The sequence below is a fragment of the Microcystis sp. LE19-131.1A genome (genome assembly GCF_027532015.1).
Lineage (GTDB): Bacteria > Cyanobacteriota > Cyanobacteriia > Cyanobacteriales > Microcystaceae > Microcystis > Microcystis ichthyoblabe_A.
Map to the genome: position 1 here is coordinate 1 of NZ_JAPZSS010000135.1, position 53,877 is coordinate 53,877.

The following is a 53,877-nucleotide window of genomic DNA, read 5'->3' on the forward strand; positions in this document are numbered from 1 at the left end:
GATTTCTGTGACTTCCACCTTTAAATCATTCACATCTTGTTGGAGACTGTCAAATTTTTGATTAACATCTTTTTGGAGACTGTCAAATTTTTGATCCATAGCCCTTTGGAGATTGTCGATTTTCTCATCTACATCTCTTTGAAGACTGTCAATTTTCTGATCCATATCTCTTTGGAGACTGTCAAATTTTTGATTAACATCTCTTTGGAGAGAGTCAATTTTCTGATTAACCTCTTTAATGCTATCTTTAATTTCTTTCAGGACAGATTCGAGAGAATAGGTAACGGTTTCGCCAGTTTGTGTCATAATTAACAACCTCTTACAAATAACTACTTTCTTGACATAAAAAATTAAGGTTTATTACCAAGAAAAAAGCCGCGCAATCCTAAAGTTACCACGGCACTTAAAAAAGCTACGACCATGGGGATAATCAGGGATTTAAACCCTTTTAAGTCCGCAATATCTTTAACTAGGATTGCATAACTATCTTCAACTTTTTCCAGTCGTTTATCTATTCTTTCGACTTTCTGGTCAAGAGTTTTAATATCTCCCTTGGTTTCTGTGACTTCCACCTTTAAATCATTAACGTCTTTTTGGAGACTGTCAAATTTTTGATTCATATCTTTTTGAAGACTGTCAAATTTTTGATCCATATCTCTTTGGAGACTGTCAAATTTTTGATCCATATCTCTTTGGAGACTGTCAATTTTCTGATTAACATCTCTTTGGAGATTGTCAATTTTCTGATCCATATCTCTTTGGAGACTGTCAAATTTTTGATTAACATCTCTTTGGAGATTGTCGATTTTACTCTCGATCCTTGTTAGGACAGATTCGAGAGAATAGGTAACGGTTTCGCTAGTTTGTGTCATAATTAACAACCTCTGGTCGATAAGGCCAAATATAATTAGGTTATACTGAAAAAGTTTGGCGTTGGTGTGGGGTTTTACCCATTTTCAGGGAAAAAGTCCCTGAATTTTCCCTCTGATCACTCCAATGGCCGGCACTGTTTGATTTGAAAAAAGCCTAAAGATATTATCCAACAAAGTTTTTAGATTTATTCAGCCAGCCCTAAGTATTCCCCTATTGCCTATTGCTAGGGACTAAGGACGATTACGCTACCGAAAAAATTCCATTGTGGCCAGAGATCGATCATGGTAATTTAAGAAAGCGATCGGGGAACTCTAACAGGGAAGATCCCGACCCTAACCAGGGAGTGACTGTTTAACCGTCTGTCCTATGTACAAGTCTATTACTGTTTTAACGCTGCTGACGGGAATTATCGCCGTTGACGTGGTTTTTGCTCAATCCACTGTTAATCTTCCCATCACAGTTCAACAGGGAGAATCCTACGAAGCATTATTGACTAGAGCATCGCAATTAGCCGAGAAAACTATCATCAGTCGTTTTAATCAACAACAGGGTATTAATAAAATTGATTTATTGATAACGGCCGAAAAATCAGGTGCGATCGCACCTTTGCTCTCGGTGAAGGTGTCCCGTCAAGATTGGTTTGGTCATCCCAATATTCAACGCTGGGCTAATGTTTTTCCCTTTGGCAAAGATCTCCTCGGTTTTAGCTCTCCCGCACCCGTCGTCACTCCGAAAAGTCCCCCCGCTGCCGTTAATCCCAGTCCATCTCCAGCAGCATCTCCCGGCGCTACCACTCCTCCTCCTCCCCCTACTTTACTCTTCGAGGATGAGCCGAATAATGCTCCCCCAATCCCCATTCCTAACCAAAGATTAACCACTCCAGCTAATCGTTAATCGATAGGAAAAGGACGGGCTTTCGGAAGATATATTGACTTTTAAGTAGCAAAACGGGGCTGAAACCAGTCTAGGGGAAAAATATCATCTTCTTGGGCGGTTTCTGTCCAACCAGTGACACTCTCAAAACAAGTCCCCGTCAAGTTAGCACCCCTCAAGTCCGCTCCCTGTAGATTTACCTGTTGTAAACGCGCTCCCGCTAGATTAGCACCCGCTAAATTGGCCCCGCGTAAATCACTACCCGTCAGACGTGCCTCACTAAAATTAGCCCTTTCTAAATTGGCCCCTTGAAAGTCCACCTCTTTCAGAAAAGAGCCCCTAAAATTGGCTTCCCTTGCGGAAATCTGACGACATTTAGCCCCACTTAACCGCGCTTCCTGCAAATTGGCCCAATTGAGATTGACTTTATCTAGGGTTGCCTCCAAGAGATTAACTAAGTATAAATTCGCCCCGCATAAATTCGCCCCGCATAAATTCGCTCCCCGGAGATTAGCATGGGAAAGATCCGCCCCACTTAAGCGCGAGTTACGCAGGTTAGCCTGTACCATAAAGGCCCCGGTGAGATTGGCTTTGGTTAAGTCCGCTTCCACTAATTGCGCTTGACTTAATTTGGCATAGGTTAAATTCGCCCAATTCAAACTCGCTCCCCGCAGATTTGATTTAGTCAGAAAAGAGCGGCTCAAATTAGTTCCGCGCAAATTGGCCGCAGCAAAATTGACAGCGATTAGAGTCACTTGTTGTAGATCTAGACTCATCAAGTCAATGGCTAAAAAATCCCGTTCTCCTTGTTCGTAGAGTCTTAGTAACTGATTAACTTTCATCTCCCTTCTTCTACTTATAAGATGGTGGTTAAGAAGTAATCAACAAAAGCACCTAAAAACTTTGTCCGATAACTAACTCAGCTTTTAGATAAGAAATTTATCAGGCTCTCTTTTGAGTTTATGTAAAGTTTTTTGTCGATTTTTTAAGAGAAGATAACGCGAACAGCAAGTTAATTTTCATCATAGTTAAGTAGCTTGGCTAAAACAGTTGCACTGGTTTTTCCAATTCTACCCCAGTCCATCGGGTAATCAGTATCTGAAACTACTCTTGTTAAAAAACTTATCTATTGTTCAAACTCGATTATATTTAACCCAGCCAATTCTCCGTATTTTATCCGATAAGAGCGGTGGAGCCGAGAGGACTTTCAGGGTATTTTTACCCAAATCAATAGAGACGTTGCTAGGCAACGTCTCTACAAAAGTGGTATTTAATCAAGCTACTCAGAAACAGACAGAGGGGAAACCTTTTGGGCTTGAGCGAGATAGTACCATCCCGACGGGACAAATACCAGTGCGCTTAGGGTGGTTCCCATCACCCCGATGGAAATACAGAGAGCGAGGGGTTCCCAAAAAGCGCCGCCGTAGAGAAATAATGGCACAAATCCCGTCACCGTGGTTAAGGTAGTGGTGAGAATGTGACGGGTGGAAGCAATGACCACTTCCCGGATTGCCTTTCGTTGGCGTTGAAGATGGGGAGGTAAAGCTTGTAAAGCCGCCACCACGACAATAGAATCATTAACGGAAACCCCAACTAAGCCGATAGTGCCTAAAATGGACATGAATCCCAAGGGATATTCAAATAACCAGAGGGAAAATAAGGCTAGTCCAATTGAACTAATACCGACGACAGTAACTAGGGCAGCAAGACGGAAGGAGTTAAAAGAAAGAACAAGGGTTGATAGCATTAGAATCGCCAAGACTCCCACACTAGCAATTAGATTAGCCACAGCCGTATCTCTTTCTTCTTCCTCTCCGCCAAATTCGAGCCGATACCCTGCCGGAAGGGAAAATTTGCCCGATTCTAAGTTTTGGCGAAATTCGTCTAAAACCGTTGCAGCGATCGCATCAGCTTGAACATAGGCCTTCACCGTATTAATTCGCTTGCCATTTCGTCGAGGAATCGTGGCTAATTCGGGGAGAAAATCAAATTCTGCCACGGAGGAAAGGGAAATATTCGCCCGTTCAGCAGTGGCGGAATTACCGAGAATATTTAAAGAGGCAATTTGTGGCAGTTGCTCGCGATCGCGATTAGCGACTCGGACTCGTACGGGTAATTCTTCCGTTGCTTCTAAAATCGAGCCACCCACAGAACCTTCTAAAAGGTTATCCAATTGACTTGCGATCGCCGCATTATCCAAACCAATCAGTCGAGCTTTTTCTTCATTAATTTTTAAGGCTAATTTAGCTTGAATTTCACTTAAATCAGCAACAGAATAGGTTATTTCGGGTATTTTTGCCAGTTCTTCCCGTAAGGACTCGCCAATTTTCCTTAACATCTCCAATTCTGAGCCATAAACCCTAATTTCGATCGGAGCGCCCACCGGTGGACCCTGTTCTAGGGGGCTGACTAATACCCTAGCCATCGGTAGAGCTTGACTTAATTGTTTTTGTAAGGTTTCGATCAATTGGGGATTATCAGAAACTTGCCGAAGTTGAATCAATGCTTGGGCAAAATTAGGAGAGTCTTTGACGCCATCGGAGAGATTATAGTAGAAGGGGGGAGCATTACGCCCTAAAAACCAGTGAACTTCTGCAATTTCTCGATGATCTAGCAGTATTTTTTCAGCTTGAGCCACTTTTACCTGAGTTACTTCTAGGGTTGTGGTGGGGGCCAGTTCGATTTCTAGGGTTAACTGATCTCGTTCTGCCGGCGGAAAGAATTCTTCCGGGAGAGTGCCGGCGACAACAAAGCCAGCAATTGGAATAATCAAGCCAATAACCAGACCTAATACGGGAAAATAGAGAATTAACTTCAAAATTTGGCGATACAACTCCGTTAGGAGCGGTAAATTAATTCCCGTATCCCACCAATGGGTTTTTGTCTGGTGCGATCGATGAGTCAGTTGATATAAACGTAAACTGAGAATAGGAATAATCGTTAGGGACAAAATTAGAGAACTAACCAAGGCTAAGATCACTGTTTGGGCGATAGTACGCACGAATTCGCCGGTGCCTCCTTGCAAAAGAGCGATCGGCATAAAAGACAAAATCGTGGTTAGGGTAGAAGCTAAGAGGGGAATCCCTAACTGTTTAACGGTTTCAGCAACAATATGTTCGTGAGCTATTCCGGTCCGTAGTCCTTTTTGCAGTTCATCGACAATCACAATAGCGTTATCGATCAAAAGTCCCAAAGCAATAACAATTCCTGTCACCGACATTTGATGTAGGGGAATTTGCCAGAGATTCATACCGGCAAAGACCATCAGGATCGATAAGGGCAAGGATAGACTTACTACCAAGGCGGACTGCCATCCCATCATCACAAAAGCTGTCCCCATGACACAGAGTAGCCCTAGGATCATGTTGCTGAATAATCCATCGATTCGGTTAGCCACATAACGATTTTGGGCAAAAATTATCTTGAGGCTAACACCTTGGGGGAGAGAGGGTCGAAACAGGTCTAACTTGGCCTGGGCTGCCGTTGTCCATTCATCTATGCGTTGCCCCGATTCCATCATAGCGGCCACCACAATAGCCGGTTTACCGTTAATAATAGTTAGTTCTGGCGGCGGTTCTTGAATTCCCCTGGTAACTAGGGCGATATCTCCTAAACGGGTAAATTGTCCCTCATTACTGTAACGAATCGGAATTGCTCGAATCCGAGAGAGTGATTCTAAACTGGTATCGACTTCCAATAATAAATTATTGCGATTGCTGCGAAGTTGTCCGGCGGCGACCTTGGCATCACTGGTTTGAATTTGTTGGGCAACTTCGACGGCGGTTAGGCCCAGGGAGGATAATTTCACCGGATCGATTTCGACTAAAATTTCCTCGGCCGGAACCCCGACTAATTCGACCCTTTCGGTTCCCCAAAGGGCTTCTAATTCATCGAACAGTTCTTGGCCAAGTCGGCGTAAAATAGCGTAATTAGGAGCGGTATCTAGCTCCCAAAGGATGGCAGTCAATAAACTAAAGGCTTGACTATATCCTTCTTCGTATAAGGGTCTTTCGGCTTCTGGGGGTAGTTGCGGGATGACATCGGTAATCCGATCGCGAATGCGTGACCAGACGGGATCCACATCAGTCACTTCATCTTTAAGTTCAATATTGACCGTGGAACTCCCTAATTCTGAGGAGGACTCAATCAGGCTAATTTCTTTGATGCTAGAGAGAGATTGTTCAATTTTTTCGGTCACTAGGGATTCGACCCGATAAGGACTGGCACCGGGTAAATTGGTGGTAATGGTGGCACCTCGATTAATTGTTTCGGGATCTTCCATGCGCGGCAAAATTTGAAAGGAAGACAATCCCCAGACAATAATCAGAATTAAGGTCAGAATTAGTAATCTAGGTTTACGTTCAAATAAGTTATTCATTGGAGATTATTAGGGATAATAAAGCTGATTAATGACCGCTGACTACCAAATTTCCACCATTTGCCCTGGTACGATGCGGTGAACCCCTTCGACGATCACCCGATCACCGGAGGTGAGCGTCCCGCGCACCAACAAGCGATCGCCTTGAATCGCTAGAACTTCTAAATCTTGGCGTTTGACGGTAAATTGTCGAGGATTATCGGGATTAGCTGCTCCTAGAACATAGGAAGACCATAATCCTCTCGTGCCTTGTACTAAAGCTTCTGTGGGCAACCAATAGCCCGATTGTGGAACTGATTGAGATAGTTCTAGGCTGACCACTTGCCCCGGAATCAGGCCTTGAGTCTGATTTAAACTTAAAATAACCGTGGCGGTACGGGTAGTCGGATCAATTTGGGGTAGGGTTGAAGTGACTTGTCCTGTTACTATTTTGTCACCAATTTTTAAACGATGTTTACTCCCAATTGGTAATTTTTCGGACTGGTCAACGGGAACCCCTATACGCGCTTCCAGTTGATTACTTTCGACCAAACGAACGATCGGATTACTTGCAGAAACAACAGTGCCAATATTGACGTGAAGGAGGGCAATAGTGCCATCGTAGGGTGCTTTAAGTTGGCTTTTCTCAATCTCTAAGTTAATATTCTTCAGTTGGGCATCAAATTGGTCAATAACGGCTTTTTGCAGAGAAATCAATTCGGGACGAGTACCGGCCTTGAGTTCATCTAATTGACTTTGGGCTTCATCAATTCTCGCTTGTTGTGCATTAACATCTGTTTGCACTTCTTCGAGTTGTTCTCTAGTAATTGCCCCTTCTTGATACAATCCTAGCCGTCTTTGGTATTTAGATTGGGCTAAAGCTAATTGTTCCCTGAGATCTCGGACTTTTGCTTGGGCTGCAGCGATACTTTCTTTCCTGGAACCAGCTTGTAATTCTTGCAGTTTAGCCGTCGCTTGCGATCGCTGGGCGATGAGTTCTTGTTTTTGTGCTTCTAAATTGCGTGTATCTAGAGTAGCAATTAAAGTACCTCGGCGTACCTCTTGACCCTCTTGAACCAATAAACTAATTAATTGTCCCGAACGCTCAAATCCTAGTTCACTTGTCCGTTTAGCCACAATATTACCCGTATAACGGCGCGGTTCTTGGTGATGGGTGACAGGACTTAAAGTTAAGGTTCGCACCGGTAAGGCTGCCGTCTTGCTCTTATCGATTGCTAACGAAGCGGTTTCTTTTGAGGTGGTGGATTCAGAGGTGTCTTCTAAGAGGACATTACGCAGGGTAGGATAGGCAAAAACCGAGGTGGCCGCTAGGATACCAGTAATAATTAATCGCCAAGGCAATCGCAGTTTTTTGATGGCAGTTTCTTGCTGTTTAGTGACAGGATTGGGGGAAGTCATAATCTAGTTCCAAATGAGTAGGGTTTTGTCAAGAGTAATAACAGATTAGCGAGGAAAGAACTATTTTTTGATCGCATAAGGCCGTAGGACAAAAGCCGCTGCTAGGGATAATATACCGGCGCACAAAAAGGCAATTTGTACCCCCCAGGGGTTATCAGGAGTTTTCCCGAAAGAAAGGATTAATCCTGTTAGAAAAGACCCCGCACCTTGGCTAAATTGAATTAGTAGCCCCCTAGTTCCAAAAAATATTGCTTCTCGTCCCATTCCCTGTTGCTCCGCATCTTGATCGATAATGTCCGATAACATGGCATTCGGCAGACTAAAAAAGCTGGCTAGAGCTAAATTAGCGATGATCGAAAGGATTAACCAGGGAATCAAAGAATCTTGCCACCAAAAACGACCACAGGCCATGGCAATCATACCCAGACCAACCCAGATTAAAGAACCTTGAAAAACCAGTTTTTTGCCATATTTTCGCGCTAAGGGTAAAACCAGGGTAAATCCAGCCAAGGCACTACCGACGATAATAGTATTAATCACGGCGGCAAAACTTACCTCTCGTTTGAGGAGAGCAATTACTAAAAAAGTCGGAATCACCGAGATAATACTAATCACCATCCACGCCAAAATCATGGTGATCATATAGATACAAAAAGTCCGATTGGTAAAAGCCGCCGTTAAGGTGGTTTTAAAGTTAGGATATTTCCCCTTAGAAGGACTATATTCTTCTTTTTCTAGCAAGGGCATAGCTAGAGTAATTAGCCCAATAAGACTAATAGCAATACCCATTCCCTGAAAGCCATAGCTATCAGTTAACCAAGGGGCAATAATCCCACCAATGGTGGCACCAACTAAACCAAAAATTCCGATTTGAGTTGATAATTTAACTCTTCCTTCTGGGCTTTTAGCGAGAGTGGGCAACCAGGCTAAATAGGGAACATGATAGGATGCCATACCCACATAAAACACCCAAAGCATGGTGACTAAATAAATGAAGTAAGTGGTTTGATTTAAGTTATTAGGGGGATTAAACAACAGGATAAAACCACCAATTAAAGGGACTAAACTGGCCAGTATAAATGGTCTTCTTTTGCCCCAAGGACTCCAAAAGCGATCGGAAAAATAACCGACTACTGGCTGCACAAAAGCCCCAGCAATACGGCTAATCATTATCGCTATCCCCACTAAAGCAGAGGGCAATAAAATGGATAAGTTATAGTCATTGGGAATGCCCGGGTCGTAGCGATAGATTAGCATGGTTAGAAGGGCATTGTTAACGATAAAGTTACCAAACCAACCAGTGATATAAGGAAGATAATCTATTCGGAGATGTTGCCATTTGCTGGAAGTGCTAGAAGTCATTAGAATTGGGGGAGAGATGGGCAGTTAGCAGTAGATTGTTAGGCTTATTTAAAGAAATTCGTAGCGACCAGGTGAGAGAATGCGATGGGGATCCAAGCTGTCTTTAATTTTCTGGATTAAACAACTATAATCGTCTTGGGCTGCGGGTAAACTATTCATAGAGTGGGTACTAAGACGGTAGGGATAATAACCTTGATTGATCAATTCTGCCAACATTTCATCGTGACAATTTAAGGCTTTTTGGTCTTCGCCTTCTAGCAATCGATCATAAAAAATGGCAGCATTGATGTTAATATTGCGCTCGGTAACACAGTTAATGCCGATATTGGGTTCATAACCATATTTTTGAGCGATGCTGCTGATAATATTGAGAGCATTTCTGAGATGATTTCCCAGAAAAGGAACAGCGGGAACACACCAAATCATGCCACAGGCATCCAGGTCTAAATTCAACCTATCGGTGGGGGGCGTTTTTTTGCGCCAATAGGCCATCTTCAGCACTTTTTCGGTAATCATTCCTCGTTGGGGATTTTTGTGATAAATTAAATCCACCTTGTCCTTAATTTCCACACCAGTAAATACTTTAAAAATGGGACTCATTTTGCTGGCCATTTTGAACTTATTTTCATCAAAAAACATAAGTTTATTGACAATTCCTTTCAAGGCTTTTTCAATTAGGTTTCTTTCGACTTTTCCCTGTTCTGGTGAAGCCGAATATAAAGCACCTTCTCCTATCCAAACACCGCCACCCCATTGATGACTTAATTGTTCTAATAAATCGGGGGGTAAAGGGGTTTTTTCTTGGCATTCCTGCCAGGGATATTGTTGTTGAATAGACAACATTCGGTAGTTATTATTAATGTGGAAGGTGGTTTTAATTACCCCTGCCATTTTCAGTTGACGTAGTTTATCGATCAATAACTCTAATTTATTTTCCTGATCGATGCTATAGAAAAAAGCCTGAAAATATTCAGGATAGGGGGTTAACCAAAAAGTCATTTTGGTGACGATTCCCAGGTTAGATTGGGTAAAAATTCCATCAAAATAAGGACCGACTCCCCAACGATTGACCGCCCCTATTTGGGAATTTTCAAAGCGATTAAATCCCGTATGAACACATTCACCGGTGGGCAAAACTACTTCCATTCCACAGACATGATTAAAGCGATCGCCCAAAGGTCCTTTGGCTTCACCTCGTTCGAGAATATTGCCAATAATACTAGAATCAGGAGTCGAACCGGTGACACTCATTAATAATTTATTGCCATTTTTCTGCAAAAAATCGTAGAGTTGTCGCTGAGTAACACCCGCTTCAATAGTTACATAAGCTAGGGTTTCATTATAATCCAAAATCTGATTTAATCGACTCAAATCCATTAAAACCGAACCGGTGCGGCTAGGAACTCGCGAACCATAACCCCAATTTTTACCCGTACTAATAGGATAGACAGGGGTTTGATAGCGATTAGCAATTTTTAGAGATTCTTGGACTTCTTGACGATTACCTGGGCGAATAATTGCCGGGATTTTAGCATCGGTTTCGTAGGTAGCGGTCTCGGCTTCTAGGCGTTTTTTGTTATCGGTGCTGACATATTCGGAGCCTAATAAATTTTCCCATTCTTGTAGAGCGTTAGTTAAATTGTCGCTAATAATATTTTCGGAAACAATTAGAGAGTCCATAGTATTTTTTTTCTCCTTGAAATTCAGGTATGAAGGGTAATTAAAGGGCCCTAGGGAACCGGCCCTGCTATCCGTGGCAATTAACTTTTAAGCGGTTGCTGTTTGCGAGAGAAAATTGCGCTAAAACTAGGAATAAAACGGGGAGTATTGGCGAAAACTGCTTGATAATTGGTGTCTTGACTCAAAGCTTCTTCTTCAGCCGGAATGCGTTGGATTAATAACCAAGCATTCAGGAGACTAAAGACTATAGATGTCAGATAAGCGGTATGAAACAGGGGAACCACCGCTAATTCCGTGATCATGGCCCACCAGTTAGGATGACGGATATATTGATAAATGCCATTGTCGATCACGGGTGTCTGAGGAACCGTGACCACCTGATGAATCCAGCGATCGCCCAAGGCTTCAATGGAGGCATAGCGGAGCTTTTGAGCTAAAAAAGTAGTAATTAGGGAAAATAAAGCCAATGCTGGAATAAAAGGTCGATCGAGCAGATAAACTTCCCCGATCATGCAAAGCATCCAGCTAGATTGGAAAATCTTGACGAATCCCACATAATTAGAACTATGCAGTTTGCCACCTTCCGCTAAGACTTTGGCCATATTCTGTTTACTCAGACGAGTAACGCGCACTCGTTGGACAATAATGTAACTAATCAGGGCAATGAAAACTATTTGGCTTAACATCCTTAAATATCCTTAGAATTGAACTAAAATGGCTTCTTGAGCAAATCCAGGCCCCATGGAAATTATTAATCCGTAGGAACCCGTGGGAGGATGGGGACGGGAGAGGGTTTCATCGAGAATGCAGAGGATAGTAGCAGAGGCAATATTGCCAATTTCTGCCAAAATATCCCAACTAACCTGTAAAACATCCGGTTCTAACTGAAATTCTTCAACTATTGCATCGAGAATCTTTGGACCCCCCGGATGCACCATCCAACAGACAATTTCCTCGAGGGAAACTCCTGTTTTTTCCAGTAAAGATGTCACCGCTTTTCTCACCCCACCCTTGACGTAATCAGAGACTTCTGGGCGAAGAATTTGGCGAAAACCGTAGTCTGTTAAAGGTAATGCCATTAAATGCTCTGTGTGGGGCATTAACAGCGATTGAGTGCCGATAATCTTCAGTTTTGCTTTACCTTGCTTGACTAAGGGATGTTCATCTCCCGCTAAGAGAACCGTGCCGACTCCATCGCCAAATAAAGCCGCTACCACAAGGGTCATAATGATATTGCTATATTGAGACGGATCTTCGGGTAATTGTCCCAATAATTCCGTTAAATCGCTATGAATTGACCCTTGCCAAAGGCCAGAGGAGGGATCGGTGGTAAACAAAATCGCTGTTTCGGTGGGATGTCCTTGCAGATAATCGTTTACTCTGGCTAATCCTTGGGCGCCTCCCAAACAGCCGACACCCGATAACGCTTGCCGCTTGATATCGAGGGAAAAATCTAGACGATTGAGGAGTAAACTTTCTAGGGAAGGAACGGAAGGAAGAACAGTAACGGAAGTAACTAGGGAGATTTCTTTGGGAGAAAGAGCGGCTTTTTTGAGCAAATTAGTTACTGTCGATGTTACTAAATCCATAGTTAGATCGACCATTTGACGAAAGGGTTGGGCGATTCCGGGAGGATTATCGGCATCGAATTCATCTAGGGGAATAGTGAAGTATCGCCCTTGAATTTTGACATTACTGAAAAAACGATGAATTTGTTCTAAATCAAAAAAGGTTTGTTCCTGGAAGTCGAGTTGATTTTCTCGGCAATAATCTTGAAGAAGATTAGCACAATGATTTCTGATATTGACTTCTAGAACTTCTTGGGGATAGTAATGTTCTGGAAAACCAGTAGCTGTCTCAATAATGTAGGGCATTGGAGTTAAGATAGAGGGATTTCAGGGGGTTAATTATGGTGGGAGATTTAAGCCAGTAATCGGCGAGCTAATCCTTGGGCTTGGCGTATATAACCCAATTTGTCAATCACTAAGGAGTGAGTACCGCTATGGTGTTTATTGTCGGCGCTTAAATTGGCACTAATTTGACGTTTTAGCTTTTCAAATTTATAGACAAACCGGGATTTTTTATCCTGAGCTTGTAGATAAGCGGCCACTAAATTACTTTGTTCTTCAAATACTCGCCAGTGGGTGCCAGTGGGATGAACCATTCCGATGACAAACAGGTTATTTTCCTCTGGGTGAAAAACATTCATATAGAGGTTAGGCTGGGTGGTTCCTTCTTGCCAATTTAAATCAGATTTGTCAATAAAAGAAAATTCAATTTTGTAACCAGTGGCGTAGATAATCAGATCAATTTCTTCTGTACTGCCATCGGCAAAAATAACTTTCTTTCCGTCTAATTGTTGAATATTAGGCTTATGGGTGACATCTCCATGCACATAATAACGATAGATTTGTTGGTCACTATTGGGAATAATTAGACCGTTACTTTTACAGTCTGTAGGAATATTGAGTTTTTTGAGATTAACTCCTTGTAAGAATAGAGCTATTGGTGATAATAAAGCCATCATTTTCATGTGTTCTTGGGCTGGAATTAGATTCATGATTGGCGTGTTAATCATCACCCATTCTGGGGGCAAACCGAACAAAAATTTCGGCATACAGAGAAAGCCACGACGGGTACTATGGAAAGTTTTACTGCCATTAATAGCCGCTTCGACGACTAAATCCATGGCTGATTGTCCCGCTCCAACTACTAGGACTTTTTTAGCATTTAGTTGAGCGGGATTATCATAATCTTTTGAATGGATAATTTCCCCGTCAAAATGCCCAGAAAATTGAGGAATATTCGGTTTACTATGATAACCACTAGCGATTAAAACCCCTCGGTATCGTCTGGTTTCTTGGTTGCTAAGGGTGACATCCCAAAAGTTACCCACCTTTTTTGCTTTCTCCACGCTGAGATTAAATTCCATGAAATCATAGAGATTAAAATGAGCGGCATAATTGCGAAGATATTCATAGACTAACCGATGATTGGGATAATCTGGGTAATCTTTTGGCATGGGAAAATCGGAAAAAGGTTGTGTGGTTTTATGACCAATCAGATGTGTATTTTTATACATTGGACTATCGGGACGATCATAAATCCAAATACCCCCAACATCCTGGGCAGATTCGATAACATTAAAGGGAATTTTGGCTTTGCTTAAGGCTCTAGCCGCCGCTAATCCTGCGGCACCAGCCCCAATAATACAGTATTGCTCTTTGTAATCTAAAGTCATGATTTTTCTCCCTTGAATAGTTGGTTGATTAGGCAGTCATTTGTTCAGGAAACTCTCGTAAACTTTGGCCAATTATTTTCATAATTTTCTCCGTATGTTGATTGATAAAGAAATGTCCTCCCGGTAAGGTATGCAGGACAAAATCTTGATTGGTTTGCAGTTGCCATTGTTGTAATTGATCGGCAGAAACCTTGGCATCGTTGTGGCCTCCAAAAACGGTAATAGGACAATTTAAGGGTTGACCTTGTTGATAAGAATAGGTCTCTAGGAGTTTGAAATCTGCTCGTAAAATTGGCAAAAAAGCCGCCATTAAATCGGGATTTTTGAGGAGAGTTTCTGGGGTTCCTTGAAAATGACCTAAAGCTGTTAAAAATTGCTCATCTCCCAGACGATGAATGGGTAAATCAGGATTGACAATTTGAGGCGCTCGAAATCCAGACATAAATAAATGTTGGGGTAGATTTTGCCGAGTTTTAGCTAATTCTCTGGTTAATTCAAAACTGATTAAAGAACCCATGCTATGACCAAAAAAAGCATAAGGTTGGTCTAAATAGGGAGTCAGAATCGGAATGAGACGATTAATCAGGGATTTTAGCGATGTAATCGCAGTTTCCTGAAGACGCGTTTCGCGTCCGGGTAGTTGAATCGCCCACAATTCCACTTGCTTGGGGCAGTAATTCAGCCAATTTTGGAATAGGGAGGCACCCCCACCGGCGTAGGGAAAACAAAATAGACGAATGCTGGCGTTAGGATTAGCTTGTTTGCGAATTAGCCAAAGTTTCGGATCATTAGAGATATTTTCGGCTTTAGTCGTCTTGATTGGTTTTTTCTGTTTTGAGGGGAGAGGAGTTTTGTGGCTAGTTGCAGGTTGGGAGTTTTGGGTGATTAAGTTGAATATTTGCGGTAAAAACTGCTCAATACTCAATCCCGCTAGGTATTCCACGGGAACAATAATTTTTAAATCCTCCTCTAGTTGACGTCGTAATTGACTGGACATGAGAGAATCTAAGCCTAAACTAGAGAGCGGTTGCTTGGTATGTAGCTTGACCACGGATAAACCAGTAATCTGTTCTAAAACACCGATAATGTAGGTTTCTAGTTGTTTAAGCTGTTTCTCTGCGGGTGTGGCCAAAAGAGAGTCAAGGGTAATTAGATGACCAGAAGATGATGCGGTGGTGGTTTTGACAACTTCTGGCGGTTGCGGCGGTGTTTCTAGGAGATATTTCGACAATTTAGGCAATAATTGCGCTTCTTCTGGGGTCAAGTCGCCTGTTTTTAGCCAATAACTACTTCTTTCAAAGGTGTAGGTCGGTAAGATACAGGGTTTACTGTCTTGATTGGCCGTTATCTCTTGCCAATTCAGGGCGAATCCCCGCAGATAAAGCTGACTGACACTCTCGAGGATTTGTTGTCGGTCAGAGGTTTGACGACGCAAACTGGGCAACCAAAGACAAGGATAATTTTTATCCAGTAGGCTGCCCATGGCCGATAAAACGGGATGAGAGCCGCATTCGACAAATAGCTCATAACCGTTGTCCAGTAAGGTTTTTATCCCATCGGCAAAGCGAACAGAAGACCGGAGATGACGACACCAATAATCGGGAGTAGTGACCTCAAAATTGACTAACTTGCCATTAAGGTTAGAAATTAAGGCTCGTTGCGGGGGATGATAGGTGATAGTTTCAGCAACTTGTCGGAACTCGTCTAAAATCTCCTCCATCAGAGGGGAATGAAAAGCTTGAGAGACATTTAACCGGGTAATTTTCAGATTTTTGACCTGAAGCTGTTTTACCAGGGTTTCTATGGTCTCTGCAGCACCGGACAGGACAATATTATCCTGACCATTAATAGCGGCAATAGCGACCTGAGATTGATAGGGGGCAATTAAGGGACTAATTTCAGCTTCACTAGCCGAGATAACGACCATTGAACCACTTTTTCCCACAGAATCCATCAATTTAGCCCGATAGAAGACTAATTTTAAGGCATCTTCTAAACTAAAGACTCCAGCAACACAGGCGGCCACATATTCCCCTAAACTATGACCCATAACCCCATGGGGGCTAATTCCCCAGGATTCCCAGAGTTTAAAAAGGGCGTATTCGAGAGCAAATAGGGCAGGTTGGCTGTAAAAAGTTTGATTGAGATGATTTTCTTGGTCAATAATCTCCGTTAGGCAATAGTCCCCATATTGACGGAGAATCTCAGCACAGCGATCGAGTGTTTGACGAAATAGAGGATAGGATTGGTATAGTTCCCTTCCCATACCTGGGTATTGAGAACCCTGTCCTGGAAAGAGAAAGGCAATTTTTGCCCGATTTTTGCCATTAAATTCACTTTTTTGGCGAAAAGAACTCGGTTCACCTTGAACGAAAGCGGTTAATTTTTCTTGAAGTTGGCAGTGACTAGAGACAATACAGGTGAAACGATGGGGTAATTGGGAGCGACTGCGATTGCTAGTGGCACAAATGGAGCTTAAAGCCACATTTTTCGCATTTTCTAGGTAATTTGCGTATTTTTGGGCTAGTTTGATTAAAGCCGATTCGCTCTTGGCTGAGAGGGTGAACAGATAGGGCGATGAATCAGGTGCCGCAGTCGTTTGAGGTTCGTAAGGGTATTCTTCGAGAATAATATGGGCATTAGTGCCATTTAAGCCAAAAGAACTAACTCCAGCTAAACGAGCAGAATTTTCACTAACCCATTCACGGTTTTTAGTCGGAACTTTCAGCGGTTGATTTTCCCAGTCTAGATGGGGTGTCGGTTGCTGGAAGTGGAGATGGGGGGCAATTTGTCGATGTTGCAAGCATAAAATCACCTTCATCAGTCCGGCAATACCAGCGGCCGCTTCTAGATGGCCGATATTGGTTTTGACGGAACCAACCCAAACCGGTTGGGGATTTTTAGCAAAAACTGTCGATAATGCACCTAATTCAATGGGATCGCCCAAAGAAGTGCCAGTTCCATGGGCTTCAATATAGCTAATATCCTCTGGCTTGACCTGAGCATTTTTTAAAGCTTGACGAATCAATTGTTCTTGACTAAGTTGATTGGGAACTGTTAAACCGCTACTCGTACCACCATGGTTAACGGCCGAACCTTTAATTAGTCCTAAAATCAAGTTATTATCCCGAATAGCCGCAGATAAAGACTTTAAAACTATAATACCGCCGCCTTCTCCCCGCACATAGCCATTTGCTGTTCTATCAAAGGTTTTACAACGACCGTCAGGAGACAACATCTGGGCGCGGGATTCCATGATAGTAACGAAGGGGGTTAACATTAGGTTGACTCCCCCAGCTAGGGCAACTTCACACTCGTTATTGCGTAAACTTTGGCAAGCTAAATGAACAGCGACTAAAGAGGAGGCACAAGCAGTATCAACCGTTAAAGTTGGGCCATGAAATCCAAAAAGATAGGATAAACGTCCCGAAGCTACACTTTTAGCATTTCCCGTTCCCGTATAGGCATCAATCAGATCGGGATGATGGCTAAAATGGGAGTAATCTTGAGTCATCATGCCGATAAATACCCCCGTTTGACTTCCTCGCCGATTTAAGGGTGATATTCCCGCATTTTCCAGAGCTTCCCAGGCTAGTTCCAGCAGTAATCGCTGTTGCGGATCCATTTGTGCTACCTCCCGGGGAGAAAGACCAAAAAAATCAGCGTCAAATTGATCTATCGGTTGATTTAAGAAGCCACCGTGACGGGTATAGACTTTTCCCCTTGCATCGGGCTTAGGATCGTAATAATTGTCAATATTCCAGCGTTGCGGCGGAATTTCGCTGATGGCATCGGTTCCTGATTGCAATAATTCCCAAAAAGTTTCCGGTGAATTAGCTCCCTGGGGAAAGCGACAGGACATACCAATAATTGCAATTGGTTCATTCTTAGCTTTTTCTAGGGTATGTAGCTTAGTTTTTAAGACCTTAATTTGATTTAAGGCATCTTTTATTAAGCTCATTTGATCAGTTTTGGCAGGTGTTTGTGTCATGGTAAACAGGTTATTTAGATAGGGTTTGAGGTCTACTTTTCTAACTTAAGGAATTTAATTCCTGTAGGAGTAAATCGGACAATTCTTCTAGGGATAAATCTTCTTCGTTTAGGGGATCAAGATTGCTATCTTGATTTGCTCCTATTGCTAAGGGTTTTAAACTAAAGTCAAGGTCAATAACTTCAGCTACCAGATAATCGACCAAACTGGTCACTGTTGGATATTTAAAAGTGATAGTTGCCGCCAGAGATTTACCTAAATCCTTGGCTAAAAGATTGCGTAATTCCACCGTCATTAAAGAATCCATTCCCAACTCAAAAAAACCTTGGTCAACTTGGGTAAATTCTCTAGCCGGAATAGCGAGAATTTCCGCTACAATCCCTTGAACATGAGCAGTCAAAGCCGCAAAACGCTCCTCAATTGGTACTGTCCTTAAGACATCAATAAAATTATTGTCTGGGGTTAATTTTGGGGCTGAAAAACTTTGGAAATCTCGTAATAAAGGCGGAATTTTTTGATTCTCGAAACTGTTTAAAAAGCTATTCCAATTGAGAGAAGCGACAGTTACCTGTGTCCGAGAAGTCGTCAGCAATGTTTCGAGGAGATGCAAACATTTTTGGGGATCAAGAGGGGTAAAACCCTGTTTAATTAGCCTTTTTTTCGCTTTTTCGCCTAAATTTTCGGCCATACCACCCTCTGCCCAGGGACCCCAATTAACGGTCAGGGCCGGCAGTCCTTGCGCTTGACGATAATGGGCTAGACTATCTAAAAAGGCATTAGCACTAGCATAATTACTCTGTCCAGAAGACCCTAACACCGAGGCCATCGAGGAAAAACTAATAAACCAGTCTAAATCAACTTCTTGACTGAGGAGATGCAAATTCCAAGCGCCGAGTATTTTGGGGGAAAAGACGCGCTCAAATTTCTCCCAAGTCTGTTTGGATAAGCTGGCATCCTCTAACACCCCGGCCGTGTGAATAATTCCTTTTAAGGGGGGTAACTGTTGCTCGATTATCTCAAAAGCCCGACGCATTTGGCCAAAGTCGCTAACATCGGCGGCAAAAACTTCTACATTGGTTCCCTCTTGTCGCCATTGGTCTATAATTGGTTGGGTTTCTGGAGTTATTCCCCGGCGACTCAGTAAGACGAGGGATTTTGCTCCTTTTTTCCTTAACCAATTAGCCACTTGCTGCCCTAAGGCCCCTAGACCACCAGTAATAAGATAGGTGGCATTTTCGGCAATTTCTCGGTTTTTTAGCGACGATTTCGGGATAAACCGCCCTAAACGAGCCACATAGCTCTGGCCTTGCCGCCAAACGATTTGATTTTCCTCCTCCGAACTTTGTAAAGATTGGAACACCTCTAGGGCTAAGGTGTGGCTATCCTGAAATTTATCTCCATCTAGACACAGACAGCGCAATTCTGGGTGTTCTAGGGCAATAGTCCGTCCTAATCCCCAGAGGGAACTTTGGGCAAGGGCAATCACTGTGGGTTGAGAAGGAATGTATTGAGCCGATTGGGTGACAATATAGAGGCGAGGAGAGTAATTAACCTCTATTTTGCCTAGTTCTTGCACTATTTCCAGCAAAGTTCCACAAATTCGCTCCTGAGTGACGGCTAGGTTTTGATTATTTTCTAAAGCTTGGTCGTCATCGATTCCCCAGAGATAAATTAGACCTTGATAGGGTTTTTTGAGGAAATATTGCCAAGTCTGGCGATTGTTTTCGGTGATAAGTTGGCATCTATGCCCTTGTTGCACCAATTTTTCGGCTAATTGTTGCCCTACTCCCTTTTTGTCGGCAAAAATTAACCAATCTCCTGTTTCTATCCAATCCATTCCCGTCAAGTCCGTGGCTTGCCAAGTAATTTCGTATAAACTATCCTTGAGGTCGTTGGTCTGGGAAAAGAGGGTTTCTGGCCGGGCCTGTTGAAAGGTTAATCCGTCAATTTGGCTAATTAATTGACCCGATTCGCTGAAAATAGTTAAATCAGCGATTAAGATGCCGTTTTGCAAATTGCTATGGCTGAAGCGACCATGACAGTATATAGAGGTGTCCTTAACTCCCGAAAAGGTCAATCGGTCAATATTAGTGGGAAGATAGGTGCTATTCCCTGCGGGAAATAGTGCCGACATAGCGTGAAAGCAACCATCAAGTAAGACAGGATGTAGCTGGTAATCCACCGCTTGCGAGAGTAGATGGGAAGAAAGTTGAATTTTTGCGACAATTTCGGACTGATTGCGGTAAAGTTCCTGGATAACTCGAAAACTTTCCCCATAGTTCACTCCTTTACTTAAACAGTCCTGATAATGCTGTGCAATTTCGATTTTTTGGTGACAACGGTTCCGGATATCTGTCCAATTGCAGCTGGGTAAGTCCTGGTTTTCATTGGTTAAATTACCGGATAGATGCAGTAGGGAAACTTCCTCTTCCCCAAGACTGAGAATCTGAAATTGTCCCCCCGCTAGTAAGCTTAACTGTACCTTTTTACTCTGGTTGTCTGAGAAAATTAAGGGTCGATTCAGACTCAATTGACCAAGAGTAAACTGCTGATTGGGATATTGTTGACCGGCTGCCACTATAATCATCTCTAGATAGGCCGCGGCCGGGAAAACTACCTGGCCAAAAACTTGATGTTCTTGCAGATAGCTCGGAGAGCAGGGAGAAAGAGAGGATTGATAGTGAACATCCTTTGACCCCAATAGATGCAGCGGTTGCTGTAGGAGAGGGTGGAAAGCTGCCGCTACTGTCGGGGTTTTTAGCTGAGAATCAATGTAATCTAACCAATAGCGTTTTCTTTGGAAGGGATAGGTCGGTAAGGGGATTTTTTCGCGTAAATAATCCAGGTCGAATCCATTCCAGTCAATTTTGACCCCTTTTACATAAAGGGTTGCTAAACTTTGGAGCAGGGTTTCCCAATTCGACTGTTTTGGGGATAAACTAGCTAACCAGAGACCTTGGTCGGGGAGATTTTGCTGACCTAGGCTAATTAAGGTGGTTTTGGCACCAATTTCTAGGAATATTTCCGTATTTAACTCTCCTAATCTTTCTATACCCCGGGCAAACTCTACGGGAGACAGTAGATGATTAACCCAATATTGGGAAGTTGCTATCTCTGCATCGATAACATCCCCAGTCAGGTTAGAAATAAGGGGGAGACGCGGGGAATTATAGGTGATAGTTTCGGCAATCTTGGCAAATTCCCCCACCATACCCGTCATTAAGGGAGAATGGAAAGCATGGGAAACCGCTAAAGTCTGACTTTCAATGCCTCTCTGATTGAAGTTAGCGATTAAATGGTTAATAGCCTCAGTTTCGCCAGAAATGACCGTATTTTCTCGACTATTGACCGCAGCAATGGTACAGATGCCCCTAATCTTCCTCAGATGATTGGTCACGGTGTCGGAATCGGTAAAAATTGCCGCCATTATGCCGTTTTTCGGTAATGTCTGCATTAAGCGTCCCCGATGGGCAATTAACTTCAAACCGTCTTCTAAGCTAAAGACTCCCGCTAAACAAGCGGCCACATATTCCCCTAAACTATGACCGATGAGAGCATCGGGTTTCACTCCCCAAGATAACCAGAGTTGAGCGAGGGCATATTCCAGAGAAAATAGGGTAATTTGACTGTAAAAAGTCTGATTAATCAACTGACTGGTTTTTTCGTCCCCATATAACACTTGCAGTAAGGATTTCACCCCATAGCTCCGTAAAATTTCGTCACATTTCTCTAAAGTTTGGCGAAAAGTCGGTTGCGTTTCGTAGAGTTCCCTAGCCATTCCGGGATACTGTGAACCCTGTCCCGTACACATAAAAGCCAGTTTAGGGGCTTTTTTCGAGGTTAAAAGACTTTTTTGACCTGAAAAGCGATTTTCATCCCTAATAAAGTCTTTTAAAGCTTGCTCAAGCTGTTTTTGAGCCAGAAAGGGAATAGCTAAACGATGCTCAAAATGCGATCGCCCAGTATTAGCGGTATAGGCCAGATTTGCCATGACCGTCTGGGAATTTTGACTTAAAAAATCGTAGTAGCGTTGAGCTAATTCCCGTAAGGCTGGCTCACTTTTCGCCGAAAGGGTAATTAAATGACAAGGACGTTCTAAATGAGGTTTTTCGTCACCAAGCCGCTCAAAATTGCTTTCCTCAACGATTAAATGGACGTTAGTGCCACTCATCCCGAAAGCGCTCACTCCAGCCCGTCGGACTCCTTCTCTGACCAACCAAGGGGTAAGAGTGGTGGGGATTTTGACCGGCAGTTTTTCCCAGGGAATATAGGGATTAGGGTTCTTAAAATGAAGATTAGGGGCGATTTGCTGATTTTGTAGCTGTAAAACTGTCTTAATTAACGCCGCAATCCCCGCAGCTCCTTCCAGATGCCCCATATTAGTTTTCACGGTTCCCAAAATCAGGGGATTATCTTGGCTATGACCCCGGCCATAAATTTTCCCTAAGGATAAAACCTCGATGGGATCTCCTAAAGATGTACCTGTACCGTGAACTTCGACGTATTGCAGATCTTTAGGTTGAATTTTCGCTCTTTCGAGGGCTTGTCTGAGTAAAGCTTCCTGTGCCTGACCATTGGGGGCGGTTAAGCCATTACTTTTTCCATCGTGATTGACAGCCGAACCGCGAATTTGGGCGAAAATAAGATTGCCATCTCGGAGAGCATCACTGAGACGTTTTAAGACCACGACACCGCAACCTTCGCCCCGACCATAACCATCGGCCGAAGCATCAAAGGTTTTACTGCGACCCTGGGGAGAAACGGCTTTTAATTTACAATTACTAATCGCAGTGGCCGGGGTTAACATCAGATTCACCCCCCCCGCTAAAGCGAGATTACATTCTTGGCCGCGCAGACTTTGACAGGCCAAATGTACTGCCAAGAGGGAGGAGGAACAGGCCGTATCAATTTGCAGAGTCGGACCGTGAAACCCAAATAGATAAGAGATTCTGCCGACGGCAATAGCGCGACTGGTTCCTAAACTGTTGTAAGCATCAATGTGATTGACTACGCCTTGATGAAAACACAATTGGGCATAATCATCGCGAAAAATGCCCATAAATACGCCAGTTTGACTATTAATCAAACTTTCGGGCGCAATAGCCGCATTTTCTAGGGATTCCCAACAGACTTCTAACAGTAACCGTTGTTGCGGATCCATGGCGGCGGCTTCCCGGGGTGAGATGCCGAAGAAAGCTGGGTCAAATTCGTCAACTTTGTCTAAAAATGCCCCTTCCCGACTATACATTTTCCCCGGAACATCGGCATCGTGGTGATAATAGTCGGCAATATTCCAACGTTCTAGGGGAATTTCTGTTACTGCATCGATGCCATTAACCAATAACTGCCAATAACTTGCGGAATCATTGACTCCTGCGGGAAAACGACAGCCCATACCCACAATAGCGATGGGTTCGGTTTGCGCTTTGACCATTGCATCGAGGTGTTTGTATTGTTCTAAAAAAGCTTGTTTTTGTTGATTCATCTTCCTAACAACTCTTGTCTTGTTAAGTACCTAAGCAAAATTAATTACACATTTCGATCAAGCTTTTGCCTCTTGCCTATTGCCTCTTGCCTGTCTTCACTAGGAAATTTATTTTGCATGACTACTTATGTCACGTCACTTTCATCTCAGGTTATGCTTGGGAAAAAGTCACGGATAAGCGGGAAAAACCTTGATACTGTCGGGATGGGAAAATTTAGTGGCATAGTCACAATTGTCCCCGTGACTCCGAGGTGGGGGATAGGACAAGGGCAATTAGCTATCCTATCCCCACCAGCGATTAACTAAAGAAAGCAGAGATTTCTTCTTCGGATATTTGGGGTAAAACTGCTAAAATTTCGCTTTTTTCTCGATTATTTGTCGATTCAGCCGCCGTATTGCTTTGATTAATCTGGTTAGCTAAATATTCTGCCAAACTATCAATAGTGGGATAATTCCAAACAATGGTGGCTTCGACGGGGATTCCCGACCAATCGGCAAGATCTTGGGCTAATTCCACGGCAAAAATTGAATCTAAGCCAAAATCAGCAAAAGACTGGCTGGTTTGGATAGTGGCTGGATTGACCTTTAATTTCTGGTGTAACCAATTACCTAACCACATTTCCACCTTTTCGGGAGTTTGTTGGCTAAGAAGGGACTTTTTCGGACTAGAGGGGCTATTTACTCGGTCTTGCCGCGCTTGACTAGCAATTTCGACCAGAGAAGTTTCAGCTTGAGGATGAGTCTGTTTAGCTTCTGGTTCCAACGTCAATAACTCGTCGAGTTGATAATCGGAACCCTCTAGACGTTGTTCAATATCATCAATAGATTGAGTATAATCGAGGATACGATCGCGGATAGTTGCCACCGAAGAAGCAAAGTTTTCTTCGGGTGTTCCCCGGAGAGCTTTCTGCACACATAAATCAAACTGCAATTGACTCCAAGCTAGGGCATGACTGTACTTTTCCCCGGGGTGAATTTGGGCCATTTTCGCCGTTGTTGCTACTAAAGCGGCGTAACAACCCAATTCTCCGATTAAAGAATAAGCCCAAGCTAAGGCGGCAGAACGATCACCCCAGAGATTAGACTGGAGACAACGCTGATTAATAGATTGGGCAGTGGTGTGGAGTTGCAGGGCAATCTCGGGCGCTTCCAGAACTTTTGTCAGAAATTCGCCTAATTTGTCCGTATGGGTGATACTTTTGCCCAAAAAGATTTTCAAACTTTCGTTAGGACCTTCGCCAATTCGTAAAACTCTGGCATCCCGGAGAATTTGCGGGGCAAGATTAGTTTCCATGTAACCTCTACCCCCGAGCATCTGAACGAGACTATCGGCCGCTTCCCAGAGGTAATCAGCCCCCGTAATCTTGGCAATAACGGCCATTTCCCTGGGAACGGCCACTTTTTGGTCTAAGGCGGTGGTGATACACTTTAAGAGACTGGACAAGGCCACCGTAGCCCCAGTTAAATGGTCAAAACGGGCTAAAGTAATCGGACTTTCTAGCAATTTACCGGTAGCGATCGAACGACGACTGGCATAACGTAACATTAATTGTAAACAGCGTTTCATGCCGCCAACTCCCATCATGCCAATACCTAAACGGGCATAAAGTAAAGCATCGTCGGCGGGTTCAGTGCCATTGCCCAATTCTCCCAGCAATTGCTCTTTAGTGACTAAAACATCCTCAAAATAGATGGCATTTTGCATAATTCCCCGTAATCCCATAGTTAGGGATTCAGGTCCCAAACGCAGACCGGGGGTACCTTGACGGACAAGAAAACCTGTCAAACCGTTATTCCCCGGTTCTTCCGAATCAAGCAAACGGACAAAAACATTAATCATTCCGGCCCAAGCGGAACCATTCCAACGCTTAAGGCCGCGAATTCGCCATTTATCTCGGCCATCCGGCACTGCAACGGTACTAATTGCCCCGATATTCGCTCCTGCTTCCGGTTCCGTCATGCCAAAGGAGGATAATTGTCTTCCTGTCGCTAAAAGAGGTAATAACTCTTGCTTGAGGGAAATAGTCCCGTAGTTGAGCAGCGGACGGATACCTAAGCTGTTATTGAGACTCACCATCGTCGCCAGAGTTAAATCAATGGCGGCTAATTGTTCCATCACCTGCAAAAAATTGCGATTATTAAGGGCTATTCCCCCGTATTCTTCAGGAATCTGCATTCCCATCAGTCCTTGATTGCCAAAATCCATGACAATATAGGGCGGCACACAACGACGGTCATCAATCAGATGGGAATTAATGCGAGTTTTGGCGTAATCTCGCAACCAAGTCAAGATTTGCTCGGTTTTTTCTTGACTAGCGGTTGTGGGGTCAGCTTGGTGACTGCTGAGGGGGGGGGTTAGCGTCGGCATAGGGGATGAAATTAGTGGAAGTTGCTGGTTTAAATACTGATGACGGCAAGCGTGGCGTTGAATTTTGCCGCTAGAAGTTTTGGAAAGAGATGCGGGTTTGATAAAAGCGATATCATAAACTTGCAATTCGTGTTCTTGAAAAACCGCTCGACGAACTGCTTCTAGGGCTTTTTGCTGGTTAAAACGGCGAATTGCCGTTCTTTCTACCTCTTGAACTAGGACTAACTTTTCTTCTGCCTCGATTTCTACGGTAAAGGCGGCAGTTCCACTGGGGCAAAAGTCGGGATAGCATTGTTCTACACTCTGTTCGATATCCTGGGGATAGTAGTTACCACCGCGAATAATCATCAGGTCTTTCAAGCGTCCGGTGATGTATAGTTGACCCTGATGAATAAAACCTAAATCCCCTGTACGCAAATAAAAACCCTGTCCGGTATCGGCGATAACTGCTTGAAAAGTTTTTTCTGTAGCTTCGGGATGTTGCCAATAGCCCTGGGCAACGGTTTTGCCTTTCACCCAAATTTCTCCCACCTGCTGGGAGGGACAGCGTTGACAGGTTTCAGGATTAACAATGGCAATTTCTGTGTCGATTTCTGTTTGTCCACAACTGACTAAGGATTGAGAATTTGGGCTTTTTTCCGTAAAAACGATTTGATGACGGTTTAAAGCGGCTTTTTCAACCCAGCAGATTTGAGGAACTTGATTTTTCCTGACAGCAGCAACTTTTAAGGTGGCCTCGGCTAAACCATAACCCGGACAAAAGGCGGCAAACTCAAAACCACAGGGGGCAAATTTACGAGCAAATTCGCTCAAAATTTCCATTCTGACCGTTTCTGCCCCATTTAAAGCCACTTTCCAACTGCTTAAGTCTAAATCCGCCAGCTGTTCCTCTTTAATCTTGTCAAGACAACGTTTATAGGCAAAATTAGGGGCGGCAGTGTGGGTGGCCCTGTATTTGCTGATGGCATTTAACCAACCGAGAGGACGTTGTAAAAAGGAAACCGGGGACATGAGATAACAGGGAAATCCTCGATAAAAAGGCAGTAAAATGCCATAAATTAGCCCCATATCATGAAAAGTTGGCAACCATGTCACCATAACGCTCTTTTCATCGTGTTCCCAACCTAAATCTAAATCTCGGAGGTTGGTCAAAAGATTCTCGTGATTGACCATCACTCCTTTGGGAGTCCCCGTGGAACCAGAGGTGTATTGTAAAAAGGCTAAGGTCTCTGGTTTTATCTGAGTGGGGTGGTCTTCGGCTAAACTTTTGCCGATTAAGCTATCCGTAGCTAGAAAGGGAATATCTCTGTCTAGTTGCCTTTTTAATTGGTCTAATTCCGATTGTGTGCTTAAAAGTAAGCTTGCTTGCGAATTATTAATAATAGAAGTTAAGCGAGCCATCTTTTGGTTTTTCTTGGGCAAATTAACTGGAATTGCCACTACTCCTGCTAATAAACAGCCGAAAAACCCAGTAATAAACTCTAATCCCGAAGGGTATGCTAATAAAACTCGTTCCCCCGGTAATAGAATGGATTGGAGACTATTGGCAATCGCTTGCGCTTCCAGAAATAATTCCCCGTAGGTAAGGCGTTTTTCTTCGGTTTCGCCATCGACTAAAAAGGTATAAGCAGTTTTGTGGGGTTGGTATTGGGCGCGATAACGAATAATATCGACTAAACTGCTTATTTCTGACAAATTAAGCTTAGTATCTAAACAAAGAGTCATTTTTTTACTCCCTATTATTAAATGGAATCGAAGACAAAGATTTAATCCTCTCGCACCGGGAAAAGTTTCTGGTGACGGGGGGTGACTAGAATTCTAGGGGTGATTTGGGCTTAAATTAAAGGTTTCTCCGTAAATTTCGCCATAGCAGAGCTTCTGAGTCCCAAAACGTCCCCCATACTCGCTCAAGGGTTCATCGGCGTATCCCAGGGCCAACAGACAACAGACATCGACCGTATCGGGAATTTGGAAATACTCGCGCAAGGGTTTAGCCACAAATCCTTCTAGGGGACAACTATCCACCCCCAAGCTTTGCGCCGCTATCATGAGATAAGTAACCGCAATCATAACTTGTCGGTTGCTCCAAGCTTCTGGAGACTGATAACAGGGTTTAAATTGGAAAAAAGGCGGAATGGCCATGTGCATGAACTTGGCCCGTTTTTCGGAAATCGTCCCCTCTTGCTTTCCTAACTCAATCACTTGATTAATGTAACCACGATGGTTAACTTGGCGATCGCCACAACAGATTAAAACCACGGGTGCATCGACTAATTTATCTTGTTCAAAGCCGAATTCTCGCAATTTTGCCTTATTTTCTGGTTCTCTAACCACTATAAATCGCCATGGTTGCAAATTATAACTAGAGGGAGCTTGGAATCCTAAACGAAAAATTTCGGCTAAAATTTCTTCGGGAATGGCATCGGTGCGAAATTTACGAGTAGAGCGTCTTTTTTGAAATATTTCAGCAATATTCATCATCTAAACCCTTTTATGAGACGTTTTCAACGGTTTAACCTAAAAAACTTTCGGGAATCGCCGGTCCCCATTGATAGAGAATATCTAACCCACCCGCGTGAAGTTCTGGCTCGGTGGTTTGCTCGAAAAGGTCCCCATCGGTAAAATGTTCAATGAGGCTACCGAAAGGATCTTGCCAATAGTCAAACACTTGACTTCCCAACAAATGGCGACCAATACCCCACACAGGAGTCCATCCTTTTTCTCGTAACCAATCGTGGCCGATTTTAATAGAGTCAAAATCTTGCACCTCGAAGGCAGTATGATGGACTTTGGGGTGAGAACCTTGCAACATGGCGATGGTGTGATGATCAACCCATTCGTCTCCCCGTTGACAACGAAGAAAACCCCCGACTCGTAAACTGGGATGGCCGTAATAAATTAAATCTGTTGCTTTTAAGCCAAAAGTCTGCTGATACCAGTGATAACTTTCCTCAAAGTCTTTGACATCAATAGCTAGATGACCTAGACGTAAAATAGGTGCGGGTTCTTTTTTCGGCCTTTGGGTGCGACCTAAACGGGTTTTCCGACTAGCGTGATTCCATTGCAAGGGTTCAGGAATCGGCAAAGGTTCCACTTCCTCGATACCATAGACCAATTCTAGGTTAAAACCGTTGGGGTCAATAATTTTGATGCGCTGACCACCGCCGGGGGTGAACAGGGTTTCCACGGTCGAAGCGGAGGCTAAAGTGGCTAGTTCATGTAAGACGGATTCTGATGTCGCTTCTAGGGCAAAACTGACAAATTTAGCTTTTTTTCCCCATTCTACGACATAGACAAACTGTTTTTTGCCTCTAGCTCGCATATACAAGGCTGTATCGGTTTTAACTGCGGTAATCAGTCCAAAATCCCTCAAAAAACGTTCGCACAGGTCTAAATCCGGATGTTGATAGGTAACGTAGGCAATATCAGCAATTTTAGTCATAGTCGGTCATCCAGTGGAGTTGTCTAATTCGGCACAAAATAGCCAGACAGATATCGGTCAAAGTGCTGTCATAGCAAGGGGAAAAAGACTATTAAGAAAATCTGAACTTTGTTGTGGTTGATTATTGCACTGTGAGTACACCCACAGTCAAAGGCTAATTTTTCTTGCCCTCAATTGCTATCCCAGACTGGAGTTTGAGTAACTTGGGGGTGGAGAAAAACCTTGGGGAACTTCGGGGTTTTGCGGAAAATTTTTTTGAGAGATGTGGTCAAGGTTGTCTAGAGTACCTCGATAAATTGGACTTATTGAGAAAATATTCACACTAATTGAGAATCAACAAAGGTTTCATCAGGGTTTCAGGCGGTGCAATGCTGAAGTAAATCTATTTTTTGAGGTACCCTCTAGAAAAATCCGCTATCGTTCGAGTAAGCAAGTCAGAGAATATTGGGATCAGTAGCAGCGGCAAGGATTATTTCTGTTTCCACTGCCCAAATACCCCTCTGAAATCAATCTTGTTGCACCTGAATGGCATCAATTGAAAACTCGCGAACTGACAGGTCAAATTTTTCTCGAACGGTTGGATTTAGCGCACGTCCTTAAACAGGGGAGCGAAGCTTGCACTCAAAAAGGAGGATAGGAAACTCACTGTTTTAAGTTTAATCCGTAACCAAATTATCACTTAAATTTCTCAATTATCAGCAAAGTCCTTAATTACTAAACTTGAGATAATGTCTAGAAAAGTTACCTATGGGGATATTCCCAGACAAAGAACCAAATATCTGCTTAATGCTCTGTTAAAGTTTGCTAACTACGAGGTGGATAATTGTGAAAATCTAGCGATTAAATTTAGCTGGATTAATGAGAAAAAATTGAAAATTCAAGCCGAACTTAATGCTTTAGAAATGCTGACTGAAAAATGTGGTCAAAAGCTGGAGTCATGGCAAATTCGTGATGCTTTGACGGAATATCTTAACGAAAAGTTTTTAGGTATTTTGGAAGATCATCGTCTCAATAATCAAGGAAAAATTCGTACTTTTCAAATTACTTTTTGGCAACGGGGTCATGATATTTTAACCAACCTAAGGAGCTTTGATCAAGAGTGGGCAAACAAAAGTAAACATCAATCTCCCGCAATTGCTGCTATTTTCTCCTCTTTAGATGAGGAAAAACAACAGGATTATCAGACCTATATTAAGGATTATGTAAAACGTCCACCTCTGGAGGAAAATTGTCTCAAAGTTCTTCAGCAAGAACAATCGTTGCTAAGAATTCGCGCACCTCATAATAGTGGCAAAACCCGTTTAGTTAATTGGTTAGTCCATCATCTCAAACAAGATAATTATCAACCAGTTATCATTGATTGTGAGGAGGAAAAAGCTACTATTGCCCTTAGTTGTGAAGACTTGCTGCTGTCGATTTGTCGTACCATTACCCAAGAATTAAAGATTAACGAATCTCTTCTCGATAAATTTTGGTCTCGTCCCGGAACTCCTGCCCACAAAACTCGACGATATTTAGAGGAATATGTTCTCCAACCCAGTGCTAATCCTCTGGTTTTTGTCTTTGAAAAATTTGATACAATTTTGGAAACTGAAACAATCGGTAATGAAATTTGTGGTATTCTCAGAAGTTGGCATGAAAGACGTTCCCAACCTTGGCGGAAACTGCGCTTAATTATTATTCATTCAACGGAATTTTATAGCAACTACGATTTTTATGCCTCTCCCTTAATTGGTGTAGGTTATGTGGCTAGTTTATCGGATTTTAATGCGGAACAAGTTCTCACTTTCGCTCAAGTTAATGGCATTAATTGGACGTTATCAGATGTTCATAAGGTCATGAACTTAGTGGGAGGTAATCCTTATTTAATTAAGTTAATCTTGGTAAAATTGCAAGAAGGGAAGTCTCTAGAAAAGGTTCTAGATGATGCCTTGCAGGGACGAGAGCCATTTCAAAGTCATTTTTTCCTACTGATGAGATATCTGAAAAGTAATGCTAACCTCCAGAATATTTTTAGGCAAATTCTTCAGAAAAAAGCTCTGACTCCGGCTCAAATGAAAGGAGAATCTGTCCAATTTTTGGAACGATTGGGACTGATCCACAAAAGTTATGATAACCTAGAGGTTCGTTGCAATTTGTATCAAGTATATTTTGACGACTTGCTTGATTAGTCTCGTTGAGATTCCAATTGAAACTGAATTGAGTTTTCAAGTTTTGCTTCTAACTTACTCTTAACCCTGACAGTAATTGGTTCTCGATTAGATTCGGATTCATTATCTACAAACCTGAGAGAATTGCCTGAGGTCAAACTGGCCGAAAGATTGAGGTTTTCTAAATATTCTTGTATCAACTCTGAAGAAATTTTATTCTGGGATTGCAAGGCTCTAATAGCAGCTATAAATGATTGGGCTGCATCATAACTGGTAGCGGTTCGCCAACTAATATCTTCTTTCCATAAAGCTTGAGCATCTCTGACAAAATTTTGGGACTTAATTAGATGGGAAAACCAAGGCACAGCCAAAACTAAATTATCAATAAATTTACCGCTATCAACCAACATTTCATGTTCATACATGGAATGACTCCCTAAAAGAACTAGCTTATTTTTCAGTTCTAGAGTGGTACTGGTATTCAACTGTTCAAGAGTATGGGATAATTCCACTACCACAGAAGCTGATTCCAAACTGGGAAATAAGACAATTCCTCTAACTTGATCTTGGGAAAATGCTTTTAAAACTTCTGCGTCAATATCTAGGGAAGATGATAAATCAATTACTTTAGTGATTTTACCGCCTTTTTTTTGGAAAGCTTGATGAAACTCTTGAGTAAGTTCTTGGCTATCAATCTGGTTAGAATTATTAAAAATAATTACTTTATCTAGATCATGTTTGCTGGCATAATTAGCTAAAGTCTCACCAATTTTTTCATTGGTGATAACGGTTCTAAAAAAGTATTCACTCTCAATTACATCCGAGGAACTTGTCGAAGAAATTAAAGTAATTTTGGCTCTTTCATAGATAGGTAAAGCTGCTAAGGTGGCTTCACTAGAATAATGTCCAATTACTCCAATAACTTGGGTGTCTTTAACGATTTCCTTGGCGACTATCTTAGCAACTTTTTCATCATTATTATCATTGGCAATAACGATATTTAAAAATAAATTATTCGCACTGGTCGGTAATTGGCTATTAAAAAAATATTGTGCTTGAGCAATCCCTTTAAGGATTTCTTGGGAAATTTCATTTTTTTTGCCACTGGGAATAACCACCGCCAAAGTCACATAATTATTACTTAAATAAGCGATAGCATTATTATAATAAATCAAGGTTTCTGCATCTTCAGGATGAGCAAGATAGGCTTTTTTGAATAACTGTTTAGCCTCTAGATAATTAGCATTTTTAAAAGCCAAAATACCCCGATCTTTATAAAAATTTTCCTGTTTGATAAGTAGCTTTTTTTCGCCTTGGCTAAATAGTTCAGGCTCCTTAGTATAGGGAATTTTATAAAAGTAAGGTAACAGCCATGACTGGTAGAATCCCAACCCAAGTAACCCTGTAACAATGCTAGTAAATATTCCCGCTACTAACATAAATAAACGAGATTGTTTTTGACGAGTAATTCTCTCAGATGCGGCTAAAAAACGATAATCGATACTATCTAATTCTTTATCTTCTTGCCATTTTTTAGATTCCTCTAACTTTTTCCCCGTCAGTAAACAATTTGTATCGGTAAAATTTGAGTCTTCCCACTTAGCAATCTCCGATTGATAAGGACGACTAGCTGCTAATACATTATATAACCATTTTTGATTAAAAATTGCCTGATAAATAGCATTAGCCACCCTAAGATAGCCCTGATTATCGACGATAACTAATCCAGATAGTAATAATTCATCATGTTCTGGTGTGTTACTAGCTTTCACCAATTTACCTTTTAAAAGGTTGGCATAAACCCTTAGTAAATATCCTTGATCAGGATGATAAATAAGTCGCTCTCTTATACTTGATAAAAAAGCAGGTTCATCTTTTTTTTCCCAGTTATCAATAATGTGTTTATAAACGAAATCTCGCACCCAAGCTGATAAGAGAGACTGAGGTATTGTAACTTTAAACTTGGCCATTAAATAGCACAATTTTTGAGTTAGAAAAGGTTGACCATTAGTCCAGCTAAAAATTTCTTGTAGAATTTCTTGAGGGGACACACCCAACCCTTCTAGTCCTTGCATCAAGGGTTGACAGTTATCTTCTAACGACAGTCCATTTAATTCAATTGCTTTACCAATATTGAAAGGAGTTCTTTGACTATCTTGAATTAATTGATTGGGGGTAGCCGTGCCAATTAAAACAAATGAAATACGATTAAAATCTGCATTAATAACTCGCTTTTCATGACAAGACCTAAGGTAAGCAAAAAAGTCATCAGTAGCAAAAGGTAGTTTTCTAACCACATCAATTTCATCAATAAAAATAACAATGTTGTTTGAAATTTTTATCAATAAAATTTCTTTAATAAACTGTCTAAGTAACCCAACATTAGAAACAGATTGACTGGCGATCCAAGATTCTAAATCCGTCATATTTAGTTTTAATTGTTCGGCAATTTCAATAATTAAGGAATGATACCAGCTAGATTGATCTACTGATGTCCCCAATTCATTTAAGTCTATACGGGAACAGGCAACTCCTTGGGCTTCAATTTGAGTTTGGATGCGTACCGTCAAACTCGACTTGCCCATTTTGCGAGAATTGAAAATATAACAATACTGACTGTTCATCAGAGCTTGGTACAATTTCAGATCAGCCCTTCTATCCACATAGCTTGGATCGGAAGGAGATAGGGTACTAGAAAACTTATAAACAGTTTCTGCGGTTCCGTTTTCTTGCATATTTCGGTATTTCATTGACCAGATAACCAAAATTTGGGTAAGTAATACCAGTTTGAACTACACTAACCCCGGTGATAAATCCAGAAAAAAACCGCGCTCACTCATAGCCAATTATTGGTAAGCTAGTTCTGCTCTGAATGAAATTGGCATATTTTCTTCGGGTAAACTCATCTAAGCTGAATTCTCTCAACTGCGCGAATCCCCACCCTCAGCAACGGGTTCGGAAGAGACTGAAAAGTCTCCTATCCCCTAATTCCCTACTCTAAAGCGTAGATACGACCATCCATGAGCAGACGGGTGATCCCTTTCGCTTCCAGTTGAGCGTGAGCTTTTTCGATCAGGCGACCGTCGGGAACTTTAATCACTTTTTCCTTGCGCTTGGAGAAACGACGAGCGATGCGATGACTTTCAAAGATGGGGAGAGTGCGCTGCTGGATTTCCTGAGGGGGAACCTTACCCAATTCGGCAAAATCCTTGAGGGGACGGGTGATTAATTCGGCAGCACGATCGATGACCAAGTAACAGGTTTTGGGAAAAGCCGCCGCCGAGAGGGGTAAGATCTGTAATTGGGCGGTTTTAACGATAGTCGGGCCTAAATAGCTGTCCGCTAGTTCCCCCTCCTCCTCATCTTCATCCTCATCCTCCTCTTCATCCCAATCCTCGTCAAGCTCATCTTCTTCCTCCTCTTCCTCGATAGCTTCGACGAAAAACTCGCTTAAATTAGCGGTTTCTAGGGTCTTATCGCCATTAATTTCTGTATCTTCTGGATTATCTGCTTCTGGCGGGTAAACGGTATCCATTAACAGGGTTAATTGTTCCACAGAAGCGATCGGTGGCTCAAAAGCCTGCTCATCCTTAGCTGCGATTTGGGCTGCCCGAACACTAATCACCTCGATCGCTTTTTCTGGTAGATCCGCTGCTGCCTCCTCCTCCTCAAGGCCGCGACCATTGCGGGCCAAGCGTTTTTTCTGGATTAACTGCTCGTATTCCTCGCCAGAAAAAGAATTTTTGAGAAAACGACTGACCGTAGAGCTACTCACGCCATAACGCTCGGCTAAGGTGGAAGTGGTGGCCTCCGTTTCCCGATAAAGCTTAAGAATTTCTTTTTTCGTGGCATCAGTCAGTTTTCTTGGACTCATATTACTTATATAGTTATTTTTTAAGCGATAGGATCTTGCCGATGGCTAGTCAGGGGAAGCTGTTGTCCTTGAGCGGATGTACTCTTAATCATAAAACGCTCTAGCCAATTAAAACTAAGCAATTCGTTTTCTAGTCCCTGTTCTAGTCTATCCTTGACTTCTGTTTCTCACCACTACTCAAGATTAAAAAATTGACGATGATATCAAGTGCTGCTAGTCAAAAAGCCTTATTAGTTCTGGCCGATGGTACAGTTTACGAGGGTTATTCCTTCGGAGCCAAGGGAACCACCGTCGGCGAAGTTGTCTTTAACACGGGGATGACCGGTTATCAGGAAGTCCTCACCGATCCCAGTTATGCTGGTCAAATCGTCACTTTTACCTATCCAGAATTGGGAAATACGGGGGTTAACCCCGAGGATGAGGAGTCAATTCGTCCCCAGGTGAAAGGAGCGATCGCCAAAAACATCTGCCACCGGCCCAGTAATTGGCGTTCCAGCCAATCTCTACCGGATTATCTGGCCGCTCATCATGTTATTGGCATCTATGGCATCGATACCCGGTCTCTGACCCGCAAAATTCGCTCGGTTGGGGCGATGAATGGGGCAATTTCCACGGAAATACTCGATTATCACGATTTACTGCGGCTGGTGCAGGCAGCCCCCAGTATGGCGGGATTAAATCTCGTCAAAGAAGTAACCACCAAGGAAGTGTACGAATGGACGACTCCCACTCCGTCCACCTGGGAATTTGCGCCAATTGATAGTGATCAAGAACCGTTAACGGTGGTGGCGATCGATTTTGGCATCAAACGCAATATTCTCCGACGTTTAGCCAGCTACGGTTGTCGGGTGATCGTGGTTCCCGCTGACACTCCCCCGGAAAAAATCGCCGCCTATAATCCCGATGGTATTTTCTTTTCTAACGGACCGGGAGATCCGGCGGCTGTCACCGAAGGTATTGCCCTAGCCAAGCAACTTTTGCAAGGGGAAAAACCCACTTTTGGCATCTGTATGGGTCATCAAATTTTAGGCCTATCCCTAGGAGCAGAAACCTTTAAACTGAAATTTGGCCATCGCGGGTTAAATCAACCCTGTGGACTGCAGCAACAGGTGGAAATTACCAGTCAGAATCACGGTTTTGCCGTGCAGGAAGCCTCTTTAAATCCGCAAGTGGAGATTACCCATCTCAACCTCAATGATCGCACCGTAGCGGGTTTAAAACACAAGTCCTTGCCCTTTTTCTCGGTGCAATACCACCCCGAAGCCAGTCCTGGCCCCCACGATGCCGATTATCTGTTTGGCAAATTTGTTGATTTAATGCGGCAAGCAAAAAAGGATCGGGCGTAAATTTTTAGGATATACTAGGGTTTTGATTTTTACGGCTCTAGAGCTAGGAGGCGATTATTCCAGAAGCAATTAACTTGACTGTCAGCTTGCGAGGCACCCGCGAGGTCAGAGATAAGTACCAAATTTTCCGTTTGACGGGTCTTTTAGATGCCTTTTCCGAACCGACTTTTTGTAAGGTGATCGAAGGCTATGTGGAGCAGGGTCCTAAGGATGTGATTATTAGCCTGGCTCAGATTGATTTTATCGATAGCTCCGGTTTAGGAGCTTTGGTAAAATTGGTGAAAAAGGCCAAAACTGAAGGGGGCAGTTTACAAATTGTTACCAATCCCCGGGTAACTCAAACCGTAAAACTGGTGCGATTGGAGAAGTTTTTTTCCCTGCAACCCACCCTAGAGGCTGCGATCAAATATCTAGAAAAAGCGTAAATCGTGGAATCTCCTCTCGAAAAAATTCGCTTACAGGTCAGTGGCCAGGGTTCACCAATCCTAGAGGGTCTTGACCGATTATCGCCCGCTTCTCTGGCCTATCTGGGGGATGCTGTTTATGAATTATACATCCGCACCTATTATTTACTGCCGCCCCAGCGTCTGGGGGACTATCACGCTCAGGTGGTAGGCAAGGTCAGGGCCGAACAACAGGCTTTAGATTTAGCACAACTGCAGCCCTATCTGACGGACCAAGAAAAAGAAATTCTGCGCCGGGGACGCAATGCGGTCACGGGAAAACGTCGTCGTCTGACAGCCCAAGTCTATCAGCAGGCCAGCAGTTTAGAAACCCTGTTCGGCTATCTTTATCTACAAGACCCCTCAAGATTACATCAACTATTAGAAAAACTAGAATTATAGCCCTCAGGTATTTTACGAAAAGCATTCCCAAATGCGTTTAACTGCTATGGGATAGAGAGGTGCGTAGTTCACCCAAGGAGAATTAATCTCTCGAAGTAAAAGTGAAGGGAATTTCTGAAATGGAATTCAGTCTGTCTATATTTGACTATACTTTTACTAACTATTATTCCCGACCCCCTTTTATTAATCCATGCAATCATGAGCGATCGACCATTTCGTAGCAAGTCCGATAATAGTAATTTTCGCCGGCCCTCGCGGTCAAAAACCGGGCCAATTCTGGCTAAATCCCCGACAGTAACTCCAGAAAACCAAGAAGCTGATGATCTGCTCTACGGTCGCCGGGTAGTTTTAACGGCCATGGAGGAGGAGCGCCAACTGAATCGGATTTGGGTAGTCAATCGACTCCGTTACGATCCCCGTTATCATACCCTTTTGGAAAAAGCCAAAGCCAACGGCACGGTAATTGATGAGGTGGACGATCTCCGTCTCGATCAGATTACCAGTAAGGCCAATCATCAGGGGATCGCCGCCCAGATGTCTCCCTATGAGTATATCGAATTAGCCGATCTGATCGAAAAAGCTAAGGGCAAAAGTCGCCACCCCGTCATCGTCATCGCTGAAGGTATTACGGATCCCCATAACCTTGGGGCAATCATTCGCACCGCCGAAGCTATGGGTTGTCAGGGGGTAGTTATTCCCCAACGTCGCGCCGCCGGGGTGACATCGACGGTGATGAAAGTGGCGGCGGGGGCCCTGGAATATTTACCCGTCGCTAGGGTGGTTAATCTCAATCGTGCTTTAGAGGAATTAAAAGCGGCCGGTTTTTGGCTCTACGGCACGGCGGCAAAAACTGGTAAATCTTTACACACAATCAATTTAACGGGTGCGATAGGATTGGTGGTAGGTTCGGAGGGAGAGGGTTTGAGTCTGTTGGCCCAAAAGTCCTGCGATGAGTTGGTATCTATCCCCTTGGCAGGCAAAACTCCCAGTCTCAATGCTTCGGTGGCGGCGGCTATGGCTCTTTACGAGGTTTACCGGCAACGCTGGCAAAATTCCCCCGATTGAAAATCTGTATTTTTCGACACTCCCAATAGCCAAAAGGAGAAAGTATAAATATAATAGGAAGGAAGTTTGCGAAATGTAAACAAACGTAACAAAACCACCAGAGTAGATTTAGATGGGGAACGAAATGAAAGAATTTTTGATTAGCTTACTCGAAAGGTTCGGATTAGCCTACTGGGTCGAGATTAAAACCGACTATCCCAGATGTACTTATTATTTTGGTCCTTTTCTCGCTAAAGACGAGGCTGAAGTCGCTCAAGCTGGTTACGAAGAAGATTTGAAAACAGAAGGAGCGCAGGGGATTAAATTGCATATAAAACGTTGTAAACCCGAAGATTTAACTATTTTTGAGGAAAAGGAAGAAGGTAAGCTCCTCAATCCCTTAAAGGTCTTACGCAGTCAAGTTTCTTAACAATTTCCAGTGATCGGTAATCAGTGATCAGCTTCTGAAGGCAACAGGCAACAGGCAAAAGGCAAAAGGCTCCAAGAAAGGATTCGGCGATTCTCCTACCGAAAAAGAAGGCTAGAAACTAAGTAGAGCTTGCTGAATAAATGTGAAATATAGACGAGGTAAGGGTTTTAGGGTTCTGTTTCGCTCCCACAGGTGCAAGATTTTGAGAGAATCGTGGTTCAAAACCTGGCCTCTTCATCGGCCCGCGTCCTGTAGGGGCGAAGCATTCGGGCAATAACCTATCGGTGAAACCCTAGATATTCTATCCGAATGCTTCGCCCCTACTTTTTGCCGCAAACCCTAAATATCAATGGGAGCGATTTAAAAAACAGCTATATTCTGCTTCTGTCAGTCTTCCCGCTTCGTAGAGAGTATCGGTAATTTCTGCTAGAGTTAAAACCGAATAAGGTTGATAACCATGGCTACGAAGTTTATCTTTAACAAGCCCACCATGGTCGATAAAAACCACAATATCATTAACTAATAATCCCGCCGATTTAATCTTTTCTGCCCCCTCGATCGCACTTTTGCCAGAAATTAAAATATCGTCCACTACTACCACGGTTTCCCCCACTTGAAAATTACCTTCAATTACTCTTCTTGTGCCGTGGGCTTTTACTTCTTTGCGGGGGAAAATCATCGGATGATTTAATAATAAAGATAAACCCGTAGCTGTAGGTAAAGAACCGTAGGGGATACCAGAAATGCGGTCAAATGTCAAGGTTTTTAATATTTCTCCATAGGCTTCAATTACCTGCTGAAAAATATTAGGATTAGAGATAATTTTTCTCAGATCGATATAATAGGAAAAAGTTTCTCCCGATGCTTGCACATAATCGCCAAACATCAAGCAGCCAATATCAAATAATTGTAGAATTAAATCCTGATGAGGATGTTGTTTTAAAAGACAAACGTTAGCAGTCCAAGTATCATCTTGGCTCGATTCTTGCTGGTGATTTTGTTGAATTTTGTTGACTTCCTCTCGTAAATCCTTGACTTTTGCCCCCAAATCGGGTTGAGATAAAAAGTCTTGGGGTACAGGAATTAATAAACCCTCGCCATGACTATTTAAACCCACAGTAATTAACTCGGAGAATTGACTTTTTTCTTCCCAAATACTGCGTAATAAAATCAATCTTTCGGGAGCAAAATTGCGAATCCTCTTCAATATCTCCGGTTGAGTGGTTCCCACTTCTAAAAATACTTGTTCGGGAGTTCCCCAAGTGCAAGCTTCTTTGACAACTTGCAGATAAAAAGGATTGTCGCGACTGGGGAATTCTTGCAGATTAATCGCACCTTGATTGGAAGTATGACAGAGGATAAAAGCGCCATGCTCGGGGTAAACTAAAAAAGGAGCAACGTGATCCTGTCCGGAGTAGGGATTGAGAGTAACCGCGTCCACCTGCCAAGTTTTAAAGATAGTCTCGGCTAAAACACTGCTGGTATTAATATCACCATGTTTAGCATCCAAAATTACAGGGATATGAGGGGGAATTGCCTTTAAAATTCGCTGTAATAATTCTAACCCCGCTGCTCCCAAAGCTTGATAAAAGCCTAAAGTTGGTTTGTAGGCACAGACAAAAGGGGCAGTTTCATCGATAATAAACTTGAGCCACTGTTCTAAATTAACGATTAATTCTCCCGGGGTGGAGGGCATCATTTCGGGGTTAGCATCTAAACCGAGGACAAGTAGAGTCTGGTTTTGACTAATGGCGTGGTTTAACTTTTGAAAAAAATTCATCGGTTCCTAATCTCAGGATTCTGGATTAGTTTCTAATTCTACACTATTTGGCCGAAAAATAGGCTGTAAAATTGTCTGGTGCAGACTTTTTCTGGTGTCAGCGTCAAGGAATTTCTTTTGTAAGGGTTGCCATTCTTGCCATTTTTGGTGACGGATATTTCGGAAAATTTCTAGTAAGGTGGGCATTTCCTTGGCGAGACAATTGGGGAAAATTTGGCTAAGAAAAGCCGAGAGAACACAACAATCCTGCATTTCTCCGAGAATACCTTGAAGGTTTTTAATATCCTCTAGATACTCTCGATACTTATCGCTATAAAACTGAGTGAATAACTCCATATTATAGCGAGAACGCTTGGCTTCTTTACGGAGATCATGCAGTAATAATCCTTCTTTTTCCAATAAGTCATCAATTTCTTGACTAGAAAACTCTCTTACTTTTTGATCTTCCTCTAAATTTACCCCAATTAACCAGCCTTCATGGAGTAAAAAGCGACTCGCTTGCGGTAATAATAAGTCTGGTAAAACCGTGGCAATATCTAATTTTCCTATCGGTTGATAGGTGGGATTATCCAACCAACTGGCAAAATCTGCCTTAAAATTGAGAAATTTGTCGGACTTTAACAGCTTTTCTACCTTAGCAAATGCCTTTTTTCTTTGTTGTTCGAGAACTTGTAAAACTTTCTTCAGTAAATCCTGTTCTTTCGGGGGCAAAATTGGCTGATAATGACCGATAAAAGCCTCTTTTAACACATCTAAATCCCGCAATTCTCCTAAAATTCTGCCCAGATTACCCACCCGTTTTTGATCGGCAGATTTCGGCATGGTTAAAGCGGGTGCAAAACCGGTTAAGGTACTGCGAAGACGACGCATTCCCACACGAATTTGATGTAATTCTTCCGTATCCTGATCGAGTAAAACCCCAGCTTCGTGTCTAAGAACTTTATGAAAATGTTTATCAATACCGATATAGGCCCAATCGGCAACAGTTTTAGCCCGAGGATTAAATTTGTTAGTCATTGGTCTTTAGGGAGGAAATAATGTCAAGATGGTGATAGAATCTTTAAATCAAGACTGGAACTAATAGATCCCATTTATTCTATACAATAGGATGAACCAGCCGCTTTAAGGGAAGTTTATGGATAGTTTTTGGCTAGATTATGGGGGGGAAATCGCTTTTCGCACAGGAGAGCATCTTTTCTTGACGGGAATAGCCATGGCTATGGGTAGCTTAATCGGGATTCCTCTAGGTATTTTAATTAGTCGTCAAGCTATTCTCGCCCCACCGATTATAGCGATCGTTAACACCCTACAGACTATCCCCAGTTTAGCCCTATTTGGTTTTTTAATTTCCGTGCCTTTTTTGGGAGGAATCGGCAAAATTCCCGCTATTGTTGCCCTAACTCTCTATACTTTACTGCCAATTGTTTTAAATACCTATCTGGGCATCAAAAAAGTTGATCCCGAATTAAAATTAGCGGGGTTATCCCTAGGCATGACCGACGGTCAAATCCTGCGCTATATCGAATTACCCCTGGCCAGGGCGACGATTTTGGCAGGAGTGAGAATTGCGACGGTGATTGCTATCGGTGTGGCTACGATCGCAGCTGCCATTGGTGGCGGTGGTTTGGGAGTGTTTATTTTTCGCGGTATTGCCACGGTCAACAATCAGTTAATTTTGGCGGGGGCAATTCCTGCCGCTTTTTTAGCCCTTGTTGCCGATTGGAGTCTCGGTCGGCTAGAAAAGACCTTTTCCCCTTCGCAACGTCCGAAAAAGCCCTCTAAATGGCAATGGGGCTTAGGTTTAATTGGGTTGGCCTTGCTATCTTTCCTCTTGACTCAAATTTTCCATTCATCCCCCGGCACAGTGGTGATCGGTTCCAAAAATTTTACCGAACAGGTGATTTTAGGGGAAATTTTGGCACAGGAAATCGAAAAAGAGACGAATTTACGGGTTGAACGTCAATTTAATCTCGGTGGTACTCTGATCTGTCATGAAGCGGTGAAAGCGGGTAAAATCGACGGTTATGTGGAGTATTCTGGCACGGCTTTCACGGGAATTTTGCAAGAAAAACCCCTTAACGATGCCCGATTAGTCTTTGAAAAGCTGCAAAAGATTTATCCAGAAAAATTTAATCTAGAAGTGTTTCCCAGTCTAGGATTTGAGAATACTTTCGCCATTGTTATCCGGGGAGAAACCGCCAGTCAATACAATCTTAAAACTCTCTCGCAGGTGGCTAAATATACCCCCAATTGGCAAGCGGGTTTTGGTTATGAATTTTTGGAAAGGGAAGACGGTTACAAGGGATTAGCGAAGACCTACGGCCTAACTTTTGCCCGACCCCCGAAAGTGATGGATTTAGGGTTAATGTACCGCGCTTTAGCCGAAAAACAGGTGGATTTAGTGGCGGGAAATTCCACCGATGGCTTAATTCCCGTGCTAGATTTAGTCATCCTAGAAGATGATCAACGCTATTTTCCTCCCTACGAAGCGGTACCGATTTTTAACCGGGATAGTTTGCAAAAATATCCGCAATTGCGACAGGTTTTAGCCAAACTCACTGGCAAAATTACCTCCAGCACTATGCAGAAATTAAACTATCAGGTGGATGGACGCAATCGCAGGGTGGAGGAAGTGGTCAAAGAATTTCTAGTCTCCCTCTCTTAACCATTTAGTCACTCCCCCGGGTTGGTCGATTAAAGTAATGCCTTGGGCTTTTAATTCTGCACGAATGCGATCGCTTTCGGCGTAATTTTTCGCTTTTTTCGCCTCTGTCCGTTGTTGGATGAGATTTTCGATTTCCGCTGCACTAATTCCCTCAGAAACAGAGGTTTCTCCCTGGTCGGCGGCCATTTCTAAGCCCAAAACCCTAGACAATTTCACCAAAGTATGCCATTTTACCGCTAATTGGGCCAGATTGCTGTCTGTCTTACCCGCATGGGTTAAATTATTACCTTCCTTGCGTAATTCCTTAGCGATTTCAAATAACACTGCTAAACCACCGGCAAAGTTAAAATCGTGATTTACCGCCTCTTGAAAGCGATTTTCTAGCTCTTGGTCGGTAATTCTGGGATTATCGGGCGGAAGATGCTTATAACCAAAGGATAAACCCTCTTGTAAAGTATGCCAGCCATTAGTGGCCGCCTGCAATCCCTCATCGGAAAAATCAATCGGTTTGCGGTATTGGGCGCCTAAAATTAATAATCTCACGGCTAAGGGGTCATATTTTGCCAATAACTCGCGAATAGTGATGAAATTACCGAGGGATTTCGACATTTTTTCCCCGGCCACCTTAACCATGCCATTATGTAACCAATAGTGGGCCAGAGGTTTACCCGTAGCCGCTTCACTTTGGGCAATTTCGTTTTCGTGGTGGGGAAAAATCAGATCACTTCCCCCCACATGAATATCGATAGTTTCTCCCAATTGTTCTTTGACCATGGCCGAACATTCAATATGCCACCCCGGACGACCTTGGCCCCAGGGAGAATCCCAACTAGGTTCCCCCGATTTTGCCCCCTTCCAGAGGGCAAAATCAAAGGGGTCTTGTTTTTTAATTGCTTCCGGGTCGTCGGTTTCTACCCGGCCGCTGGCCCCGGCTTGCAAATCATCGAGTTTTCGCCCTGATAGTTTGCCATAATCAGAAAAACGACGGACGGAGTAGTAAACATCGCCATCGCTGGGGTAAGCATAGCCTTTTTGTTCTAATTCATAGACTAGGCGCTTGATACCGTCGAGGGTATGAGTGGCCCGGGGATAAGCGTCCGCCGGTCTGACTCCTAATTTTGCCATATCCTCAAAGTAGGCCTGGATAAATTTCTCGGCTACGGCTGCCATGGTGGTATGTTCATTTTTAGCCCGATTGAGAATTTTATCGTCAATATCGGTGAAATTCTGAATATAGCGCACTTTATAACCGAGATACTCCAAATAACGCCGCACCACATCCCAAACCACACAGGTACGCGCATGACCCAAATGGCAATAATCATAGACGGTAATGCCGCAGCAATACATGGAGACAATGCCGGGGATGAGGGGGGTAAAGGGTTCTTCGCGACGACTGAGGGTGTTGTAGAGGATTAAGGTCATGGAGGGGGAATTTTTTTTCTGGGGAAAAAGGCTAGTCCAATTTTATAGCAGTTATCAGTGATCAGTTATCAGTTACCGCTAACCACTTTCCCCGTTCCCTGAATTTCGTTACTATACTTTGTGTTTTTTGTCAAGAGGTTTTTAGGGTTTTAGTAAAGATATGACGGTAAGATTCGAGGAGATAGGACTGTTTTGATGACAACTATTATTGATAGAATCGATAGAATAACGAGAGGAAAGCTTGATTGTTTGCCTTAACCGACAATTTTTATTGTTAATCAACTTTGACCAGACCATCATCATGAATGAACCACCTAATAGCGCTGGCGATGAAATCCAATTACCCCGGGGAGAAAGAGTTGACCAGCTAAGACATCTGATCGAAACCCTACGCATTGCCGATGAAGTGGCCAATCGCGGTTATTTGATTACCAGCGCCGAAGTGGCCGATTTAATGGATATTAATCCAGGGGCCGTTACCAGTCGCGGCGACCATTGGCCGTGGCGAAATTGGGTAATCTCCCGGGTCAGACGCGAGGGAAACCAAATTCTTTGGCAATTGGAAAAAGTCGATTAGGGTTAATTGCAACCATCAGTTAATTTCTCTCTTAACTTTTGTAATTATTTCGTCATTTTCCCCCAGCAGATGACGCGCAAAACGTCGAGCTAGGGGCGGAGCCGATACAAGTGTACTGGTAAAACCAGAAAATACCTGCAATCCCACTTTATCGGCGATCGCTCCCACTAGAGGCCGTCCCGAGGGGGCAAAGGCCACTAGGCAATGATGACAGCTGCCGGGGAGAGCGGCTAAAGAGGGCAGCAATGTCCCCACGGCGGTGCGGATTGCTTTTTCCCCCGCCACAGGGTTTAAAATCGCGCCTGGATCGGTGATAATGGCGCTAATTTGCCCTAGATAAAGGCTTTGATCCCGGAATTGTACCGCTCCCGTTTCTAAAACACTGGCAATTATTTCTGGGGTTTCTCTCTGCCAAATGCCCTGCTTTTCTAGTTGGGTGATTTTTTGCTCTAATAGCAATCTGGCAGGAATTGCGGGCATAACTAGGGTGTTTAATTTGATCTCAGTGGGGGGAATTTTGATCACCTGGGCATGGGTAAAATAGACGGGAGCAGTAATACCGGATTTTTGCAGTAAAGACCGGGTTAATCCCCCCGCACAGACGATAGTTTCCCCAGCAGAATAATTATTTTTAGGAGTTTTTGCGCCGGTAATTCTCGATGCAGTTTCAATTAATTCGATGACAGCTTCCCGAATAATCGTGCCTCCCAGACGCAGAAAAGCTTGTTGATAGGCAAGATTAGTTTTTTCGGCGTTAATGTGACCGTGGGGCAGTCGTAAAACTCCGGAGATAGCAGCGGGATTTAATAGGGGTTCTAAAGCGATCGCTGCCTGCGGATCGAGAATTTCGGGGGTAATAGTAAAGATAGCAAATTTTTCGGCCACAGTGGCTGGGTCATCTTCAGGGTTAACGGTGAGAATTAGCTCTAGGTCCCGGTATTCGTTATCTATGCCCAATTCCTGGGATAAATTGCGCTGAATTTCTCGACCTTCTTGATATAATTTTCTCTGGATTTCTGTGGTGGCCGACCAATAGGCTAAACCCCCGTAACTGTAGAAAGTGGCGTTGAGGGGATGGGTTTCTTTTTCTAATAAGAGGACTCGACTGCCTAGATTGGCTAGTTCATAGCTTAAGGCAGAACCGGTGATACCACCACCGATAATTATATAATCATAAGTTGTGGTCATAATTGGGCTAATTTTTCCTCGATTAACCTATTCTATCATTATACTTGCTCGGTTCCCTGGTTCTGATTTAAGCAATAATTGCTATAATTACAGAAAATGTTAAAGGCGGGATCGGATAACTATGCAACAGTTAGAAACTAGGGGGATAACTGACCGATGGATTAAAGGTAGTTGGGAAGAATACTTAGCAGCAATTAACAACTTCCCAGAAAATCAAGGAAAAAGTTATTATTACAATGGCTATTATCGATTAGAAATGACTCCTATTGGATTTGAACACGCTAGAGATCATCACGTTGTCTTTTTGGGGGTGAGTCTCTACGCTATCCTCAAAGAAATTCCTTTTCAAGGACTCCCCACTTGTTCTTATCGTAAAAGAGGAATTAGAGAAGTGCAGCCAGATATATCTTACTATCTAGGAGAAAAAGCGAATCTGATACCAAATGGGACTTCGATTATTGATTTAAATCAGTATCCCCCACCAGATTTAGTCATTGAAATCTCAAAATCTACCTTCAATGATGACTTAGGTAATAAACGCTTACTCTACGAAGAATTAGGAGTTAGTGAATACTGGAGTGTTAAGGTAGATGATCCCCAAATATTCGCCTTTGAAATAATCGATCGAGGTAGTAAAAGAATTGATATATCAAAGGTTTTACCTAATTTAAAACTTGCGGTTTTAGAGTCAGCTTTACAACAGGCACGCACCAGAGATCAAAGTCAGGTGGGACGTTGGTTAATCAGTCAATTTCAAGGTTAACTCCATAAAATCGAGGCTAATATTATGCAACAGCTAGAAACTACTATCTCGACAGATTTATGGATTAAAGCTAGTTGGGAAGAATACTTAGAAGCAATTAAAAACTTCCCAGAAAATCAAGGAAAAAGTTATTATTACAATGGCTATTATCGATTAGAAATGACTCCTATTGGTAACGATCATGCCAGCGATCATGCTATTTTGATCTTCGCTGTTAGTCTCTATGCCACCCTAAAAAATCTGACCTTTAATGCCAAAGATAATTGCAGTTTTCGCAGGTCTGGTTATCGAGAAGTTCAACCGGATATATCTTATTATTTTGCCGAGAAAGCTAATCTGATTCCCTACGGTACTTTGATTATTGATTTGAATCAGTATTCCCCACCAGATTTAGTCATTGAAATCTCAAAATCTACCCTTAATGATGACTTAGGTAATAAACGCTTACTCTATGAAGAATTAGGGGTTAGTGAATACTGGAGTGTTAAGGTAGATGATACCCAAATATTCGCCTTTGAAATAATCGATCAAGGTAGTAAAAGAATTGATATATCAAAGGTTTTACCTAATTTAAAACTTGCGGTTTTAGAGTCAGCTTTACAACAGGCACGCACCAGAGATCAAAGTCAGGTAGGACGTTGGTTAATCAGTCAATTTCAAGGTTAAATCCTGCTGTTTTTTGGCAGCCGCTTTCTCCAATAAAGACTCGGCAAAAGCGATGGCAGCCGCTGCCGAATTTCCTCCCGTTAATTGTGCCAATTCTTCCCTTCTCGTCTGACGATTATCGAGAGAAGTAACCCGGACAACCGTGCGAATTTCCGAGAGATTAGTGGAATCATCTTCGGCAATCATTTGTTTATAAACGCGAAAATGGTGATCAGCTAAAGCAGCCACTAAGGGTTGATGAGTGACGCACAAAACTTGATATTGTTGACCTAATTGATCTAATTTATCGGCAATTGCTTGGGCAACTTTTCCCGATACTCCCGCATCGATTTCGTCAAAAATTAGGGTGGCTGCTGCCGATTGGGATTGGGAAAAACAGGACTTTAACGCTAGGAGAAAACGACTCATTTCTCCTCCGGAAGCGGTACTGGATAAAGGTTGGATTTTTTCCCCTGGATTGGGACTAAAATAAAATACCACTTGATCGACTCCCAGACTGCTAGGATTACCCGGGTCAATCCGACAGACAAAAATCACCTTTTCCATGGCTAAAGGTTTTAATTCCTGTACCAATTGTTTTTCTAGTTGACTAGCGGTTTCTTGTCGCAAAAAGGTCAACTGGGTGCTAGTTTCTTGATAGATTTTTTCCTGTTGCTGACAAATTTTTTCTAATTCCTCAATCGATTGTCCTTCTCCCGTCAACTCCGCTAATTCCTGCTGTAATTTCTGATAATAATCGATCGCTTCGGCTAAACTTGGGCCATATTTGCGACAAATGCGCTTAAGTTGGACAATTCTCTCTTCTATCTCGTTCAATCTCTCCGGATCTGCCTCTAGACTATCCCCATAAACGTTGATTTCCTGTCCCGCTTCCACCACCTGATTTAATGCCGATCGCACCATCTCTAAAATTGGCTCTAAACTGCTATCATAAACCATCATATTTGTCAAGATATTTTCAGCTTTTCCTAACAAATCAGCGACGGCGGGTTGATCGCGATCATTTTGGTAGAGTAGTTGATAGACTTGATAGCTGGAATTTTGTAAATCGACACCGTGGGAGAGTCGGTTTCTTTCCTGTTCTAACTGTTCCAACTCGTTAGCGTCAGTTAAATTAGCTGATTCTAGTTCTTTTAGTTGATATTCTAATAAATCTAATCTCTGTAGGCGATTTTGTTCCGATTGCAATCTATTATTGAAAATATTCTTGCTTTCTTGCCAGTTAGCGTAGGCTGTGGCTACCTTTTCCCGCTGCTGCAGCAGGGATTCACCCCCGTAGAGATCTAATAATTCCCTCTGTCGATTAGCGTCCATTAACTGAACTGTTTGACCTTGAGCGGTGATTTCTACCAAAAAATCTCTTATTTGCGCCATTTGTTGGCGATTAGCGACGACTCCGTTAATCCGAGAGCGAGAACGCAAGGAATTATTAGTAATCACTAATTCCCGGCTGATGGTCAGACTATTATCCTCTAATGGGTCAATTTCCTGACTTTCTAGCCAAGCAATTAATTCTGGAGTCAGAGAAAAAGTCGCTTCTAGGGTTGATTGTTGGCTTCCCTGACGGATGACGCGATGATTGACTTTACCACCGAGAACAATATCGATCGCATCTAATATAATCGATTTTCCTGCCCCCGTCTCACCGGTCAGTACATTTAATCCGCTGCCGAAAGTTAATTCTAAGCGATCGATGAGGGTAAAATTTTCAATTTGTAGGCAGGATAACATATATCAGTAATCAGTAATCAGTTGCTAAGTAGGTAGGCGTTAAAAATTATCAGATGCCCCCTTATTAAGGGGGGATACCCCCTTAATCCCCCCTTATCAAGGGGGGCAGGGGGGATCGAACCTAAAATCCATTTTTAATTTAATTATAACCAGCTACTTATTCTCATTATCCTTCAGCATTCCCTAATTTTCCCCGAAACGGTAGCCCTTCCCATAGACAGTATTAATTAGAGGTGTTTCTCCAGGCGCTTCGATTTTACGACGCAGTAAGCGCATCAGGGCAGGAACCACATTACTATTAGGTTGCTCTCCTTCTGACCAGAGATGCTGATAAATTTGTTCATGGGTGAGAAGTTGCCCTGGATGGGTCATAAATAAAGTTAACAATTGTATTTCTTTTGCTGATAAACTGATCGTGCGACCGTGACGATAGGCCACTTGATTTTCGCTATCGAGTTCTAAATCAGCACATTTTAATTTACTGCTATTACTAGCTTCAAAATTGGGAGAACGACGCAATAAAGCGCGGACTCTCGCTAATAATTCTCGCAGTTGAAAGGGTTTGACTAAATAATCATCAGCACCGGCATCTAATCCCGCCACTCGATCGTCTATGGTATCCTTAGCGGTTAGAAATAAAACGGGAGTGGTGTCCCCTTGATTGCGTAAATATTGACAGATTTGTAATCCGGATTGCTGGGGTAACATCCAATCGAGAATTAAGAGGTCATAATTATTCTCTTGTGCCAATTCTAACCCCGTCCGACCATTATCAGCAATATCAACTTCATAGCCTTCTTGAGCAAGAATTTGTTCTAAGGGTTCGGTTAATTCTTTTTCATCGTCAACGATAAGTATTCGCATAGAAGGAAGATTATCAGTTATCAGTTATCAGTGATCAGTTATCAGTGATCAGTTATCAGATGTGAGTTATCAGTTCACTGTTTACTGATTACTGTTTACTGATCACTGAAAAACCATTTCTCCTAATTATCTATCTTTGGGTAATAAATTGCGCCATTCGAGAGGGATATAACTTTCAATAAATCTAGCTAGGGTGGGGTAATGACGCTGATACAAAACTCCCATATAGATAATACCAAGTCCCAGGGCGGTTAGGGCAAAGGGAAAGAAAATTGAATCGGCAAAGAGACGATAGGAGAGATAGGAAAGATAGGCAAATACTCCAATACCTCCGAAAACCACAAATAATCTTCTTTTTAGCAGGACGGATAATAACATCAATCCCAAGTTAATTAGACAGTACAAAAATCGTTGTGCTTCATTATCATCGATGAGGAGAGATAGACTAAACCAAAACATAATCAATCCGAATAGGTATAGCCAAAAAGCAAAATCTCCACGACTGCGACGCTGACGTACATCAATTAAATAGGCAGTTATTAAACAGGCAATTCCCAACCAAAAGGATACCCACAGTCGCATTCTCCATGTATATTCGTCCTCGCCAAATAGTAAAGGGGTTAAGTCCATTGACATATACCACAGACTAAAAGCGATCGGTGCAGTTAAAAAAGGAAATTTAACAAATCGCAAAGTTATTAATCCTGCGATAATCGTGCCTAATTCCATTAAAAACCAACTGCCTTTAGTCCAGGTATAGAAATCTGGATAAATGGCCATATTTCCGGCTTGCCAGTATCCTGTCCAGCGTTGTAAACCGTAGATTGCTAAGGGAGTCATTGCCACTGCCATGGTAAATAAAAGGCCGCCTGGTATTTTGAGATTTTGCTGAAAATAGAGATTTTTCCCCGCAAAAATAAAACAAATTGCATAAAACAGGGCGATAAAAAATAGTCCTGCACCGCCGAAACTCTCCCAAGCTTTGTTCATCAACCACCCCAGGGCGGAGATAACAATTAATGCCCCAAAATAATAGGCCACATTAGCAAAATTAAAGCGAGGGCGATTAACTTCATCTTCTTGGGGATAACGGGATAAAAAAGCCGTCCATAAATTTTCAGCTTGGCTGGCAGTAATTAGGTTTTGTTGTACCGCCCAATCAAAATCTTCTCTTTCTAGTCTCATAATATTCTCTAGTCCTTAAGCTAAGATGTATTTTAACCGCCTATCCTAAGGATAAGGGAATAGGGCATAGGCGCAGATGTTAAATCCTGTAGTAAAACTTAATATTTACCGATTGCAACATCCGAAATCTGCAAAATAGAGTATAATTCAATCTAGATTAACTATTATCGAAGACATCATGATAACTAAATCAGAACTCTATGAACAAGATTTTCAATTATGGCTGATAACAACAATAGGTCAGTTAGAACAAGGAGATTTTCAGGCATTAGATGTATCTCATTTGGTTGAGGAGTTAAAAGAATTGGGTAAATCAGATAAAAATGCCTTGGAAGGAAATTTAATGATTTTGCTGGCTCATTTACTGAAATTAAAAGTACAATCCTCCGCCCCTGAAAGCATGAAATCTAGCTGGTATAGCTCCATTGTCGAACACAGGGAACGAGTTATCGCCTTACTAGAAAACACCCCTTCTTTGAAATCTCATCTAGCAATCGCCATCGATAAAACCTATCCTAAAGGTCGCAAAATTGCCATCAAGGAAAGTAAATTGGCTGACTTTGGAATTGCGATTCCTCCAGAGGAAGCATATCCCTTAGACTGCCCTTTTTCCTTAGAACAGATTCTTGACGAAGATTTCTATGGCTGATAATTCATATTTAATCCATTGGCTAAGACGCTTTCAAAATGCTTCTAAAAAGTCTTCAAATCTCAAAAACTGGGAAGCTATACAAGTCACATCTGTCTCCCGATACTAAGCGATTCGACTGACTTTAAATAGAGCTTACAAGCTTTTTTGCCCAACCCTAGTTAGGGTTTGCTGAATAAATCTAAAAACCTTGTTGGATAAGGTTTTTAGACTTTTCCCCCCCAAAAAGTGCCGACCATTGGAGTGATCGGGGAAAAATTCAGTTACTTTTTCTCTGAAAATTAGGTAATTGACCACCTGAAAATGGGTAAAACCCCACACCCCACACCCTACCCCCACGAAAAACTTTTTCAGCAAACCCTAGTTAATCAGTCTTTAAAAATAAGTAAAAATTATAAATTTAAGGTAAATAATTAAAATATTTAAATATTTGGGGCGATTAGTTAAATGTAACAAGTAAGTTACAAGATTTTGATTTTCCCAGAATTTGCCAAAATTTGGTTGTAAATCGGGGTTGCCTACATTTAATAATATGGTATGATCGTAGTATGCTGTGGGCTTAGTTTAAGAATTAAACTTTAAATCAACGGAAAACCAAGACAATCAGGGGACTATATCGATTCTCTTGCCCAAAAAAAGCCGCCAGTGATGAAATTTTTTTATGTTGCAATTTTTGAAGTTTTGTAAAGGCTATTGACTTAAAGCCAAAATTGTGCAACTCTCCCCGCTCCAAACTCCGGCACTCGCAGACAGTCAACAGCTAATCAAGTTGGTAACTAGGAGGAGAGGTCAACTCCTAGTCCCCTGTTTTTTGGAATATCAATTCCGCTTAAGGTACTTCAGTCCAGCGCCTAAGCCTCCTAGTACCAGCAAACTCAGCACAGTTGAGGGTTCGGGAATCGGGGCAGAAAAGTTAGAAATCGTCACACTACCGGGTCCAACAGAGTTGTCGCGAGTGAAAATACGGAAACCAAAGCTGTCGCCAGCTAGGACGTTAAACGTCGATGTCCCGTTTTGGACAACACCTCCCCCATCGTCAGTTACTTGGATGAAGCTGCCGTTGAGCAGATATCCGAAGGGATCCCAGAAAGCACTAACATCAGCAGTCGAATAGTTCCAATCAAACGTCACCGTCCCAGCCGCAGCCGCAGTGGTGGTGTAGTCTGTGGTTCCAAAATCACCAGAACCATTGTCCCCCCCAGTCAGGCTAATGGACGCGGGAGCGCCGCCGGTATTGACGAACCCGTCGGCATTACTATTGGTAAATGTCCAATTAATGGGATCGTAAGCGTCTTGGAAACCGAACACTGTTGCGGCACTAGCACCAGAAGCAGCGGCTAGGGTGAGGCCAACAGTAGTGACAGTCATTGCGGTCTATGACCGCAATGACTCGAATAATTTTGGCGATTTGGTGGCCATGGCCCTAAAAATAAATTAATGTACCCCTTAAGGTTAAGGTTGATCAAAATATTTTTCCAGAGGATTTTTTATGGAAATATTCAATCCTATCTATATAGATAAGTAAATGGTTGGTTCTCTTATTCTTTGTGTGATCAGTGTAACTTATATAGTAGCGATCGATCTTTGTGTCCTCTGTGTCTGGA

The 53,877-nt window shown here is 42.7% G+C and carries 36 protein-coding genes and 2 pseudogenes; 14 read left to right on the plus strand and 24 right to left on the minus strand.

The genetic code is table 11. The features are described 5' to 3' along the window. Both O9323_RS11170 and O9323_RS11175 read right to left on the minus strand, forming a co-directional pair. Window positions 1–306 (minus strand): annotated as a pseudogene (locus tag O9323_RS11170) (DUF948 domain-containing protein); the annotation flags it as partial. Window positions 307–350: 44 nt separating this feature from the next. Continuing rightward, on the minus strand, window positions 351–872 hold the full coding sequence (locus O9323_RS11175; RefSeq protein WP_002733032.1) for a hypothetical protein: 522 nt from the start codon (window positions 870–872) through the stop codon (window positions 351–353). 367 nt (window positions 873–1,239) lie between these two features. On the opposite strand from O9323_RS11175, the gene O9323_RS11180 reads away from it, so the two are divergent. After that, window positions 1,240–1,767: a hypothetical protein gene (locus tag O9323_RS11180; protein ID WP_004158578.1), complete on the plus strand. Its 528-nt coding sequence runs from the start codon at window positions 1,240–1,242 to the stop codon at window positions 1,765–1,767. Between the two features lie 41 nt (window positions 1,768–1,808). Here the strand turns inward: O9323_RS11180 and O9323_RS11185 are convergent, their stop codons facing one another. The 13 genes from O9323_RS11185 to O9323_RS11245 form a co-directional block, all read right to left on the minus strand. Next, window positions 1,809–2,588: a pentapeptide repeat-containing protein gene (locus O9323_RS11185; protein WP_002776869.1), complete on the minus strand. Its 780-nt coding sequence runs from the start codon at window positions 2,586–2,588 to the stop codon at window positions 1,809–1,811. A 437-nt stretch (window positions 2,589–3,025) separates the two neighbouring features. Then, window positions 3,026–6,124, minus strand: coding sequence for an efflux RND transporter permease subunit (locus tag O9323_RS11190; protein ID WP_288125122.1), 3,099 nt, complete (start codon window positions 6,122–6,124; stop codon window positions 3,026–3,028). A gap of 42 nt (window positions 6,125–6,166) precedes the next feature. Next, window positions 6,167–7,522, minus strand: a complete 1,356-nt coding sequence (locus O9323_RS11195) for an efflux RND transporter periplasmic adaptor subunit (protein WP_288125123.1) — start codon at window positions 7,520–7,522, stop codon at window positions 6,167–6,169. 60 nt (window positions 7,523–7,582) lie between these two features. Then, a complete protein-coding gene (locus O9323_RS11200; RefSeq protein ID WP_004158569.1) occupies window positions 7,583–8,884 on the minus strand; it encodes an MFS transporter in 1,302 nt (433 codons plus the stop codon). 48 nt (window positions 8,885–8,932) lie between these two features. Next, on the minus strand, window positions 8,933–10,564 hold the full coding sequence (locus tag O9323_RS11205; RefSeq protein WP_004158566.1) for an FAD-binding oxidoreductase: 1,632 nt from the start codon (window positions 10,562–10,564) through the stop codon (window positions 8,933–8,935). Between the two features lie 80 nt (window positions 10,565–10,644). Continuing rightward, window positions 10,645–11,250, minus strand: a complete 606-nt coding sequence (locus O9323_RS11210; protein ID WP_002731647.1) for an isoprenylcysteine carboxyl methyltransferase family protein — start codon at window positions 11,248–11,250, stop codon at window positions 10,645–10,647. A gap of 12 nt (window positions 11,251–11,262) precedes the next feature. Next, window positions 11,263–12,438, minus strand: coding sequence for a type III polyketide synthase (locus O9323_RS11215; RefSeq protein ID WP_193976950.1), 1,176 nt, complete (start codon window positions 12,436–12,438; stop codon window positions 11,263–11,265). Window positions 12,439–12,485: 47 nt separating this feature from the next. Further along, a complete protein-coding gene (locus tag O9323_RS11220; RefSeq protein WP_288125124.1) occupies window positions 12,486–13,805 on the minus strand; it encodes a flavin-containing monooxygenase in 1,320 nt (439 codons plus the stop codon). Window positions 13,806–13,833: 28 nt separating this feature from the next. Beyond that, a complete protein-coding gene (locus O9323_RS11225; protein ID WP_288125125.1) occupies window positions 13,834–17,766 on the minus strand; it encodes a beta-ketoacyl synthase N-terminal-like domain-containing protein in 3,933 nt (1,310 codons plus the stop codon). Window positions 17,767–17,836: 70 nt separating this feature from the next. Continuing rightward, complete coding sequence (locus tag O9323_RS11230; RefSeq protein ID WP_288125126.1) at window positions 17,837–23,281, minus strand: type I polyketide synthase; 5,445 nt, start codon at window positions 23,279–23,281, stop codon at window positions 17,837–17,839. 298 nt (window positions 23,282–23,579) lie between these two features. Continuing rightward, window positions 23,580–27,374, minus strand: coding sequence for an AMP-binding protein (locus O9323_RS11235; protein WP_288125127.1), 3,795 nt, complete (start codon window positions 27,372–27,374; stop codon window positions 23,580–23,582). A gap of 93 nt (window positions 27,375–27,467) precedes the next feature. Further along, on the minus strand, window positions 27,468–28,130 hold the full coding sequence (locus O9323_RS11240) for a nitroreductase family protein (RefSeq protein ID WP_002776854.1): 663 nt from the start codon (window positions 28,128–28,130) through the stop codon (window positions 27,468–27,470). Window positions 28,131–28,161: 31 nt separating this feature from the next. Further along, window positions 28,162–29,091, minus strand: a complete 930-nt coding sequence (locus tag O9323_RS11245) for a VOC family protein (protein ID WP_288125128.1) — start codon at window positions 29,089–29,091, stop codon at window positions 28,162–28,164. Window positions 29,092–29,819: 728 nt separating this feature from the next. Between O9323_RS11245 and O9323_RS11250 the strand changes: the two genes are divergently transcribed. Next, a complete protein-coding gene (locus O9323_RS11250; RefSeq protein WP_193976946.1) occupies window positions 29,820–31,262 on the plus strand; it encodes an AAA-like domain-containing protein in 1,443 nt (480 codons plus the stop codon). Here the strand turns inward: O9323_RS11250 and O9323_RS11255 are convergent. Further along, on the minus strand, window positions 31,259–33,991 hold the full coding sequence (locus tag O9323_RS11255) for an AAA-like domain-containing protein (RefSeq protein ID WP_288125129.1): 2,733 nt from the start codon (window positions 33,989–33,991) through the stop codon (window positions 31,259–31,261). The two genes, O9323_RS11250 and O9323_RS11255, sit on opposite strands and share 4 nt — an antisense overlap. A 242-nt stretch (window positions 33,992–34,233) precedes the next feature. Continuing rightward, entirely contained in the window at window positions 34,234–35,115 is an 882-nt protein-coding gene (locus tag O9323_RS11260) for a helix-turn-helix domain-containing protein (protein WP_004158547.1), read from the minus strand. Between the two features lie 197 nt (window positions 35,116–35,312). Here O9323_RS11260 and carA point away from each other — a divergent pair, with 197 nt between their 5' ends. The 6 genes and pseudogenes from carA to O9323_RS11285 all read left to right on the plus strand — a co-directional run bounded on the left by carA (window position 35,313) and on the right by O9323_RS11285 (window position 38,780). Next, window positions 35,313–36,461, plus strand: a complete 1,149-nt coding sequence (carA, locus tag O9323_RS11265; RefSeq protein ID WP_004158544.1) for a glutamine-hydrolyzing carbamoyl-phosphate synthase small subunit — start codon at window positions 35,313–35,315, stop codon at window positions 36,459–36,461. Between the two features lie 74 nt (window positions 36,462–36,535). Next, window positions 36,536–36,886, plus strand: a complete 351-nt coding sequence (locus tag O9323_RS11270; protein WP_002793971.1) for an STAS domain-containing protein — start codon at window positions 36,536–36,538, stop codon at window positions 36,884–36,886. Between the two features lie 3 nt (window positions 36,887–36,889). After that, entirely contained in the window at window positions 36,890–37,306 is a 417-nt protein-coding gene (locus tag O9323_RS11275) for a Mini-ribonuclease 3 (protein WP_008196350.1), read from the plus strand. A 9-nt stretch (window positions 37,307–37,315) separates the two neighbouring features. Further along, window positions 37,316–37,405, plus strand: a pseudogene (locus O9323_RS22885) (IS200/IS605 family accessory protein TnpB-related protein); the annotation flags it as partial. Window positions 37,406–37,504: 99 nt separating this feature from the next. Then, window positions 37,505–38,371 carry a 23S rRNA (guanosine(2251)-2'-O)-methyltransferase RlmB gene (gene rlmB / locus O9323_RS11280; RefSeq protein WP_002733719.1) on the plus strand — a complete coding sequence of 289 codons (867 nt, stop codon included), beginning with the start codon at window positions 37,505–37,507 and terminating at the stop codon, window positions 38,369–38,371. Between the two features lie 112 nt (window positions 38,372–38,483). Continuing rightward, a complete protein-coding gene (locus O9323_RS11285; RefSeq protein ID WP_004158539.1) occupies window positions 38,484–38,780 on the plus strand; it encodes a DUF1816 domain-containing protein in 297 nt (98 codons plus the stop codon). A gap of 346 nt (window positions 38,781–39,126) precedes the next feature. Here O9323_RS11285 and O9323_RS11290 read toward each other — a convergent pair whose 3' ends face one another. Next, on the minus strand, window positions 39,127–40,560 hold the full coding sequence (locus tag O9323_RS11290) for a bifunctional orotidine-5'-phosphate decarboxylase/orotate phosphoribosyltransferase (RefSeq protein WP_288125130.1): 1,434 nt from the start codon (window positions 40,558–40,560) through the stop codon (window positions 39,127–39,129). A 12-nt stretch (window positions 40,561–40,572) separates the two neighbouring features. Continuing rightward, the gene (locus O9323_RS11295; protein ID WP_004158534.1) at window positions 40,573–41,577 is read right to left on the minus strand and encodes a CHAD domain-containing protein; all 1,005 of its coding nucleotides are present in this window, start codon (window positions 41,575–41,577) and stop codon (window positions 40,573–40,575) included. A gap of 118 nt (window positions 41,578–41,695) precedes the next feature. Here O9323_RS11295 and O9323_RS11300 point away from each other — a divergent pair, with 118 nt between their 5' ends. Beyond that, window positions 41,696–43,225, plus strand: a complete 1,530-nt coding sequence (locus tag O9323_RS11300) for a glycine betaine ABC transporter substrate-binding protein (RefSeq protein ID WP_004158533.1) — start codon at window positions 41,696–41,698, stop codon at window positions 43,223–43,225. Here the strand turns inward: O9323_RS11300 and cysS are convergent. Then, entirely contained in the window at window positions 43,208–44,650 is a 1,443-nt protein-coding gene (cysS, locus tag O9323_RS11305; protein ID WP_004158528.1) for a cysteine--tRNA ligase, read from the minus strand. The genes O9323_RS11300 and cysS overlap by 18 nt on opposite strands. A 301-nt stretch (window positions 44,651–44,951) precedes the next feature. Here cysS and O9323_RS11310 point away from each other — a divergent pair, with 301 nt between their 5' ends. Further along, window positions 44,952–45,227, plus strand: a complete 276-nt coding sequence (locus O9323_RS11310) for a hypothetical protein (RefSeq protein ID WP_002732855.1) — start codon at window positions 44,952–44,954, stop codon at window positions 45,225–45,227. Window positions 45,228–45,242: 15 nt separating this feature from the next. Here O9323_RS11310 and O9323_RS11315 read toward each other — a convergent pair whose 3' ends face one another. Beyond that, window positions 45,243–46,415: an NAD(P)/FAD-dependent oxidoreductase gene (locus O9323_RS11315; protein WP_004158526.1), complete on the minus strand. Its 1,173-nt coding sequence runs from the start codon at window positions 46,413–46,415 to the stop codon at window positions 45,243–45,245. Window positions 46,416–46,536: 121 nt separating this feature from the next. On the opposite strand from O9323_RS11315, the gene O9323_RS11320 reads away from it, so the two are divergent. After that, on the plus strand, window positions 46,537–47,178 hold the full coding sequence (locus O9323_RS11320) for a Uma2 family endonuclease (RefSeq protein WP_004158525.1): 642 nt from the start codon (window positions 46,537–46,539) through the stop codon (window positions 47,176–47,178). 24 nt (window positions 47,179–47,202) lie between these two features. Beyond that, entirely contained in the window at window positions 47,203–47,844 is a 642-nt protein-coding gene (locus O9323_RS11325; protein ID WP_004158524.1) for a Uma2 family endonuclease, read from the plus strand. Here O9323_RS11325 and recN read toward each other — a convergent pair. From recN to O9323_RS11340, 3 genes are all read right to left on the minus strand, one after another. Next, window positions 47,821–49,575 (minus strand): DNA repair protein RecN, encoded by a 1,755-nt coding sequence (gene recN / locus O9323_RS11330; RefSeq protein WP_002776840.1) that lies wholly within the window; start codon window positions 49,573–49,575, stop codon window positions 47,821–47,823. The two genes, O9323_RS11325 and recN, sit on opposite strands and share 24 nt — an antisense overlap. Window positions 49,576–49,758: 183 nt before the next feature. Next, window positions 49,759–50,439 carry a two-component system response regulator RppA gene (rppA, locus tag O9323_RS11335; protein WP_002776839.1) on the minus strand — a complete coding sequence of 227 codons (681 nt, stop codon included), beginning with the start codon at window positions 50,437–50,439 and terminating at the stop codon, window positions 49,759–49,761. A gap of 126 nt (window positions 50,440–50,565) precedes the next feature. Further along, window positions 50,566–51,624, minus strand: a complete 1,059-nt coding sequence (locus O9323_RS11340; RefSeq protein WP_002776838.1) for a DUF2157 domain-containing protein — start codon at window positions 51,622–51,624, stop codon at window positions 50,566–50,568. A gap of 178 nt (window positions 51,625–51,802) precedes the next feature. On the opposite strand from O9323_RS11340, the gene O9323_RS11345 reads away from it, so the two are divergent. Then, window positions 51,803–52,273, plus strand: coding sequence for a DUF29 domain-containing protein (locus O9323_RS11345; protein WP_004158521.1), 471 nt, complete (start codon window positions 51,803–51,805; stop codon window positions 52,271–52,273). A 1,014-nt stretch (window positions 52,274–53,287) separates the two neighbouring features. Continuing rightward, window positions 53,288–53,614, plus strand: coding sequence for a hypothetical protein (locus O9323_RS11350; protein ID WP_187602851.1), 327 nt, complete (start codon window positions 53,288–53,290; stop codon window positions 53,612–53,614). Window positions 53,615–53,877: the final 263 nt, after the last annotated feature.

Coding starts and splice junctions, on each gene's coding strand:
- O9323_RS11310 (WP_002732855.1), top strand. CDS start 44,952: ATGAATGAACCACCTAATAGCGCTGGCGATGAAATCCAATTACCCCGG.
- O9323_RS11290 (WP_288125130.1), bottom strand. CDS start 40,560: ATGAATTTTTTTCAAAAGTTAAACCACGCCATTAGTCAAAACCAGACT.
- O9323_RS11175 (WP_002733032.1), bottom strand. CDS start 872: ATGACACAAACTAGCGAAACCGTTACCTATTCTCTCGAATCTGTCCTA.
- O9323_RS11210 (WP_002731647.1), bottom strand. CDS start 11,250: ATGTTAAGCCAAATAGTTTTCATTGCCCTGATTAGTTACATTATTGTC.
- rlmB (WP_002733719.1), top strand. CDS start 37,505: ATGAGCGATCGACCATTTCGTAGCAAGTCCGATAATAGTAATTTTCGC.
- O9323_RS11285 (WP_004158539.1), top strand. CDS start 38,484: ATGGGGAACGAAATGAAAGAATTTTTGATTAGCTTACTCGAAAGGTTC.
- O9323_RS11295 (WP_004158534.1), bottom strand. CDS start 41,577: ATGACTAACAAATTTAATCCTCGGGCTAAAACTGTTGCCGATTGGGCC.
- cysS (WP_004158528.1), bottom strand. CDS start 44,650: ATGACCTTAATCCTCTACAACACCCTCAGTCGTCGCGAAGAACCCTTT.
- O9323_RS11185 (WP_002776869.1), bottom strand. CDS start 2,588: ATGAAAGTTAATCAGTTACTAAGACTCTACGAACAAGGAGAACGGGAT.
- O9323_RS11240 (WP_002776854.1), bottom strand. CDS start 28,130: ATGATGAATATTGCTGAAATATTTCAAAAAAGACGCTCTACTCGTAAA.
- recN (WP_002776840.1), bottom strand. CDS start 49,575: ATGTTATCCTGCCTACAAATTGAAAATTTTACCCTCATCGATCGCTTA.
- O9323_RS11250 (WP_193976946.1), top strand. CDS start 29,820: ATGTCTAGAAAAGTTACCTATGGGGATATTCCCAGACAAAGAACCAAA.
- O9323_RS11180 (WP_004158578.1), top strand. CDS start 1,240: ATGTACAAGTCTATTACTGTTTTAACGCTGCTGACGGGAATTATCGCC.
- O9323_RS11255 (WP_288125129.1), bottom strand. CDS start 33,991: ATGAAATACCGAAATATGCAAGAAAACGGAACCGCAGAAACTGTTTAT.
- O9323_RS11315 (WP_004158526.1), bottom strand. CDS start 46,415: ATGACCACAACTTATGATTATATAATTATCGGTGGTGGTATCACCGGT.
- rppA (WP_002776839.1), bottom strand. CDS start 50,439: ATGCGAATACTTATCGTTGACGATGAAAAAGAATTAACCGAACCCTTA.
- O9323_RS11245 (WP_288125128.1), bottom strand. CDS start 29,091: ATGACTAAAATTGCTGATATTGCCTACGTTACCTATCAACATCCGGAT.
- O9323_RS11230 (WP_288125126.1), bottom strand. CDS start 23,281: ATGAATCAACAAAAACAAGCTTTTTTAGAACAATACAAACACCTCGAT.
- O9323_RS11220 (WP_288125124.1), bottom strand. CDS start 13,805: ATGACTTTAGATTACAAAGAGCAATACTGTATTATTGGGGCTGGTGCC.
- carA (WP_004158544.1), top strand. CDS start 35,313: ATGATATCAAGTGCTGCTAGTCAAAAAGCCTTATTAGTTCTGGCCGAT.
- O9323_RS11215 (WP_193976950.1), bottom strand. CDS start 12,438: ATGCCCTACATTATTGAGACAGCTACTGGTTTTCCAGAACATTACTAT.
- O9323_RS11205 (WP_004158566.1), bottom strand. CDS start 10,564: ATGGACTCTCTAATTGTTTCCGAAAATATTATTAGCGACAATTTAACT.
- O9323_RS11195 (WP_288125123.1), bottom strand. CDS start 7,522: ATGACTTCCCCCAATCCTGTCACTAAACAGCAAGAAACTGCCATCAAA.
- O9323_RS11345 (WP_004158521.1), top strand. CDS start 51,803: ATGATAACTAAATCAGAACTCTATGAACAAGATTTTCAATTATGGCTG.
- O9323_RS11200 (WP_004158569.1), bottom strand. CDS start 8,884: ATGACTTCTAGCACTTCCAGCAAATGGCAACATCTCCGAATAGATTAT.
- O9323_RS11190 (WP_288125122.1), bottom strand. CDS start 6,124: ATGAATAACTTATTTGAACGTAAACCTAGATTACTAATTCTGACCTTA.
- O9323_RS11340 (WP_002776838.1), bottom strand. CDS start 51,624: ATGAGACTAGAAAGAGAAGATTTTGATTGGGCGGTACAACAAAACCTA.
- O9323_RS11325 (WP_004158524.1), top strand. CDS start 47,203: ATGCAACAGCTAGAAACTACTATCTCGACAGATTTATGGATTAAAGCT.
- O9323_RS11235 (WP_288125127.1), bottom strand. CDS start 27,374: ATGACTCTTTGTTTAGATACTAAGCTTAATTTGTCAGAAATAAGCAGT.
- O9323_RS11320 (WP_004158525.1), top strand. CDS start 46,537: ATGCAACAGTTAGAAACTAGGGGGATAACTGACCGATGGATTAAAGGT.
- O9323_RS11225 (WP_288125125.1), bottom strand. CDS start 17,766: ATGAGCTTAATAAAAGATGCCTTAAATCAAATTAAGGTCTTAAAAACT.
- O9323_RS11300 (WP_004158533.1), top strand. CDS start 41,696: ATGGATAGTTTTTGGCTAGATTATGGGGGGGAAATCGCTTTTCGCACA.
- O9323_RS11260 (WP_004158547.1), bottom strand. CDS start 35,115: ATGAGTCCAAGAAAACTGACTGATGCCACGAAAAAAGAAATTCTTAAG.